This is a genomic window from Rhizobium sp. WSM4643, assembly GCF_025152745.1.
GTDB lineage: Bacteria > Pseudomonadota > Alphaproteobacteria > Rhizobiales > Rhizobiaceae > Rhizobium > Rhizobium leguminosarum_I.
Genome location: NZ_CP104040.1, coordinates 3,997,501 through 4,053,137 on the forward strand (window position 1 = coordinate 3,997,501; position 55,637 = coordinate 4,053,137).

Consider the following 55,637-nt stretch of genomic DNA (forward strand, 5'->3'; position numbering starts at 1 on the left):
TCGCTGCAGGGCGAGGCGCTGGCGAAATTCGAAGACGAGCGCAAACGCATCGATACGCTGCTGAACAACCAGACTCCGGACCAGGTGGCGAGCAAGTAGCGTCTCGACCACCAACGAAAATGGCGGCCGAAGCCGCCATTTCTCGTTCATCCGGCAAACCGGCTTACGCCGCTTCGCTCACCGTCTGTCTCGTCCTGAACTGCAGCCGGTCCGAACCGCTCGTCACCGTGACAGTCGATCCGTCCGGCACCTGGCCGGACAGGATCTGCTCGGCCAGCGGATCCTGCACGAACTTCTGGATCACCCGCTTCAGCGGTCTTGCGCCGTAGACCGGATCGTAACCCTTGTTCGCCAGCCAGTGGCGGGCTTCCTCGTCGAGATCGATGACGATCTTGCGCTCGGACAGCAGAGCCACCAGCCGCTTCAGCTGGATATCGACGATCGCGCCCATCTCCTCGCGCTTCAGGCGATGGAAGAGGATGATCTCGTCGATGCGGTTCAGGAATTCCGGCCGGAAATGCCCGCGCACGACCTCCATCACCTGCTCGCGAACCGTGTCGCTGTCGTCGCCGTCCCTTAGCTGCGTCAGATATTCGGCGCCGAGGTTCGAGGTCATGATGATCATCGTGTTGCGGAAATCGACCGTCCGGCCCTGACCGTCCGTCAGACGCCCGTCGTCCAGCACCTGCAGCAGGATGTTGAAGACGTCGGGATGCGCCTTTTCGATCTCGTCGAACAGCACGACCTGATAGGGCCTGCGGCGCACGGCTTCCGTCAGCGCTCCGCCTTCATCATAACCGACATAGCCGGGAGGCGCACCGATCAGCCGGGCAACGGAGTGCTTCTCCATATATTCCGACATGTCCATGCGCACCATCGCCGTTTCGTCGTCGAAGAGGAAGCGGGCGAGCGCCTTGGTGAGCTCCGTCTTGCCGACGCCGGTCGGGCCGAGGAAGATGAACGAGCCGATCGGCCGGTTCGGATCCTGCAGGCCGGCGCGGGCGCGGCGGACGGCGCGCGACACGGCCTGAACCGCATCGCCCTGGCCGATCACCGATTTCGCCAGCTCGTCTTCCATCCGAAGCAGCTTGTCGCGTTCGCCCTCCAGCATTCTGTCGACCGGAATGCCGGTCCAGCGGGAAACGACATGGGCGATATTGTCGGGGATGACGACCTCTTGGACCATCGCGCCGCGTTCGCCATCCTGCTTCTCGGCATCGACGAGCTGCTTTTCGAGATCCGGAATCACGCCGTAGGTTAGCTCGCCGGCACGCTGGAATTCGCCTTTGCGCTGGGCGATCGCCAGTTCGTTGCGGGCATCGTCGAGCTGCTTCTTGAGATCGGCGGCAAGGCCGAGCTTCTGCTTTTCCGCCTGCCAGCGAGCCGTTAGCGCATCGGCCTGTTCCTCGAGATCGGTCACTTCAGTTTCCAGCCGCTTCAGACGGTCGGCGGACGCGACGTCCGTTTCCTTTTTCAGCGCTTCGCGCTCGATCTTCAGCTGCATGATCCGGCGGTCGAGTTCGTCGAGTTCTTCCGGCTTTGAATCCACCTGCATGCGCAATCGCGCAGCCGCCTCGTCCATCAGGTCGATGGCCTTGTCGGGCAGGAAACGGTCGGTGATATAGCGATTGGAAAGTGTCGCCGCGGCCACCAACGCGGCATCGGCGATGCGCACCTTGTGATGCTGCTCGTATTTTTCCTTCAGGCCGCGCAGGATCGAGATCGTGTCTTCGACCGTCGGTTCATCAACGACGACGGGCTGGAATCGGCGGGCCAGGGCCGGATCCTTCTCGACATGTTTGCGATACTCGTCGAGCGTGGTGGCGCCGACGCAATGCAGCTCACCGCGGGCAAGGGCGGGCTTCAGCAGGTTGGAAGCGTCCATAGCCCCATCCGCCTTGCCAGCGCCGACCAGCGTGTGCATCTCGTCGATGAAAAGGATGATTTCGCCACTTTCCGCCTGGACTTCATTGAGCACGGCCTTCAGCCGCTCCTCGAACTCGCCGCGATATTTCGCACCGGCAATCAGCGCGCCCATGTCGAGCGCCATCAGCTTCTTGTCCTTGAGCGATTCCGGCACGTCACCGTTGACGATGCGCAGCGCCAGGCCCTCGACGATTGCCGTCTTGCCGACGCCGGGTTCGCCGATCAGCACAGGATTGTTCTTCGTGCGGCGCGAAAGCACCTGGATGGTGCGGCGGATTTCGTCGTCGCGGCCGATCACCGGGTCAAGCTTGCCCTCACGGGCTTCGGCGGTGAGATCGCGTGCGAATTTCTTCAGCGAGTCGAAACCCTGCTCGGCATTGGAGGAATCCGCCGTCCGCCCCTTGCGGATGTCGTTAATGACCTGGTTAAGACCCTGGGCCGTCACGCCGGCATTCTTCAGCGTCGAAAAGGTCGAGGCAGAGGATTCGATCGCCAGCGCCTGCAGCAGGCGCTCGACGGTAACGAAGCTGTCGCCGGCCTTCTTCGCCGCTTCTTCGGCGGTCGAAAGCACCTTGGCGAGCGGCTGTGCCAGATAGATGTTGCCGTTGCCGCCGGAGATCGTCGGTAACTTGGCGAGAGCCGCGTCATTGGCCAGGCGGGCAGCCTTGGCATCGCCGCCGGCGCGCTCGATCAGCGACGCGGCCATGCCCTGATCGTCATCGAGCAGAACTTTCAGCACATGTTCGGGTGTAAATTGCTGATGCCCCTGCGCCAGCGCATAGGTCTGGGCGGACTGGATGAAACCGCGCACCCGCTCCGAATATTTCTCGATATTCATATTCTACCTCCATGGATCGCCCTGCCCTGACGAGGCGCAGACCGATGATTGAGATCGACCCCCTGAAAAGGCAGGTCGCGCTTTGCCCAGCTGGGATTCGGGCGAAGCAGTTCGAAGAGAATATGGTAGCCTGTTCTGCGAGTTTAAAGAGCCCGCAAAATGAAAATCCCCGGTACAAGACCGGGGATTTTCAAGGCAATTCGAGCAGATGGCATGAATTTCACGCTTTCCCTTGAAGGGGAAGCGAAATCCTCATTCCGATGCGACGTCAGCCAGCACTGGCGCCTCGGCAGAGGCACCCTCGCCTTCAGCGGCTGCTTCTTCGCCCTCAGCGCCGCGACGCGGGCGACGGGGACGGCTGCCGGTGCTGCGGCGGCGGGGCTGGCGTTCACGCGGCTGGCCGCCGGCACCTTCCTCGTCCATGGCGACCTCGGCCGGAATGCCTTCGATCTCCGGCTGCGGGCCGGTTCCATCGATGACCTCGGACTGGGGTGCCGGTGCAGGCGCCTGAGCGGCCACCGGCTTCGGCTGTGCCTGCGGCTGGTGCTGTCTGCTCTGCTGCGGCTGGTGCGGCCTGCTCTGCGGCGGCTGGACGATAACGACATCGTCGCCGTCATTGTCATTCTCATTGTTGTCCATATCGTCGCCGTCGCGGTCCGCACCGTCTCGATCATTGTACTCGCCGCGGTCGTCGCGTTGGAACCGTTCCTGCATCTGCGCCTGGGCGCTGGCAATGATACGATTATAATGTTCGGCGTGCTGCAGATAATTCTCGGCAATCACGCGGTCGCCGGAGCTTTGGGCGTCGCGGGCGAGCTGTGCGTATTTTTCGGCGATATGCTGCGCAGTACCGCGAATCTTCACATCGGGGCCGGAGCTGTCATAGGTCCGGGTCAGCGGATTGCCGCCCTTGCGGTTGAAATTGTTGTTATTGTTATTTCCACCGCCGCCGCCACCGCCGCCGTTGTTATTGTTGCCACGCCCTCGACCGCGCTTGTTCTGCTGTCCTGGCCTCATAGATCGTTCACCTGAATTCTCTGTTTGTGATGGATACATGGCACCAACCGCCATGACCGGAAAACCGGGTCAGGACCTTTGTGCCGCGAGCATACTGCGCCTTTGCGCCGACCTGCCGCTTGGTTCTCAAGTCAGTTTGACTGATTCACGCATTGGGTCGTGTTCAACCGTTGAAACTCTCGTTTAAAAGAGCGGACCCCCGAGGCAAACCAAGTACCGAACGAATCTCGTTCATTCCTATCTGCCCAACACGTGACCGCAACCTATATTGCTTCACCGGGAAATCCAAGCCTTTTCTTCGCAATAACAATAATGTCCTGTTCAATGCCGCATTATCGTCTCTCACACGAGCGCGAACACGAGCACCCTGTCGTTCTGACCATAATCTTTCACGGATTTGAGGCACCTGAAGCCTTTCGCTTCAAAGATCGCCGTCACGTCGTTTCGCTGATCGTAGCCGATCTCCAGTCCGACGACCCCATCGGGCCTGATGAACCTTGCCGCATCCTTGGCTATGGCTTTGTAAGCGTCAAGCCCATCCGGGCCGCCATCCAGAGCCGCAGCCGGATCAAATTTGGTCACTTCGGGCGCGAGATCGAGAATGACATTGGAAGCAATATAGGGCGGATTTGAGACAATCGCGTGAAAGGATCCCTGGATGTCCTCGAACCAATTCGACTGTACGGCCTGAAAACGATCCTGCAACCCGTTTCTTTCTGCATTCGATCTTGCCGTCAAAAGTGCATCCGCCGATATGTCGCTGCCGACACCTGACGCATCAGGACATTCGCTCAAAAGCGCAAGGCATATCGCCCCGGTCCCAGTTCCCATGTCAAGGATATGGAGACGGCTTTGCGCCTTTGCAAGGTCTTTGAGATAGACGAGAACCGTATCGACCAGGATTTCCGTATCCGGCCGCGGCTCCAGCGTTTCCGCCGAGAGCCGGAGTGGCAGGCCATAGAATTCCCGCTCGCCGAGGATACGATGCACCGGCTCATGACCAAGCCGCCGCTCCAGCGCCTTGAAAATCAATTCGGCCTGCTCAGCAGAAAGCCTCTCGGCCGATCGCGTCAACAGCTCGGTCGGCGACAGTTTCAGAAGGCCCGCGACAAGCAGCCGCGCATCGGTCGCCGGGTCGACAATACCTGCTTCGGTGAAGCGGCGGCGCGCATCGGCAAGGATATCGGCGACCGTCGAGCTCATTGTTGCTCGCCGAGCTGCGCCAGCTGGCTGGCCTGGTAATCGGCCATCAGTGCGTCGACGACCTCCTCGATCTCGCCTTCCATCATCCGGTCGAGCTTATAGAGCGTCAGGTTGATGCGATGGTCCGTCACCCGCCCCTGCGGGAAATTATAGGTGCGGATGCGTTCCGAGCGGTCGCCGGAGCCGACCTGGCTCTTGCGATCGGCAGAGCGCTCGCTGTCGGCCCTTTGCCGCTCGGCATCGTAGAGCCTGGAGCGCAGCACCTGCATCGCCTTGGCGCGGTTTTGGTGTTGCGATTTTTCCGAGCTGGTGACGACGATGCCGCTCGGCAGGTGGGTGATGCGCACTGCCGAGTCCGTCGTATTGACGTGCTGGCCGCCCGCACCCGAAGAGCGCATCGTGTCGATGCGGATATCCTCAGGCCGGATCTCGACGTCGATCTCTTCGGCCTCCGGCAGCACAGCAACTGTTGCCGCCGACGTATGGATGCGCCCGCCAGCCTCGGTTTCCGGCACACGCTGCACGCGGTGCACGCCGGATTCGAATTTCAGCTTGGCGAAGACGCCCCTGCCGGTGATCGTCGCAATAATTTCCTTATAGCCGCCGGCTTCGCCCTCGCTCGCCGAGAGCACCTCCACCTTCCAGCCCTTTTCCGCGGCAAAGCGCTCGTACATGCGAAACAGATCGCCGGCGAAAAGGGCCGCTTCCGAGCCGCCCGTACCGGCGCGGATTTCGAGGATCGCGCTCTTTTCGTCGGCTGAGTCCTTCGGCAGAAGCAGGATCTGCATCTCCTGTTCCAGCGCCTCGATCTGCTCTTTCACCTCGGGCAGCTCCAGCTCGGCAAGGTCGCGCATCTCGCGGTCGACCGACCTGTCCTCGATCAGCGTTTCGAGATCGGCAAGCTCGGCGATCGCCTTCTCATAGACGCGGATCTTCGTCACGACAGGCTGCAGCTCGGAATATTCGGATGCGAGCTTCACATAGACATCGGCAGCCGGGCCAGCCGACATGCGCGCCTCGATCTCGCCGAAACGGCGTTCCAGCTCGCGCATCTTTTCAACGGGAAGCTTCGCCACCCTTCACTCCGATTCTTCTTAATCTCTGTCTAAAGGGGAATATTGTGGCTCTCGGCGAAGCGGGCAAGCACCTCGCGCATCGGCATCAAGGCGTGGTGATCGTCCAGCACCTCGTCCATCGCCTTCGTCAGCGCCCCGACATCGAGCCCGAGCAGCATCGCCTTCACCGGTCCGATCGAGGCCGGCGACATCGAGATCGAGCGGAAACCAATGCCGAGCAGCGCCATCGCCGAGATCGGTTTGCTGGCGAGTTCGCCGCAGAGCGTCACCGGTGTCTTGTTCCGGTCCGCCCCGCGCACGATATCGCGCAGGATGCGTAAGAACGGCTTGCCGAGCGGATCGAAGCGGTCCGAGACCCGCGCATTGCCGCGATCGACCGCCATCGAGAACTGGAAGAGATCGTTCGAACCGACCGAGACGAAATCGACCGCCTCCATCAGCTCGTCGAGCTGCCAAAGCAGGGCAGGCACTTCCAGCATCGCGCCGAATTGCAGCTTGCGCGGCAGCCCGTGGCCGAAACGCGACAGATGCTGCACTTCCTTCTGCAACAGCTCGCGCACCATCCTCAGCTCGGAAACCTCGGTCACCATCGGCACCATCAGCTTCAGCTCGGTGTCGGCCGATGCCTTCAGCAGGGCGCGCAACTGGGTGCGCAACAGCCCCGGCCGGTCGAGCGACAACCGGATGGCGCGCCAGCCGAGGGCGGGATTTTCTTCCTCATGGCCACGGAAATACGGCACGACCTTGTCGCCGCCGATATCGAGCGTACGGAAGGTGACGGTTCGGCCCGCCGCCTGCTTTATCACATTGCGGTAGAACTGCTCCTGCTCCTCCGCCTTCGGCATGGTGGAGGCGATCATGAACTGCAGCTCGGTGCGGAACAGGCCGATGCCCTCGGCGCCCGATTCCGAAAGCTGCGGCAGGTCGACCAGCAGGCCGGCATTCATCATCAGCGCGATCCGCTGCCCATCCTTGGTCACCGGCTCGACGGCGCGCAACGCCCGGAACTGCTCCTGCCGCCTGGCCCGGAAGCGAACCTTTTCCTCGTAGGAACGCCGGTGATCGGCCATCGGCCGCAGATGCACATGTCCCTCGTCGGCGTCGATGATCACGGCATCGCCGTTCTCGGCGAGCGCCACCACGCCCGCTGCCTGACCGATGACCGGAATACCCATAGCGCGCGCGACGATCACCACGTGGCTCGTCACCGCCCCTTCTTCCAGCACCAGCCCACGGACATTGGAACGCGGATAATCGAGCAGTTCGGCTGCTCCCATGGCGCGCGCCAAGATGATCGCATCGCTGGGGAAACCTTCGGCGGTCGTCCGGCCGGTATAACCGGTCAACTGTCTGAGCAGACGGTTCGCCAGATCCTCGAAATCATGCATGCGTTCGCGCAGATAAGGGTCGGTCAATCGCATCATCCGCGCCTTGGTGTCGCTCTGCACCTTCTCGACCGCCGCTTCCGCCGTCAGGCCGTTGCGGATCGCCTCCTCGAGCTTGCGCACCCAGCCCTGGTCATGCGCAAACATGCGATAGGTTTCGAGCACTTCGCGATGCTCGCCTTCCATCGACACGTCGCGACGCGACAGCATGTCGTCGATCGAAATCCGCAGCGATCCCATGGCTTCGGCCAGCCGCCGGATTTCCTTCTCGGTATCCTCGTTCAGCAGATTGGTGACGACGATGCGCGGCTCGTGCAGCACGACGTAACCGAGGCCGATGCCGTCATTATACGTATCGCCGTCGACGGTGACCGAACGCGTCAGGTCGAGTTCGAGGCCTGGCTTGGTAATCTTCTTGAGCTCGCCGGTGGCGATCATCTCTGCAAGCACCATCGCCGTCGTCTCGAGCGCTTCCAGCTCTTCCTCGCGATAGTTGCGGCTTGCCTTGTTCTGTACGACGAGAACACCGAGCGAGCGCCCGGTCCTGAGGATCGGCACGCCGAGGAAGGAATGGTAGATTTCTTCGCCCGTTTCCGGCAGGTAGCGGAAGGCAGGGTGCGACTGCGCGTCGGAAAGGTTCAACGGCTGGGCCGAGGCCGCGATGGTGCCGACCAGGCCTTGCCCCATCTTCAATTGCGCCAAGTGTACGGCCTCCCGGTTGAGGCCTTCGGTCGCATAGAGTTCGAGTACGCCGTCGGCGCGCAGCACATAGACGGAGCAAACCTCCGCCACCATGTTGCCGGCGATCTGGCGAACGATCCGGTCAAGACGCTCCTGCGGCTCCAGCGGCTCCGCCATCAACTCGCGCAGCCGCCTGAGCAGCACGCGCGGACCGCCGGAAAGGTCTCTCATGGCGTCTCAAGCTCCCGAAACAACGCACTTAGTTCCCGGCGGGCCGGCCTCATCTCCTCAACCTGAAGGGGCAGGCCGCCCGCTGGGAATCAATTCTTATCCAGACCGTAGCAGGAATGCAAAGTCCTGACAGCGAGTTCTGCATAGGGACCGTCGATCAGGATGGAAATCTTGATCTCGGAGGTGGTGATCGCCTTGATGTTGATGCCTTTTTCGGCAAGTGCACGAAATGCGGTAGCGGCAACGCCCGCATGGCTGCGCATGCCGATACCGATGACCGATACTTTCACCAGCCCCGATTCGTTCTGCACGACATCGTAGCCGATCTTCTCCTTATGGTCGCCGAGCACCTTGATCGCCTTCTCGACGTCGCCTGACGGTACGGTGAAGGTCATGTCGGTCTTCGACCCGTCCTCGGAAATATTTTGGACGATCATGTCGACATTGATATGGGATTCGGCGAGCGGCCCGAAGATCGCTGCGGAAACGCCCGGCCGGTCGGCAAGACGGCGAAGCGAGATCTGAGCCTCATCCTTGGCATAGGCGATGCCGGTGACTACTTCCTGTTCCACGATTTCATCCTCGTCACAAATCAGCGTTCCGGGCGGGTTCAACAGATCGCCCATGCCCGGAGCATCGGGATCTTCGAATGATGAGCGCACGAAGGTGCGCACCTTGTGTACCATGGCAAGCTCGACCGAGCGCACCTGTAGTACCTTGGCGCCGAGCGAGGCCATTTCCAGCATTTCCTCGAAGGCGATCTTTTTCAGCCTGCGCGCCTTCGGCACGATGCGCGGGTCGGTCGTGTAGACGCCGTCGACATCGGTATAGATATCGCAGCGATCCGCCTTGACAGCTGCCGCGATTGCGACCGCCGAAGTGTCCGATCCGCCGCGCCCGAGCGTCGCGATACGATTGTCGGGTCCCAGCCCCTGGAAGCCGGAGATCACGGCGACCTGCCCCTCGCCCATGCGTTTGACGATGTCAGAGCCGTCAATCTCCATGATCCGTGCCGCGCCATGCGCGTTGTCGGTGCGGATCGGGATCTGCCATCCCTGCCAGGAACGCGCATTGATATCCATTGCCTGCAATGCGATCGCCAGCAGACCGGAGGTTACCTGCTCGCCCGATGCCACCACCGCATCATATTCCCGCGCATCGTAAAACGGAGAATTGGCGCCGATCACCTTCGGCGTGCCCTGGACCCAGCCGACCAGTTCATTGGTTTTGCCGGACATGGCCGAGACGACCACCGCCACCTCGTGCCCGGCATCGACTTCGCGTTTTACGTGGCGGGCAACGTTCTTGATGCGGTCCAGGTCAGCGACGGACGTGCCGCCGAATTTCATTACGATGCGTGCCATATGCCTCTACCACGACTGGCGCCGGAAAGCGGAAAACCGGACCCGGCATCACGAAAGCTCTGGGGCAGACCACTTGGGCCAGAGAGCCGGATTCCCAACTTCCGGAACCGCTCTAAAAGCCCAGGCCCCAAAGACCCCAAGTTGCGGCGTCTCTTAGCGAGTTTGGCGGGGGGAGGCAAGCACGCGCGATAAAAGCTATTGGCGAGCGGTTCCGCGCTCACCAATCCCCTGATCTGCGCCCCTTGACTTATGCCCCCGATCATCCGACTTCACATGTCACAGATGAAGGAGTGGACGATGACGGACGGCGCCAAAAGCACGATCGACCAGGGCGAAGTGGACCGCTTCTCGGCGATGGCGACGGAATGGTGGAGCCCGACCGGCAAGTTCAAACCACTGCACAAATTCAATCCCGTCCGGCTCGCCTATATAAGAGACAAGGCCTGCGAGAATTTCGGCCATGATCCGAAAAGCGCGCGCCCGCTCGAGGGTTTGCGCGTGCTGGATATCGGCTGCGGTGGCGGCCTGTTGTCCGAACCTGTCGCCCGCATGGGCGCCTCCGTCGTCGGCGCCGATCCGTCCGAGAAGAATATCGGCATCGCCTCCACCCATGCCGCAGCCTCCGGCGTTTCGGTCGACTATCGCGCCGTCACCGCCGAGGAGCTTGCGGATGCTGGCGAGACCTTCGATATCGTCTTGAATATGGAAGTTGTCGAACACGTCGCCGATGTCGAATTCTTCATGACCACCTGCGCGAAAATGGTCCGCCCCGGCGGCCTGATCTTCGTTGCCACCATCAACCGCACGATGAAGGCGGCAGCGCTTGCCATCTTCGCCGCCGAGAACATTCTGCGCTGGCTGCCGCGCGGCACGCATCAGTACGAAAAGCTGGTGCGCCCGGAAGAACTGGAAAAGCCGCTGGTGGCAAGCGGCCTTGAGATCACCGACCGGACCGGCGTCTTCTTCAATCCGCTGTCGAACCAGTGGACCCTGTCTAAGGATATGGACGTGAATTATATGCTGCTGGCAAAGCGGCCGGCATAGCTGCCGCCCAACAATAAGCCGGCTAAATTTTCAGCGCGATACGCAGGCCGAAATCGTGGACAGCAGGCGGCGTGAACTTCATGTCAGTTCACGTCTTCCGGCAAGACGGGAATGGCTGCGATCTCGATGCCCTCTTCCAAGAGCGCCTGCGCCTCGTCGACCGTCGCCTGGCCGATGATGCCGCGGGCATCCGCCTCACCATAGTGGATCTTGCGGGCTTCCTCGGGAAATTGCGTGCCGACGTCCTCGGAATTGGCCTTGACCGCTGCGACGGCCTCCTTGAGTTTTTGCAGGGCGTCGCGGCGCATGGCATCCATTGCCAGCGTCTGGATCTCGTCCTTCTTCCGCGCCGTCGACACCGACGGCGCCATCAACAGCTTGGAAATGGCGGCGGAATGACAGACCGGGCAGGTCAGGAAACCGGATTCGACCTGACGATCGAAATCGGCGCTTTCCGAAAACCAGCCTTCGAATTCATGGGCATTGTCGCAGGTGAGGGAATAGCGGATCAAGCGGCGACGCCTCCGGCGACTGCTGCCCCCACAATCTTCTCGACCGAGAATTCCCGGCCATTCCTCAGGTTCGGGATCTTGTCATGCGCGGCCTTGACCGCGCCGGGATCGATCTCGGCGACGATGACCGCCTCGCCGGCGGCGCCGGCGGACGCCATTACCGTGCCCCAGGGATCGATGATCATCGAATGGCCGAAAGTCTCGCGCCCGTCCTCGTGCCGGCCGGCCTGCGCAGCGGCGATGACGAAGACCCCGTTCTCGATCGCGCGTGCCCTGAGCAGGATCTCCCAATGCGCCTCGCCGGTCTGCTTGGTGAAGGCGGCGGGAACCGTCATCACTTCAGCGCCGGCCATGGCCTGGGCGCGGAAGAGTGCAGGGAAACGCACGTCGTAGCAGATCGCGAAGCCCATTTCCGCAAAGGGCAGCGACAGGACGCGGGCCTCCGTGCCGGCTGTATAAGCAGCACTTTCACGCCAGCTCTCGCCATTGTCGAGGTCGACGTCGAACATATGGATCTTGTCGTAGCGATTGAGAATCCTGCCGTCGGGACCGAACAGGAAACCGCGATTGGCGATCTTGCCGTCGGCAAGGGCGATCGCCGTCGAACCGACATGCATGTGGATGCCGAGTTCTCTAGCGAGATTTGAGCCTGTCTTGACGATGATGTCATGCGCCTCGTCGGCAAGCACGGCGCGTGCCGCCGTACGGTCGCGCTGCAGCATGCCGGTCATTTCAGGCGTCTGTACATAGGTCGCGCCCTGGCCAGCGGCCTCGCGCACCAGCCGCGCCATGGCCGCAGCATTCTTCACCGGATCGACCCCGGAGCACATCTGGACGGCGGCAGCCTTGAAGCTCATCGGCTCTTCCTCAGACTGCCAGCATCGGATCGAGCCTGCCGGCCCGATCGAGTGCAAAGAGATCGTCGCAACCGCCGACATGGTCGATGCCGATGAATATCTGCGGAAAGGTCGTACGCCCGTTCGACTTGCCGATCATCTCCTGGCGAAGATCCGGCGAAAAGGTCGCGTCGTGCTCGACATATTTGACGCCCTTTTCTTCGAGAAGGGACTTGGCGCGGCTGCAATAGCCGCAAAACTGCCGTGTATAGATGGTGACGGGTACCATAATCTCTCCAGACCGACGCCGGGTATTTCTGTCATATAGGCTCGGAGAGAGCCCTTGCAAAGGTCAAAACCGTGATCTCAGCCGCACCCGCCTTGCGCAGTGTCCGGCTTGCCGCAGCGACCGTCGCCCCTGTTGTATAGACGTCGTCGACAAGGACGATGCGTTTGCCGAAAATGTCGTTTTCGCAACCCTTGGCGATCGCAAAAGCACCCCTGACATTGTCCTCGCGCGCCTTGGCGCCAAGGCCGACCTGCTGGCTGGTGCGCTTGACGCGAATAAGCGTGGCGGCAAGCAGCGGCTTGCCCGAGAGCTTTGCCATGTGGCGGGCAAGCTCTGCTGCCTGGTTGAACTTGCGCGCCAGCATACGGGTGCGATGCAGCGGCACTGGGATCAGCGCATCGCAGCTTTCGACCGTCCCATCGGAGGCCCGCAGCATCCAGGCGGCCATCATCGGCGCCAGATCGGTGCGATCTCGATATTTCAGCCCATGGACGAGATCACGGACCGCATGATCGTGGGTCGCAGCCGACCGTAGCCGGTCGAAGGGCGGCGGGTTGGCGATCGCCTCGGCGCTGAGGATCCCGGCGCCGAGATCGTGCGAGAAGGGAATGCCGAGCACCTCGCAATAAGGCCGTTCGATGAAGCGGATACCAGACCAACATTTCGCACAGAGCCCGCGATGGCCGCCGGTCGAAATACCGCAGACGGAACAGGCGGGCGGATAAAAGAAATCGGCAAGCGCCGAAAACGGCTGCAAGAGATGCGTCCGCAAGAATTCTGCCGGTCTTTTCAATTCGATTGGCCCCATGCCGCAGAGACTAGCGCGTTCTCCACGAAAGGAAAATCGTCTTGCCGCACAGACGGCGCGGGACTAAGGACATCGCCATGGAAACGATCTTCGACAGAGCCCTGATCGCCGCACATCGCCATCGTGCGCTTGTAAACAACGACCCGAAAGCCGCCTTCCTGCTCGACATTGCCGGTGAGGAAATGGCCGAGAGGCTTACGGTGGTCGAGCGAACTTTCGAGACCGCGGTCGAACTGCATGGCGCAACCGGTGCTGCCGCCCGTGCCGCGCTAGCGACGGGCAAAATCGGCACGATGATCCGCATCGAAAGCGAGAAGGCCTATGCCGGACCGGGCGAAACCTTGATCGAGGCGCCGCTGGAGGATGTGCCGCTCGAACCGCAATCGGCCAATCTTATCCTTGCGCCGCTCAGCCTGCATCTGACCAACGATACGCCGGGTGTCTTCATCCAGATCCGCCGCGCCCTGAAGCCGGACGGCCTGTTCATGGCCGCGATCCCCGGCGCCAGCACGCTGCAGGAACTGCGCGACGTGCTGCTGGCCGCCGAGGTCGAGATGACAGGCGGTGCAAGCCCGCGTGTCATTCCCTTCGCCGATGTGCGCGACGTCGGCAGCCTCATGCAGCGCGCCGGCTTCACGTTGCCGGTGATCGATGCTGAGAACTATACGGTGCGATATGATTCGCTCTTTCCGCTGATGCGGGATCTGAGAGCGATGGGCATGAGCAATCCACTTGCAGCCCGCGCCCGGATGCCCCTGACGCGCGCCTTCTTCCTGCGCGCAGCGGAGATCTACGCCGAACGTTATTCCGATCCCGATGGACGTATCCGCGCCACCTTCTCGATCATCTATGTCTCGGGATGGTCTGCCCACGAGAGCCAGCAAAAGCCGCTCAGGCCAGGTTCGGCCAAGGCGCGCCTTGCCGATGCACTGAAGGTAGACGAGCACAAGCTCAAGCAGTAGCGACCGGCAGCGTCTTCAATTCGCGGGCAGATTGTTGCCGATCACGTTGAAGACGCCTTGCAAGGCGCCGGTGAAGGCTCCGAGACCGGAGATGAGCGCGCCACAAATGAGGGCGGCGATCAAGCCATACTCGATTGCCGTCGCACCTCTGTTATCCGCAAGAAATGCTTTCAAAATACGCATTATTACGCGACCCTCTGAGCGAAACCGACTGCAAACGACCAATTCCACGATTATCGGGGACGGCCGGCATTCTTCAGCAACCGCCGACGCCATAGCCCTGGACGACGCAGACCGACCCGGGCGTCTCCTGAAGAACGCTGCGGCGGATGGTGTAACGCTTGCCGCTTTCACTCTTCGGGATTGATCCCGTCGTGATCGTATCGAAATCCGCCGGCGCGCTGGCAAAAACGCTTTTCTTCGAGGAATCCGCAAGCATCGGCGTCAGAATGAGCGTCAGCGCGACCACCGCCGTGCCGAACAGAAGGGCGATATTCAGCGCACCCGTCCTGCGCGAGGCAGACGAAGCCCGTTCCTTTTCCCGGACAGCTTTCCAGAAATCATCGTCCATGACGTCAAGCCTTTTAATACACGCACGCCAGATGCTTGATTGAGGCCGATCTTTGGCAGAAGGTGCTAAACGATCCATTAATATCCACAGCCGAAAACGGTGTGGCACAATAATAATCAGATAACGCTAAAGTAAATCCTGCAACATCGGGATGAGCGGCTCGTCGGCCGGCGGCATCGGGTAATCGCGCAGCGCCTGCGGACGCACCCATTTCAGCGCCTGGCCCTCCCGGCCCTGGGGAATGCCCTCATAGCGCCGGCAGATATAAAGCGGCATCAAAAGATGGAAGGTCTCGTAAGAATGGCTGGCAAAGGTAAGCGGCGCAAGGCAGGCGATCTTGGTGATGATGCCGAGCTCTTCCTCGAGCTCGCGCACGAGCGTTTCCTCCGGCGTCTCGCCGGGCTCGACCTTGCCGCCGGGAAACTCCCAGAGCCCGGCAAGCGACTTTCCCTCGGGACGCTGTGCCAACAGGATACGCCCATCGGCATCGATCAGCGCACAGGCGGCGACCAGCAATATCTTCTGGCCTGCCTCGCTCATCGCGGCTCCCTTTGCCAATAGCAATAATGATAGGCGTCGCGAAAACCGAGGCGCTCATAGAGTGCGATTGCCGGGCGGTTGGACAGCTTCACCTGCAGCCAAGCCGAACGGGCGCTGCGCATGCGCGCCCAGCGCAGCGCCGAGGTCAGGATTTCGGTGCCAAGCCCCTCGCGCCGCCGCGTCTCGGAGACCGAAAGCGACATGATGCCGGCAAGGTCATTGTCCTGGACGCAGAGCACGGTCGCAAGCGGGCCGTCCGTCGCATTCTCGATCATGAACAGGCCGGATGGCGGCTTGATCGCCGAAATGATCTCGGCAAGCGCCGGCTTCAGCCTCAGTGGCGCCTGGTCGACGGCAAGATTGGCGTCGACGAACCGGCCGACGTCATGGGTCGGCAGGTGATCGAGCGTATCCGGCAGCTCCGCCTCGGCAAGGTCGCAGGTCATCACCACCGTCTCATCGAAGCGCGTCCAGTTCTGCGTGCGCAGAAGTTCGATCAGCATCGGCGAGGCAAGCGGCGTCTGGCGGACCACGGCAGCGCGTCCATAGGCCTCGAACTTCCGGCGCGCTTTTTCGAGGCGGATTTCGACGTCGCGATGATCCGAAGGATCGAGCGGCACGATCGAATTCAGCCGGTTGGACGGGTGACCGGCCGTCAGCCGCACCTGCCAGCTGCCGTCATATTGCACGGATGCCGCCGGCCAGGCGCGGAAGCCGACGGCCTCCAGCCTGCGCACCAGCGGCAGATTGTGTAGGGAAATGGATGCCTGCGCCAATGAACGATCAGCTCCGATAGTCGCCATTGATCGCAACATATTCCTTGGTGAGGTCGCAGGTCCAGACCGTTGCCGTGCCGGCGCCGAGCCCGATATCGACTTTGACGGGGATATCCTGCGCCTTCATGACGTTCGAGGCCGCCTCCTCGGAATAATCGGGATCACGCTCGCCATTGACGGCAACCCTGATGTCGCCGAACCAGATGGCGAGCCGGTCGCGATCGGCCATCTCGCCGGATTTGCCGACGGCCATGACGATACGGCCCCAATTGGCGTCTTCGCCGGCGGCGGCTGTCTTGACCAGCGGCGAATTGGCGATCGACAGCCCGATGCGCTTGGCGGCGGCATCGCTCTCTGCACCCGTCACGGTGATTTCGAGCATCTTGGTGGCGCCCTCGCCGTCCCGCACCACCTGCAGCGACAGATCCTTCAGCACTTCGTTGAGTGCGGCCCGGAAGGCGGCAAGGCGCGGGTCGTCGGCGCGTTCGATGCGGACCTGGCCGTCCTCGGCTGCGGCACCCGTTGCAAACAGCATCAGTGTGTCGGAGGTGGAGGTGTCGCTGTCGACGGTCATGGAATTGAAGGTCGGGCCGACGCCATCAGACAGCAGCGCCTGCAGCGCGGCAGGCGCGATGTCGGCATCGGTGACGACGAAGGAGAGCATCGTCGCCATATCAGGCGCGATCATGCCGGCACCCTTGGCGATACCGTTGATCGTCACGGCCACGCCGCCGATCTCGGCGCTGCGGGTCGAAACCTTCGGATAGGTGTCGGTCGTCATGATCGCCTTGGCGGCCTCGAACCAGAAATCGCCGGTCGCTTCGACCTGCATCCGTTCCAGAACGCCTGAAAATTTAGTGGCATCGAGCGGCTCGCCGATGACGCCGGTCGAGGCCAGATAGACCTCGTTTTCGGCGCAGCCGACGGCAGCGGCAGCCGACTTCGCCGTCAGCGCGGTCGCCTGGCGGCCCTTCAGGCCGGTGAAAGCATTGGCATTGCCTGAGTTGACGACGACGGCGCGGGCGCTGCCGTGGGGGAGGTTGGCCCGGCAGAAATCGACCGGCGCCGACGGGCACTTGGAGCGGGTAAAAACGCCCGCGACGGTCGCCGGCCTGTCGAAGACCATCATCAGCACGTCGGTACGGTTCTTGTACTTGATGCCGGCGGAAGCCGTCGCCATGCGCACGCCGCGCAGCGGTGGCATCGAGACGAAGGATTTCGGAGCGAGCGGAGAGACGGAACCGGACATGATGAGACCTGCCAATGAGCATTTCCAGGCGAAATGGAAACCGGTTCGCCGTCCGGAAATGCGACAACCACGATAGTGAAGGGCCCGGAAGAACCGGGCCCTAGGCGATTATTATTACTGCTGCGGCGCCGGCGCGACGGGCTCGCTGCCCGGCTCCGGCTGCTTGTTGGCTTGGTCGTAACCCTTGCGCAGCGTCTCGTCCGTGATCTCGATCTTGGAGGAGGCCTTCGCCTGGTTCAGAAGCGCAAGATACTTGTCGCGCATGACGAGCTGACGAACCTGATCCTGCACCTGATCGAAGGGCGGCGGCGGGGCATCGCGCTTATCTTCGACCTTGATGACGTGAAAGCCGAAATCGGTCTTAACAGGCGTCTTTGAATAGGTGCCTTTCTCAAGCACGAAGGCTGCGTCTTCGAATTCCTTGACCATGCGGCCGCGCGAGAAATAACCGAGGTCGCCGCCTTCCGACTTGTTCGGATCGGTGGACTTTTCCTTGGCGAGTTCGGCGAAATCCTTGCCGGCGTCGAGCTGCTTGATGATGTCCTTGGCTTCGTCCTCGGTCTTGACGAGGATATGACGGGCGTGGACTTCCTCCTGCTTCGGCAGGGCGGCGACTTCCTTGTCGTAACGGGCCTTGACTTCGTCAGGCGTTACGATGTCGACGACATGCTTCTTGAAATAGGCATTGTGAAGCTCGCGATCGGTGAGATACTGCATGCGCTTCTTGAATTCGTCGGTCTGATCGAGCTTCTCGGCCGCAGCGTCGGCGGCGAGCAGCTTCACGTCGATGGCGGCGGAAAGGGCTGCGACCTTCTTCTGGTCATCGGGAAGCTGTGCCAACTGCGGGTCGAGATTGGCGACGGCGAGGTCGAGTTCCGACTGGTGGATCTCCAGGGCGCCGACCGTGGCGATGACGGCGTCATCGGCATAGGCCGGGGCCTGGAGCGCAACGAAAGTTGCAAACGCCAGAACGGCAAGTTTGTTGGTGCTCAACATGAAATACCCTTCACAGTTACATTGCCGGTTTCAGCATCCCCTGAATCCGGCCCAAAATAGCCATCAACACCGGATTGTGGCCTTTCTGTATCCGCCAAATCCGTTGACATCATTCGACCCCCCTCTTATCTGTCACGCAACCTCGCGTCCAGAACAGTTTCCGGGCGTTTTAAGGCGCGCGCCTGATTTTCGGCTGGGCCGCGAACAAGAAACGCCGGGGATGAATATTGAGAAAGGGCCAGTCATATGGTCAGCTTTGGCGGTATAGCCCGCAAGTTATTTGGGTCTTCCAACGACCGCCGCGTGCGGTCCTTCCAGCCGAACGTCATTGCCATCAACTCTATCGAAGAGAAGACGAAGGCCCTGACGGACGAGCAGCTCGCGGCAAAGACCGTGGAGTTTCGCGCCCTGCTCGCCGAGGGCAAGACGCTCGACGACATTCTGATCCCGGCCTTTGCCGTCGTGCGCGAAGCCTCGCGCCGCGTCCTCGGCCTGCGACCTTTTGACGTACAGCTAGTCGGCGGCATGATCCTGCATTCGAATGCGATCGCCGAGATGAAGACCGGCGAAGGCAAGACCCTCGTCGCCACCCTGCCGGTCTATCTGAACGCGCTTTCCGGCAAGGGCGTGCACGTCGTCACCGTCAACGATTACCTCGCCCAGCGCGATGCCGCCAACATGGGCCGCGTCTACGGCTTCCTCGGCATGACCACCGGCGTCATCGTCCACGGCCTTTCCGACGAGGAACGTCACGCGGCCTATGCCTGCGACATCACTTACGCCACCAACAACGAACTCGGCTTCGATTATCTGCGCGATAACATGAAGTACGAGAAGAACCAGATGGTCCAGCGCGGCCACAACTTCGCGATCGTCGACGAAGTGGACTCGATCCTGGTCGACGAGGCGCGCACCCCGCTGATCATCTCCGGTCCGCTCGACGACCGCTCCGAACTCTATAACACGATCGACGCCTTCATTCCGATGCTGGCTCCCAGCGATTACGAGATCGACGAAAAGCAGCGCTCCGCCAACTTCTCCGAAGAGGGCACCGAGAAGCTGGAAAACCTGCTCCGCCAGGCCGGCCTCTTGAAGGGCAACGCGCTCTACGACATTGAGAACGTTGCCATCGTCCACCACATCAACAATGCGCTGAAAGCTCACAAGCTCTTCCAGCGCGACAAGGACTATATCGTCCGCAACGACGAAGTGGTCATCATCGACGAGTTCACCGGCCGTATGATGCCGGGCCGCCGCTATTCGGAAGGCCAGCACCAGGCGCTCGAAGCCAAGGAAAAGGTGCAGATCCAGCCGGAAAACCAGACGCTGGCCTCGATCACCTTCCAGAATTACTTCCGCATGTACGACAAGCTCGCCGGCATGACCGGTACGGCGCAGACGGAAGCGGAAGAATTCGCCAACATCTACAATCTCGATGTCATCGAGGTCCCGACCAACCTGCCGATCAAGCGCCTCGACGAGGACGACGAGGTCTACCGGACCTTCGACGAGAAGTTCAAGGCGATCATCGAAGAGATCCTCGACGCCCACAAGCGCGGTCAGCCGGTGCTGGTCGGCACCACCTCGATCGAGAAATCGGAACTGCTTGCCGAGCGCCTGCGCAAGCAGGGCTTCGACGACTTCAAGGTGCTGAACGCCCGCTACCACGAGCAGGAAGCCTATATCGTCGCCCAGGCCGGCGTGCCGGGTGCCATCACCATCGCCACCAACATGGCCGGCCGCGGCACCGACATCCAGCTCGGCGGCAACCTCGACATGCGCATCGAGCGCGAACTCGGCGAAGTCGAAGCCGGTCCGGAGCGTGACGCCCGGATCCAGGCGATCATCGAGGAGATCAAACAGCTTAAGCAGAAGGCGCTCGAAGCCGGCGGTCTCTACGTCATCGCTACCGAACGCCATGAAAGCCGCCGCATCGACAACCAGCTCCGCGGCCGCTCCGGCCGTCAGGGCGACCCCGGCCGCTCGAAGTTCTACCTCTCGCTTCAGGACGACCTGATGCGCATCTTCGGTTCCGACCGCATGGACAGCATGCTGACCAAGCTCGGCCTCAAGGAGGGCGAGGCGATCGTCCATCCCTGGATCAACAAGGCCCTGGAGCGCGCCCAGAAGAAGGTCGAAGCTCGCAACTTCGATATCCGCAAGAACCTGTTGAAGTATGACGACGTTCTCAACGATCAGCGCAAGGTGATCTTCGAGCAGCGCCTCGAACTGATGGAATCGACCAACATATCCGAGACCGTTTCCGACATGCGCCGCGAGGTGATAGAGGACATGGTCGACAAGCATATCCCCGAGCGCGCCTATGCCGAACAATGGGATGCTGTCGGCCTGAAGACCGGCGCTTTGAACATCCTCAATCTCGACCTGCCGGTCGAGGACTGGGTGAAGGAAGAAGGAATCGGCGAGGACGATATCCGCGAGCGCCTGACCGAAGCCGCCAATGCGGCCTTCACGGAAAAGGCCGAGCGTTTCGGCGACGACATCATGCATTATGTCGAACGCTCGATCGTCATGCAGACGCTTGATCATCTTTGGCGCGAGCACATCGTCAACCTGGACCATCTGCGCTCCGTCATCGGCTTCCGCGGCTATGCCCAGCGCGATCCGCTACAGGAATACAAGTCGGAGGCCTTCGAGCTCTTCACCGCGCTGCTCAACAATCTGCGCGAGGCCGTCACTGCCCAGTTGATGCGCGTCGAACTGGTGCAGCAGGCGCCTGCCGAGCCTGAACCGCCGCTGATGCAGGCCCATCATCTGGATCCGACGACCGGCGAGGACGATTTCGCCCCGGCGATCTACCAGGCGTCGGAAGTCATCGTTTCGCCTGAAAACCGCAACCCGGATGATCCCGCCACCTGGGGCAAGGTCGGCCGCAACGAGACCTGCCCCTGCGGCTCCGGCAAGAAATACAAGCACTGCCACGGCGCCTTCGAGCAGGTCTGAGGCAAGTCCGCAAAGATCCGCGAAATGCCGCCTTCGGGCGACATTTTCTTTTCTGTGGCAACGCCGAAAATCCGAATTTCAGCGTTGGACGGCAGCCTGATCCGGAACCGTTTCTTAACCCTGTCCTGTCAAGACTTCAGGGGCGATTTGCCTGACCTCAGAGTTTTGCGTGTTCATCATGGCGGTCATAGAAACAGCGGAGAAGATGCTGCCCGCGGGCCTGCGCCCAATCGGCGGCCGTACGCTGCGCATGCTTGCCGCCGTGCTCACCGAACGCGGGGAGAAGGCGGCCGCCCAGCGCATGGCGCTGACGGCGTTTTCGATCCGTATCCTCAGCGCAGCACTCGCCTTCGTCTCCCAGATCGTGCTTGCCCGGCTGATGGGCGAGTATGAATACGGCATCTTCGTTTTCGTCTGGGTGCTGGTCGTCGTCTTCGGCGATCTCTCATGCCTCGGTTTCCACACCGCGATCGTCCGCTTCTTGCCGCAATACAGGGCTGCCGGCGCCTTCGAGGAAATCCGCGGCCTGACCGGCACGGCGCGGATCTTCGCGCTGCTGTCCGGCACGGCGGTGCTCGCCGCCGGCATGCTCGGGCTGCATTTCTTCGGCGATATGATCCAGGTCTATTATCTCGTCCCGATCTTCATCGGCCTGCTCGCCATGCCGATGATCGCGCTCGGCGACATTCTGGAAGGCACATCACGGGCGAACCATTGGCCGGTGATGGCGCTGAGCCCGGTCTACATCGTCCGCCCGATCCTCATCATCCTCTTCATGCTGATCGCGATTACCATCGGCGCCGAGCACACGGCCGTCACCGCAATGCAGGCAGCACTGGTCGCCACCTTCGTCACCGCTCTCGGCCAGTATGTCGCAACGCTCTACCGCCTTCGCCGGCATTATGACGAAGGCCCGCGCAAGGTCGATTTCCTCGCCTGGTTCAGCGTCGCCTTCCCGATTTTCCTGATCGAGGGCGTGAGCTTCCTGCTCACCAATTCCGATGTCGTCGTCGTCGGCATCTTCCTCGAGCCGCACGACGTTGCCATCTATTTCGCCGCCGCCAAGACGATGGCGCTGGTGCATTTCATCAATTTCTCGGTCAAGGCGGCCTCCGGCCCGCGCTTTTCCTCGATCATCGCCGAAGGCGACCACGCCCAGCTGGCAACCGCTGCCATCGACGCCGCCCGCTGGACCTTCTGGCCGGCACTCGGGGTCGGCCTTGTCGTGCTTGCGGCCGGCCATCTGCTGCTGTCGCTCTTTGGCGGCGCCTTTACATCAGGCTATCTGGTGATGGCGATCCTGCTCGCCGGCATCCTTGCCAAATCGCTGGTCGGCCCGGCCGAAACGCTGCTGATGATGGCAGGCAAGCAGAACCTCTGCGTCGCACTCTATGCCGGCGCATTGACGGCCAATGTCAGCCTCAACCTCGCATTGATCCCACACTACGGCATCGAGGGCACGGCGATCGCCACCGCCTCCGCCATGGCTGTCGAGGCGATCCTGCTGCATATGGCCGTGCGCCGCACGCTCGGCATCGTCCTTTTCGCCTTCGCCAGCCCCTCCACCGCAACGCCTGAAATGAGAGTTCGATAGATGGTGCGTGTTCCCCCCGTTACCGAAAGCACCGACAGCGCCGCAAACCGCATGGTGCATGATCTCGCCGCGCTGAATTTCGAAGCGCGGCGCGCCGAGGCTCGCGCCGAGATCGGCCGGCCGGGGCGCGAGCTCTGCCTTTATCCCGGCAAGCTGGGTTATGAGCTTCAGGATGAGCTCGATTTCCTCTCCAACCGGGCGATGGAGCCGAACGTCTTTTTCTCCGGCCGCTTCCTCGCCCCCGCCATGCCGCGGCTCGAAGACCGGCAGGTGAACTTTGCCCTGATCCGCGATCACAATGCCGACCGCAGCCGCATGCGGTTTCTCTTGCCGTTTTCGGTCGACAAGCCGGGCTTCGCCGTCGGCCCGTCGATCATCCGCGGCTGGTCGAACAGCTTCGGTCCACTCGGCACGCCGCTCGTCGATGGCGAGGATGCCGCCGAGACGCTCGACAATCTCTTCGAAGGGCTGACCGCCCGCGATCTCAATCTGCCCGGCATATTGGTTCTGCCGGATCTCAGGCTGAACGGTATCTTCGTGCGGATGCTCAAGGCCGTGGCGCTCAGCCGCAATCTTCCCGTCACCGTCACCAATCCCTACCTGCGCCCGATGCTGCAGAGCGAGGAAGAGGCGCCGGCCTATCTCAGCAAAACCATCTCCTCCTCGCATATGCGCGAGATGCGCCGGCAGTGGCGCCTGCTGGAGGAACAGGGAACAACAGTCTATGCCGTCGCCCGCCAGCCGCGCGAAATTCATGTCCGCTTCGAGGAATTCCTGGCAATGGAAGCCGGGGGCTGGAAGGGCAAGCGGCGAAGCGCTCTCGTCACCGATCGTTATCATACGGCCTTCGCCCGCGAGGCGGTGTCGAACCTTGCCGCCGTCGATGCCGTGCGTATTCACACGATCGATCTCAATGGCAAGGCGATCGCCGCCATCGTCGTGCTGATGATGGGCGGCGAGGCCTATACCTGGAAGACCGCCTACGATGAAAACTATGCCCGCTATTCGCCGGGCAAGCTGTTGATGAGCGAACTCACCGAATGGCATCTCGACGATGCCAATATCGTGCGCTCCGATTCCTGCGCCGTCTCGGATCATCCGATCATGAGCCGCTTCTGGCAGGAGCGCGAGGAGATGGGAACGCTGGTGATCGGCCTGATGCAGAACGGCGACCGCGACATGCGCCAGGTCTCAGCCCAACTCCACATGTACCGCAGCACCCGCAACATGGCGAAGATGCTGCGCGAAAAGATCATGTCGCTTGCCGGGCGAGGCTAACTTTCAGCCGCCGCCCTCTCCCGCAGCAGCCGGCGGATCACCTTGCCGGTGGTCGTCAGCGGCAAGGCATCGATGAATTCCACCTCACGGGGATATTCGTGCATCGAAAGCCGCGTCTTCACCCACTCCCTTATGTCGGCGGCCAGCGCCTCGCTTGGATGATGGCCCGGTGAAAGCACGATATAGGCCTTGACGATCTCGGTGCGCACGGCATCGGGCTTGCCGACGGCGGCGGCAAGCTGCACGGCGGGATGGCCGATCAGGCAGTCTTCGATCTCGGCCGGGCCGATGCGATATCCCGACGAGGTGATGACGTCGTCGTCGCGGCCTTCGAAGGTGACGTAGCCCCCAGCGTCCTGCCGGCCGATATCGCCGGTGAGCAGCCAGCCCTTGGCGAATTTTCGTTCGGTCGCCGCCGCATCGTCCCAATAGCCGAGGAACATCACAGGATCGGGACTGGCGATGGCGATCTGGCCCGGTTCGCCGACAGGCAACTCGTCGCCCGTCTCGCTGACGATCGCGACGCGATGCCCGGGCACCGCCCGCCCGATGGCACCGGCCTTCGTGACGCCGTAAGCAGCGCTGGAAGCAAGCACGAAATTGCACTCCGTCTGGCCGTAGAATTCGTTGACGGTGATGCCGAGCGTATGCCGCGCCCATTCATAGGTCTCGCGGCCGAGCGCCTCCCCGGCCGAACCGATGGTGCGCAGCACCAGATCATATTTCGAGCGCGGATCGGACACGGATCTCATCAGCCTCAGCGCCGTCGGCGGAATGAAGGCGTTGCGCACATCCATCTCCGCCATGATGCGATAGGCCATATGGGCATCGAACTTCTGCGCCGGCGACGAAACGACGGGAATGCCGAGCAGGAGGCTCGGCAGCAGCGCATTGAGCAGACCGCCGGCCCAGGCCCAGTCGGACGGCGTCCAGACCTTGTCACCGACTTTCGGAAAGCCTTCATGGGCAAACTGCATACCGGGAATATGGCCGGGCAGAACGCGATGACCATGCAACGCGCCCTTGGGCGGCCCCGTCGTGCCGGAGGTAAAGATCATCAGCGCCGGATCGTCCGGACCGGTCTTGGCGATGTCGAAGACAGGGGGATGGCCATCCGCCAGTTCGGCGAAAGCAGTCGCATCGGCACTCGCCCCGTCGATGCTGACGATATGCTTCAACGCCGGCAGGCGTCCGCGGATCTGCCGGATGCGTTCGAGACCGAAGCCGTTGGTGACGACGGCCGCGGCACCTGCCGCCTTCAACCGGTATTCCAGCGCCTCGACGCCGAAGAGCAGCGCCAGTGGCAGCGCGATCGCGCCGGTCTTATAGATCGCCACATGCGCGATCACCGTTTCGAAGGATTGCGGCAATAGCAGCGCGACGCGATCGCCGCGTTTGATATCAAGTGAAACGAGCGCATTTGCAAAAGCCGAGGAACGGTCGGCGAGCGCGCGATAGGTCATTGCGCGATGATCGCCGTCAAGGCTGAAATGCTCAAGGCAGACACGCTCCGGATCTCTTGCGGCCCAGTCGTCGCTGACGGCGCGCCCGATATTGAAATCCTCCGGAATCCGCCAGGAGAAATTGTGATAGAGATCGTCGTAACGATCATGGGACGGCAGTTTCATAGTCGGATTCCGGTGAAATGCTGCAGCAGCTAACACCTTGCTGCGCGGATGCGCAAGCCGAAGCCGGAAGCAGCAAGGATGAACTCAGCTTCAAGGCCGATCACATATCCTTGCGCGCATGGCAGCGCAGATTATTTGGCCCCGCTCCCTGAGACTTTGGCACTTCCGCACTAAATCAGGGAATGCCGCTGGGGTCATCCAATCCATCACGGAGCCGTTTCATGGAATATGTAAAATTCGGAAAGACCGGTCTCGAAGTATCGAAAATCTGCCTGGGCTGCATGACCTTCGGCGATCCCAGCCGCGGGAATCACGCCTGGAGCCTGCGTGAGGAAGAAAGCCGGACGATGATCAAGCAGGCGATCGACCTCGGCATCAATTTCCTCGACACCGCCAACACCTATTCCAACGGTTCGTCGGAGGAGATCGTCGGCCGCGCCATCAAAGACTTCGCCAAACGCGAGGACATCGTGCTGGCGACCAAGGTGTTCAACCGGATGCGGCCGGGCCCGAACGGCGCCGGTCTGTCGCGCAAGGCGATCTTCGACGAAATCGACAACAGCCTACGCCGCCTCGGCACCGACTATGTCGACCTCTATCAGATCCACCGCTTCGACTACACGACGCCGATCGAGGAAACCCTGGAAGCGCTGCACGACGTCGTCAAATCGGGCAAGGCGCGTTATATCGGCGCCTCCTCCATGTATGCTTGGCAATTCGCCAAGGCGCTCTACGTCTCCAGGCTGAACGGCTGGACCGAATTCGTCAGCATGCAGGACCACCTGAACCTGCTCTACCGTGAGGAAGAGCGCGAAATGCTGCCGCTTTGCGAGGATCAGAAAATCGCCGTCATCCCGTGGAGCCCGCTTGCCCGCGGCCGCCTGACCCGCGACTGGGACGAGACGACGGCGCGCAGCGAAACCGACGAATTCGGCAAGACGCTCTACACCCAGTCCATCGATGCCGACCGCAAGATCGTCGGGGCCGTGGCCGAAATCGCCAAGGCCCGCAACATCTCCCGCGCCCAGGTCGCAACCGCCTGGATCCTGCAGAAGAGTGCGGTGACCGCCCCGATCATCGGCGCGTCCAAACCGAACCACCTCAGAGACGCCGTTGCTTCGCTCTCGGTCAAGCTTACCGCCGAGGAAATCGCGGCACTGGAAGCACCCTACGTCCCGCACGCCATCGCCGGCTTCAAGTAGCCGCTGGTTTCTCGATCCTCAGGCATGTGCAAGGTAGATCCCTCTCCGCGCGGAGAGGGAGATCGAAACCATCGCCTTTCGCGACTGAGATTATGTCTGGCTTTCAGGATCGAGCTGCCGGCGCATCGTCACCAGAAACTGCTCGGCAAGCGCCCTGTCCTCGACCGCGCGGGCAAGAATGACGGCACCCATCATCGATGACAGTGTCGTCGTCGCATTGGCACGACGCTTCTCTTCCGTTTCGCCGGGAACGATATCGGCAAGCGTGTCGACCAGCACGGACAGCCCATCGCTGAAGACCGCGCGGACTGCCCCGCGGCTGCGGCTGACCTCCTGGATCAGCGTTGCAAAAACGCAGCTGCCGCCGGGATCGTCAACCGTGCGCCAGTGGATATAATGATCGAGAAGCGCTGCCAACGGCCGGTCGGGCGATTCGGCGATATGTTCCTTCCAGCGCGTTTCGACCTTGTCGATCAGCTTGCGGCTGACCTCAAGCGCCAGGTCGTCCTTCGAACCGAAATGACCGTAGAAGCCGCCATGCGTCAGCCCCGCCGCCTTCATGATGTCGGCGACGCCCACCCCGTCGAAACCGTTTTCGCGGAAAAGCACGCCGGCAACGCTCAGGATCTTTTCGCGGTTCTCGGCAAATTTTTCGCGGCTGACCCGCATTCGTCATCTCCAGAAATAGTCGCTTGACAAAATATATGACGTCCATCATCAATACGCAAGAAATATGATGCCCATCATGTAAATCGATCCAGTATCTCCTAAGACCTGAATTCAACCGGAATCTTGCCCATGGTTTCCACAGCCCTTGCCTCCTCCCTTGCCCGGCGCAACATCCATTACGGCTGGGTCGTCGTCGCCGCGACCTTCCTCACCATGCTGGTCACCGCCGGCGCCATGGGCGCACCCGGCGTTCTCATCAAGCCACTGCAGGACGAATTCGGCTGGGAGACATCGCAGATTTCCTCGGCCCTTGCGATCCGCCTGATCCTTTTCGGCTTCATGGGTCCGTTCGCCGCCGCCTTCATGAATTATTTCGGCGTGCGCAAGGTCATCGTCTTCGCGCTTGCGCTGATCGGCGCAGGCTTCGTCGGTTCGCTGTTCATGACGACGCTGTGGCAGTTGCTGCTGCTCTGGGGTATCGTCGTCGGCTTCGGCACGGGTCTGACGGCCATGGTGCTCGCCGCAACGGTCTCCAGCCGCTGGTTCACCAAGCATCGCGGCCTCGTCGTCGGCATGCTCTCGGCAAGTTCGGCCACCGGCCAGCTCGTCTTTCTGCCGTTGATGGCGGAACTGACGCAACGTTACGGCTGGCGCTCGACGGTGTTTTTCGTCTGCGCCATGATCATGGTTGCAGCCCTTGCCGTGCTTGCCTTCATGCGCGACCGGCCGGCCGATCTCGACCTGCCCTCCTTCGGCGAAACGCAGGTGACGCCGCCGCCGGCAAGCACCTCGCTTGGCGCCGCGCTGATGACGCCGATCACCGTCCTCAAGGAAATCTCGAAGACCTCGACCTTCTGGATCCTCTTTGCCACCTTCTTCATCTGCGGTCTCAGCACCAACGGCCTGATCCAGACCCATTTCGTGACCCTGTGCGGCGATTTCGGCATCGTGCCGGTGGCCGCGGCCAGTGTGCTGGCTGTCATGGGCATCTTCGATTTCTTCGGCACCATTGGTTCCGGCTGGCTGTCCGACCGTTTCGACAATCGCTGGCTGCTGTTCTGGTATTACGGACTGCGCGGTCTCTCGCTGCTCTACTTGCCCTTCAGCAATTTCAGCTTTTACGGCCTCTCCATCTTTGCCATTTTCTACGGTCTCGACTGGATCGCCACCGTGCCGCCGACCGTCAAGATCGCCGCCGACCGCTTCGGCCGCGAAAAGACCGGCCTCGTCTTCGGCTGGGTCTTTGCCGGACATCAGCTGGGAGCCGCCACGGCCGCCTATGGCGCCGGCCTCTCGCGCACGGAGCTTTCGAGCTACCTGCCCGCCTTCTTCGTCGCCGGCGCCTTCTGCCTGCTGGCCTCGATCCTGGCGATTACGCTGAAGAAGTCCGGCCTGAGCAACCCGGCACCGGCCGCCGCCCATTGATATCAAACAGGATCCGGCCTCGAAGCGAGGCCGGATCTCTCTACCGGATCAGTCCGATAACTTCGCTTGCCCGTCTTGCGCGTCCGGGCGCTCGCATGTTAGACAGCCGCCCGTTCGTATCCGTTGCCCCATTGGCGGAATTGGTAGACGCGCTCGACTCAAAATCGAGTTTCGAAAGAAGTGCTGGTTCGACTCCGGCATGGGGCACCATCATCTCAAATTGTCGCGTAGCGCCCCTGCCTCAAAAGCCCGACACAGGACCACGCAACATAATTCGTATCTTAGCGAAGCTCACTTATTCTTCAGCAACCACATCTTGCCGGCCATCGTGATGCCGTAGACGTCTTTTGATGCGTCGTCATCCAGGTGCCGCCTCTCCAGAAAACCCGGCTCCTTCAACTCGCCCAGCGTCTTGGCGGTGACCGATTTTATTTTCTGAGGCCGCTCTTTCCACCGGTCAGTTCGTGCATAAGTCACTGTCGCGTTCTCGTGCGTCCATTTATTGGCCGGCTGAGGATAAAGGTCTCCATCCCTGGCGAGTTTAAGTGCGGCAATCTGGGACGGCGTAAGCTCAATCATACTAAAAGATCCTGTGCGGGCGGTGTTTGCGCTGGGAACGCGCTTTTACCAAAGGCGTGCTCATAACACCGACAGACGACTTTCACCACCGCATTGCGATATTCGTGCCACAAAAGGCGAAAACCCGGCTCGTCGGGACCAGGCTTCGTCCTTATCGCACATTTTTTCGTTTATTGCAGCGCCGGAGCGTCTTGGTGACCTCACCTTCGTCGGCCTGTCGGGTGATGCTCCTGGTTTCGCAGGCATTATCGCGATAGCGGCGGTGCTCACGTTCGCGCACGGCACCGAAAGTGACGCCGCGCTCGCTGATGGTGATGCCGTACTCTTCCGCATGTCGTTTCTCCTTTCTTAATGAAAGGGTAACGAGGCAAGACGCAGGTGGTGAGAACGAAGGCTTTATCCCCCAAATCAACTGTTTAATTTTGCTTGCGCTTCGTCCAGAGTGGCCGCCGCGATCACAAGAGAGGGCGGACGTGCATCAGGAAGTAGGACTCATCGCGACGGTCGCCGTCAGTTTCGTTTTCGCAGCGATCCTGGGCTATGGCGCCGACAGGCTTCGGCTGCCGCCGCTCGTCGGTTATTTGATGGCGGGCATCCTGATGGGCCCGTTCACGCCGGGCTTCGTCGCCGATACCGCCCTTGCCGGCCAGCTCGCCGAGATGGGCGTCATCCTTTTGATGTTCGGCGTCGGCCTGCATTTTTCCGCATCCGACCTGCTCGCCGTGCGCGGCATCGCCGTGCCTGGCGCGATCGGGCGGATTATCCTCGCCACCCTGTTGGGCATCGGTCTTTGCAAGCTCTGGGGCTGGAGCCTCGGCGCCGGCATCGTCCTTGGCCTCAGCCTGTCGGTGGCGAGCACCGTCGTGCTCTTGAAGGCGCTGGAGGAGCGCAATCTCGTCAGCGCGGCGAGCGGACGCGTCGCCGTCGGCTGGCTGATCGTCGAGGATCTGGTGATGGTGCTGGCGCTGGTGCTGCTGCCGGCGCTCGCAGAGCTTCTGGGTGGCAATGCCAGCATTACGACCAATCATGGGCTCGGCGACCTGCCGCTGGTGCTGACGATCGGCCTGACGCTGCTGAAGGTGGTGGCCTTCGCCGCCATGGCGATCTTCCTCGGCCCTCGCATCGTGCCCTGGCTGCTGACGATGATCGCCCGCACCGGCTCGCGCGAACTCTTTACGCTGACGGTGCTGGCGATCGCGCTCGGCATCGCCTTCGGTTCGGCGGCGATCTTCGGCGTCTCCTTTGCGCTCGGCGCTTTTTTCGCTGGCGTCGTCATGAGCGAATCCCAGCTCAGTCACAGGGCGGCGGCCGACTCGCTGCCGCTGCAGAATGCCTTCTCCGTGCTGTTCTTCGTCTCCGTCGGCATGCTCTTCGATCCCTCGATCCTGGTGCGCCAGCCGCTTGCCGTGATCGGCGCGCTGGCGCTCGTCATCCTCGGCAAAGGCATCATCACCTTCCTGATCGTCATGCTGCTGCGATACCCGATCAGCATGGGGTTGACTCTGGCCGGCGGCCTTGCCCAGATCGGAGAATTTTCCTTCATCCTCGCCGGCCTCGGCGTCTCGCTCGGGCTCCTGCCGCATGAGGGCCAGGATCTGATCCTGGCCGCCGCAATCCTGTCGATCACCCTCAATCCGATCGTGATCTTTGCGACCGACGGCCTGAAGAAATACATCCATTCGAAATGGCCGTCCCTCTGGGAAAGCTACGGCAGGAACAGGCAGAAGGCGCTCGGCAGAGAACTGGAAAAGATCAGGGAGCTCGGCGAAGAGCGCGAGCGCCAGCATCAACTGAAGATGCAGCAGCTGATCGAGACTTTCCCGCTGTTCTCCGAGGTCGACGAGGACGCGCAGGAGGAGCTGCTGCTGCTCTTCAAGGCGAAATCCGCGCCGCCCGGCGAACGCGTCATCCGCCGCGGCGACCGGGGCGACAGCATGTATTTCATCTCCTCGGGCGCGGTGGAAGTGCGGCTCGCCAGCGGCGCGATCCGCCTGGAGCCTGGCGCCTTCTTCGGCGAAATGGCGCTGCTGACTGGCGGACGGCGCACCGCCGACGTCATCGCCGTCGACTTCTGCCAGTTCGAGGTGCTTGAGCGGCGCGACTTCAATATGTTCATGTCGCACCATCCGCATCTGCGTGCCGCCGTTAGCGAAATGGCCCAGAAGCGGACGGAAATGAACGTCCTGCGGCAGCAATGGGAAAAGTCGATGGACCTATCCTGAGACGGGAACCGCAGCTCTCGGATAGAGCTGCGGCGTTTCGCAAAATGATAGACTACTTGTCGGGGCAAGCTTCGTTGGTCGTCGTGCCGCTGTTGCCGCCTTGCGTCTGAAGCGAATTGCCGCTCGGCTGGTCCGGGCAATTCGCCTTGTTCATCGGCATGTTCATCGAACCGCCGGAGCCATTGTTCGTCGTGCTGTTCGTTGCATTCGGATCCAGTGGTACCGTCGTGCCGCTGCCGCTGTTGCCGGTGCTGTTATATTCCGAGCTGCTCGGCGTATTGGCGCCGCTGTTGGTCGGAGCCTGCGGCGGGTTGCTCTGTGCGAAAGCCGACGCCGCCATGCCAAGAGCGAGCAGCGAGACTGCAGCAAGTTTCATCCGCATGGGAATATCCTCCTCGGGATTTTGTTGATCATGAGGAGGAAACCATGCGCCAAAGCCGTTGTTCCGACAGGCATAGGGATTAAATCCCCAGACGCGCGGCGCCGTAGCGGGATTGCCTCAGCCCGCCGGCCAATAACCGTCGGCGCAGAAATCCTCCGGGATTGGATCGAGCCGCGACAACGCCTCGGCTGCGAAATCGATCTGCAGCGACAGGTGTTTGAGAGACGCCAGCATTGGCACGCCGGTCGCGAATTCCCGGACGCGGGACAGATGATAACCGCTCTCGCTGATCCGTCGCGCAGCCTCCCGGCGCACGTCGTCTTTGCTTGGTCCACGCCCCTCTGCGGAGAGCCCATCCATTTGCACGGCGTGTCCACGGCCGCCTTCGATCACTTTGAACATTCTCATGCCACCCTGCACGTCGACCCTAAATCAGCTTGCCGCAGAATGGCCGATTCGCAATCCCGCGAAATCTTGGGAGAGGCGCCGATGGCCTGCATCACGAAAATTTTTCGACGGCGGTGGCAGGAAGGACACGGGCGAGCATTTACAGCGCCGCGCACGGCCCCTAAAGCTTTTTGCACCGCAACAGGAAGGAAACGGAATGCTCCGCAGACTTTACGACTGGACCATGTCTTTGGCCTCGCGCAAATCGGCCGAAGTCTGGCTCGCCGTCATCGCCTTCGTCGAAAGCTCCGTCTTTCTCGTCCCCGCCGATGTGCTCTTCCTGCCGATGGCGCTTGCCAAGCCGGAACGCGCCTATCGCTATGCGCTGATTGCAACTGTCGCCTCCGTGCTCGGCGGCATCGCCGGCTGGGCGCTCGGCTATTACGCCTATGACGCAATCGCCAGGCCAGTTCTTGAGTTCTACAGCAAATTCGATGATTTCGAGCGATTGCGAAGCGCGATCCACGGCGAATGGGAAATCCTGTTACTATTGCTGGTGACTTCCGGCTTAGCACACCTTCCGCCGATTAAGGTCGTGACCATTATGGCTGGCGTCATCGGCATGAATCTAGGCTTCTTCGTTATCTCGGCCATCGTGGCTCGTGGTGCTCGGTTCCTGCTTTTGGCGTGGCTGCTTCGTCGATATGGCGAGCCGATCCGCCACTTCGTCGAGAAACGCCTTGGTCAGATCGTCGGCATCGGTGCCGGCGTCCTCATCACACTCGGAATCGCTTATAAACTGTTTGCCCACTGAGCCAATTTCGCGGAGCTCCGCCATGACTGCCACTTCCTCGCCTCTCGCCCGCCCCGGCTTTATTTATTCCCTGTTGCTCGCCATCGGCATGGCGGCGGCGGTCGGAACGGCGCTCGGCTTCCAGTATATCGGCGGCTATATTCCTTGCGCGCTCTGCCTGTTGCAGCGTCAGCCCTATTATTACGCCATCCCGATCGCGATCCTGGCCGCAATCTCCGAACTCATCGGGCTGCCGAACTGGATCACCCGGGCGCTCATTCTCGCGGCCGGCATCCTGATGCTGGTGACGGCAGGCATGGGTGTCTATCACGCCGGCGTCGAATGGCATTTCTGGCCCGGCCCGCCCACTTGCTCGACGACGGCAAGCAGCATGACGACCAATGCCGGCGATCTGCTCGGTGAGCTCAACACCATCAAAGGCCCGTCCTGCACCGATGCGGCGCTTCGCGTGCTCGGCCTGTCTTTTGCCGGCTGGAATGTGATTGCCGGAATCCTGCTTGCGGCCTTCGCCTTTGTCGGCGTTCGCAAGGCCGCCACTGCATAAATTATGCAGGAAACCGAAATGTACAGCGCCTTTTGCGCGTTTGAAAAGACGCGCGACGCTGTAGGCCGTTCGATCAGGGCTGTAGTTCGGTATCCCAGTAGAGATAGTCGAGCCAGCTTTGATGCAGATAGTTTGGCGGGAACAGCCGGCCGTTATTGTGCAGATCCTGTACCGTCGGCTGGTAGGGCTTCTGCGCCGGGAACATGCCTGCCTGCTTCGGAAGCTTGCTACCCTTGCGCAGATTGCAGGGCGAGCAGGCTGCCACGACATTCTCCCAGGTGGTCTCGCCGCCATGGGCGCGCGGAATGACGTGGTCGAAGGTCAGGTCGTCATCAGCGCCGCAATACTGGCACTCGAACCGGTCGCGCAGGAAGACGTTGAACCGGGTGAAGGCGGGATTGCGGGACGGCTGAACGTAAGTCTTCAGGCACACGACACTCGGAAGCCGCATCGAAAAACTCGGCGAGGAAACCGAATGTTCATATTCTGCAATGATGTTCACACGGTCGAGAAATACCGCCTTGATCGCGTCCTGCCAGGACCACAACGACAAGGGGTAATAACTCAGTGGCCGGTAGTCAGCGTTCAGGACGAGCGCTGGCAGGGCCTGTGGGGAGACTGCAATCGTCAAGGGACTCTCCTGATCGATTCGGCATCTGCACCTGTATATTAGGCCGGTTGTTACAGGATTGTGAAGTCCAATAAATTCAGAGGATAAAGGCAATTTGAAGAGTGTTGCCGATCAGCCGGTCGGCACCACGTCACGGCGCATTTTCGTGGCGTAATAGGCCCAGAAAAGCCGTGCCGCCACCGAACGCCACGGCGACCAGACTTCCGCAAGCTGGGTCAGCGCCTTTGCCGGCGGCCGTGCTGCAAGACCGAAAGCCGCCCCGACGGCATTCTGCAGTGCGACATCGCCGGCTGGGAAAACATCGGCGTGGCCACCGCAAAACATCAGATACACCTCCGCCGTCCACGGTCCGACGCCTTTCAGCGCGGTCAGTTCGCCAAGTGCGTCGCCCGGCGGCTTCAGGCAGAGCCCGGAGAGATCGAGGCGGCCGGAGGCGACCGCTTCGGCAATCCGCGACAGCGTCTCGGCCTTGGCGCGCGACAAGCCGAATTCGCGCCATGCGTCGGCGTGAAGCAGCACGTAGCCTTCGGCAGTCAAAAGACCATCCGACGGCAGCATGCGCCGCCAGATCGCGTCGGCGCTGGCGCGCGATACCATCTGCGAGACGATGATATGGGCAAGGCCGGCAAAGCCGGGTTCGCGCAGCCGCAGCGGAATGGGCCCGGCCTCCGCGACGATCGGTGCAAGACGCGGATCGAGGCGAAGCAGCGCTTCGAGCCCCTGCCTGACATCGTCTTCGTTGCGGATGATCTGCACTTTGCCTCGCAGTGGTTCAAAATTCGAATCCATGGCAGAAGAAAGCATGACCACGAGTGAGCGTCAAAAACCTGTCTTTCGTTTTGCGCCGAGCCCCAACGGACCGTTGCATCTCGGCCATGCCCTGTCGGCCCTGCTGAACCGCGACATGGCGGATGCCGAACAAGGCCGCTTGCTGCTGCGTATCGAGGATATCGATCAGACGCGCTGCACGCCAGAGTTCGAGGCCGGCATCCTCAGCGATCTCGAATGGCTTGATATCAAGTGGGAAAGCCCGGTGCGGCGCCAGTCGGAACATTTCCCCGAATATCAGGCGGCGCTGCACACACTGATCGAGCGCGGACTGGTCTATCCGGCCTTTCTGACGCGTGGCGAGGTGAAAGCGCGCGTCGCCGCCTACGAGGCGGCGGGTGAATCCTGGCCGCGCGATCCCGACGGCACCCCGCATTATCCCGCAAATGATCGCGAGCGTTCGGCAGACGAATGGCGGGACATGCTGACCTCGGGAATGAAACATGCTTGGCGGCTCGATATGCGCAAGGCGCTCGACCTGATCGGCGAACTGCTGTTCTGGACGGAAACCGGCGACGGCAGGACAGGTGAGATCGCCGCCGAGCCCAACGTCTGGGGCGACGTCATCCTGTCACGCTCGGATGCGCCATCGAGCTATCATCTTTCCGTGGTCGTCGACGATGCGCTGCAGGGTGTCACCCATGTCGTGCGTGGGCTCGACCTCTTCCATGCGACATCGGTGCATCGGCTATTGCAGGTGCTGCTCGGCCTGCCGCAGCCGGTCTATCACCATCATCGTCTCATTCTCGGCGCCGACGGCCGCAAACTTTCGAAAAGCGAGGGCGACACCGCACTTGGCGAATTGCGCGCCCAGGGCATGTCAGTTGCGGATATTCGCCGCCTTGTCGGGCTCTGACTGGCTTTCGACACGCTCTCTGCCGACGATCGAAAGCGTGTGCGAAAACATCCGGAAGACGCGGAACTTGATCAGCGCCGCGTTGATCTCCGCCCCGATGATGAAGATGACGCCGACCATGTAGAGGAAGATCAGCACGATCATGACAGAGGCGAGACCGGCATAGGTTGCCGTATAATTGGCGAAGGTCGCGAGATAATAGGCAAAAATCAGCGCGCCGGCGAGCCAGAGAAGTAGCGTCAACAGTACGCCGGGAATGACGTCGAAGACCCGTCGCTTGCCGGCCGGCAGCCAGAGATGCATGACCAGCAGTCCGACCGTCAGAACCACCAGCGTGCCGTAGATGCGCCAGCTGAACACGATGTCGAGCGTATCGGCAAACAGCGGAAACCAGCCGCGCGCATAATCGAGCGCCAGCGGCAGGGCGACCAGCAGGATGCTGATCGCCGCAAAGATGATGACCGCGATCAGCACATAGCCGAGGCTGGCGAGACGCGTGAAATACCAGGGCCGCGTTTCCTGTACCCGGTAGGCGCGGTTGAGCGAGATGCGCAGCGCCTCGACGCCGTTCGAGGCGAAATAGGCGGCGGCCAGCACCGAGATCGTCAGCAGCCCGCCGCGCGGAATGGTCAGCACCTGCAGCACCTGGTCGGCGAGCGGCTTGGCGATCGCCTCGGGCCAGGTGTCGAAGATCAGGTGGATGGCGGTCGAGGAGAACTGATCGGCGCCGAGGAAGCTTGCAAGCGCTGTGCCGAAGATCAGGAAAGGGAAAACCGCAAGCAGGCTCGACAGCGCCACATGGCTTGCCATGGCGAAGCCGTCGTCCTCGACCATGTGACAGATCGCGTCATAGACCACGTCGTAGATCGTGCGCAGCACCTTCGGCATTCCGTCTCCGGCTTTCCAGATTGTATCCTCTGGCCGAATATGGGAAACGAGTCCCATTTTGTACAGGAATCATTCCATGGCGGGAGAACGCACCATCGTCGTGACCGGGTGTTCGTCCGGTATCGGCGCTCATTGCGCGCGGGCGCTGAAAGCCGATGGCTGGCGTGTCTTCGCGACGGTGCGCAAACCGGACGATCTCAAGGGGCTGGAAGCGGAAGGCATCGAAGCCTTCCTGATGGATTATACCAGGACCGAGACGATTTCCGATCTGGTCGGCGCGGTTCTGGAACGCAGCGGCGGCCGCATCGACGCGCTCTTCAATAACGGCGCCTACGGCCAGCCGGGCGCCGTCGAGGATCTATCGACGGCAACGCTGCGCGCGCAGTTCGAGGCGAATTTCTTCGGCTGGCATGAGCTGACGCGGCAGGTCATTCCGCCGATGCGCAAACGCGGCCAAGGGCGGATCGTGCAATGCTCGTCGATCCTCGGCGTCGTCCCCTATCGCTATCGCGGCGCCTACACCGCTTCCAAATTCGCGCTCGAAGGCCTCAGCATCACCCTGCGCATGGAGTTGCAGGGCAGCGGCATCCATGTGAGCCTGATCGAGCCGGGACCGATCGCCACGCGGTTCACCGCCAACGCGCTCGCAAAGATCAAGGAGCATATCGATCTCGAGAATTCGCCGCACGCGGTCGATTACGTCAGGCAATTGGCGAGGCTCGACGGATCGGGGCCGGTCAACCGCCACAAGCTCGGCCCGGAAGCGGTCTATTCCGTGTTGAAACACGCATTGAACTCGAAAAATCCGAGGCCACATTATCCCGTAACGACTCCGGCCAAGCAGGGCATGTTCCTGAAGCGGCTGCTTCCGGCAGACCTCTTCTACCGCCTGATGCGCTGGATGGACTGAGAAAGCTGAATGCCATGTCCACAGTCACCTATATCCTCGCGATCATCGTCATGGGCGTGGTCGCCCTCGTCCTGATCCGCGGTCTCTTCAACATGATGAAGGGCGGCGATGCCAACCGTTCCAACAAGCTGATGCAGCTTCGTGTGCTGTTGCAGGCGGTCGCCGTCATCCTGATCATGCTGACGCTCTGGCTGACCGGCGGTGGCCGCCCAACCTGATCGTCATTCAAGGAGGAAACCGTGGTCAAGCTCAACAAGATCTACACGAAAACGGGCGATGACGGCACGACCGGGCTGGTTTCCGGCCCACGCCGGCTCAAAGACGATCTGCGTGTCGAGGCCTACGGCACGATCGACGAGGCCAATTCCGCGATCGGCCTGGCTCGGCTGTACACGGCCGGCTTGCCTGAACTCGACGCCATGCTGATGTCGATCCAGAACGACCTCTTCGATCTCGGCGCCGATCTCGCCACCCCTGACACTGGCGAACTGCCGGCCTATGAACCGTTGCGGATCTCGGAGACGCAGGTCGACCGCGTCGAGCGCGATATCGACCAGCTGAACGCCGATCTGCAGCCGCTGAAATCCTTCATCCTCCCAGGCGGCAGCCCGGCCGCCGCGCATCTGCATCTCGCCCGCACGATTGCGCGCCGTGCCGAACGTCTGATGGTGGCGCTTGCCCGCACCGACGGCGAAATCCTCGGCGAGCCGGCGATGAAATATGTCAACCGCCTGTCCGATTTCCTCTTCGTCGCCGCACGTCATGCAAATGACGGGGGCCATGCGGATGTGCTTTGGGTTCCGGGAAAAAACAGATAGGCTTGTCGCGATCACGATCGCCGGGGGGCCTTTATGTTCATACCACTTCACGATGCCAATACCTTGAAACATATCAAGGTTCAGTGGGTGACGCTCGCATTGATGGCGTTGAATATCGCGGTCTGGCTTTTGACCAGTTTTGAGAACGAACAGGCAGCCCAGGCGACGACCGTCGGGCTCGGCTATATCCCGGCAATCGCCTTCGGCCACGCGGTGCTGGCGCAAGGGCTGGAGATCGTGCCGGAACCCCTCACCTACCTCACCTACGCCTTCGTTCATACCGGCTTCTGGCATCTGGCCGGCAACATGATCTTCCTTTGGGTCTTCGGCGACAATGTCGAGGATGCGATGGGGCATCTGCGCTTCCTGATCTTCTATCTCATCTGTGCCGCCGCCGGCGCGCTCTGTCACGGCCTGCTGACCATGACCTCGGAAGCGCCGCTGGTCGGCGCATCGGGGGCGGTCTCCGGCGTCATTGCCGCCTATGTCATGCTGCATCCGCGCGTCCGGGTCTGGGTGCTGGTGTTTTTCCGTGTTCCGTTGCCCCTGCCGGCCTTCGTGCCGCTGCTTTTATGGATCGGGCAGCAGTTCTTCATGCTGGCGATCGCGTCTGACGGCGACGTTTCCTGGGGCGCGCATGTCGGCGGCATCCTTGCCGGCGCTTTCCTGATCCTGGTGTTCCGCCGGCCTGGTGTGCCGCTCTTCGACCGGCAGATCGTCACGCCTCGCGCCGTCAGAAACGACCCGGGCACCGGCCCGGCCATCGCGGCCGGCACGGACGGGCGGACGGCGCAGCGCTTTCCCTGGGGCCGACACTGACGATATTGACGTGAACGTAAACGTCCACATATTGCCGAGGCAAATCGCTTGCCGGCGTCATGCATGCGTTGAATTTGGAGGAAAAACGCGTATCCATGTCGCCATTCGACAATCGGAGCGGCGCCTAAGCGCGCATTTTCTAAAAAAGGCTCCGAAGCCAGTTTCTCCTGAAGGAAGGACCCCATGAAGATACTCGTCCCAGTCAAACGGGTTGTCGACTACAACGTGAAGATCCGGGTGAAGCCGGATGGCACGGGTGTCGAGCTAACCAATGTGAAGATGTCGATGAACCCGTTCGACGAGATCTCGGTGGAAGAGGCGCTGCGGCTGAGGGAAGCCGGCAAGTGCGAGGAAGTGGTGGTGGTGTCGATCGGTCCTGCCAAGGCCGAGGAGACGCTGCGGACCGCCCTTGCCATGGGCGCCGACCGGGCGATCCTGGTCGAGACCGACGATGCTGTAGAACCGCTCACGGTTGCCAAGATCCTCAAGGCTGTGGCCGATGCCGAACAGCCGGGGCTGATCATATCAGGCAAGCAGGCGATCGACGATGACAGCAACCAGACCGGCCAGATGCTGGCAGCACTGATGGGAATTGCCCAGGCGACCTTCGCCTCGAAGATCGAGATCGGTGATGGCAAAGCAACCGTCACCCGCGAAGTCGATGGCGGCCTGCAGACGATCGAGATCAAACTGCCGGCGGTCGTCACATCAGATCTGCGCTTGAACGAACCGCGCTATGCCTCGCTGCCGAATATCATGAAGGCGAAGAAGAAGCCGCTCGACAAGAAGACGCCCGGCGACTTCGGTGTCTCCACCACACCGCATCTCAAAGTGTTGAAGACCGAGGAACCGTCAGGCCGCAAGGCCGGCGTCAAGGTCAAGTCGGTCGCCGAACTGATCGACAAGCTCAAAAACGAAGCCGGCGTGCTGTAATCAGCTGGGAACAGGAGCCAATATCATGACCATTCTTCTTCTGGCTGACCACGACAATGCCAGCCTGTCCGATCAGACCGCCAAGGCGCTGACGGCAGCAGCCAAGATCGCCAAGGAACAGGCAAGCGACGTGCATGTGCTGGTTGCCGGCAAGGCTGCCAAGCCCGCTGCCGACGCCGCCGCCAAGCTTGCCGGCGTCTCGAAAGTGCTGCTCGCCGAAAGCGACGAACTCGCCAACAATCTGGCCGAACCGCTCGGCGACCTGATCGTTTCGCTCGCGGGCAGCTACGACACGATTATCTCGGCCGCCACCTCCGTCGGCAAGAACGTGCTGCCGCGCGTCGCTGCCCTTCTCGACGTTGCCCAGGTCTCCGAGATCATCGAGGTGATCTCGTCCGACACCTTCAAGCGGCCGATCTATGCCGGCAACGCCATCCAGACGGTGCAGGCAACGGACGCCAAGAAGGTCATCACCGTGCGCACCGCATCCTTCGCCTCTGCGCCGGAGGGTGGTTCGGCGACGATCGAGGCAATCCCGGCGATATCCGATCCGGGTCTTTCCACCTTCGTCGCCGATGCGCTGTCGGCCTCCGACCGGCCGGAACTGACCTCGGCCAAGATCATCATCTCCGGCGGCCGGGCACTCGGTTCGGCGGAAAAATTCAGGGAAGTCATCCTGCCGCTGGCCGACAAGCTCGGTGCCGCCGTCGGCGCATCCAGAGCCGCCGTCGATGCCGGTTATGCGCCGAACGACTGGCAGGTCGGCCAGACCGGCAAGGTGGTGGCGCCTGATCTCTACATCGCCTGCGGCATTTCAGGCGCCATCCAGCATTTGGCCGGCATGAAGGATTCGAAGGTGATCGTCGCCATCAACAAGGACGAGGAGGCGCCGATCTTCCAGGTCGCCGACTACGGATTGGTCGCCGATCTCTTCGATGTCTTGCCGGAATTGCAAAAGGCGCTCTAGCTGCGTCAAATGCTTTTCTTTCGCACTTGCGAATGACTGGAAAATTATCTTTTATCGGGCTACTACTACTGCTGCCGGGCGATCCTTCGTCCGGCAGTATTGCTAGAAAAATACGGCGGCGCGGGGGCGAATGCCGTGCGGGGGTTTGGAGATGAATGCGGTGTTGAAGAATATTGGTATTATCGGTGCCGGCCAGATGGGCTGCGGCATCGCGCATGTTTCGGCCGCCGCAGGCTACAGGGTTCACATTTATGATCTCTCGCAGGACCGCATCGAATCCGGCCTTGCCACCATCAACGGCAACCTGGCTCGCCTGGTGACGAACGGCAAGATGACCGAAGAGGAACGCAAGTCGACCTTGTCGCTCATATCAGGCTCGTCCGATGTCAATGATCTCGCCCCCTCCGATCTCGTCATCGAGGCCGCCACCGAGGATGAAACAGTCAAGCGCAAGATCTATACTCAGGTCTGTCCGGTCCTGAAGCCGGAAGCGCTGCTTGCCACCAACACCTCTTCCCTTTCCATCACCCGGCTTGCTGCCGCCACCGACCGCCCCGAACGCTTCATGGGCATACATTTCATGAACCCGGTGCCGGTGATGAAGCTGGTCGAACTGGTGCGCGGCATCGCCACCGACGAGAAGACCTTCTCCGCCGCCAAGGAATTCGTCGGCACGCTGGAAAAGACCATCACCGTCGCCGAGGATTTCCCGGCCTTCATCGTCAACCGCATCCTGCTGCCGATGATCAACGAAGCGATCTACACGCTCTATGAAGGCGTCGGCACGGTCGACGCCATCGATACGGCGATGAAGCTCGGCGCCAACCATCCGATGGGGCCGCTGCAGCTTGCCGATTTCATCGGCCTCGACACCTGCCTTTCGATCATGCAGGTGCTGCATGACGGCCTGGCGGACTCGAAATATCGTCCTTGTCCGCTGCTGGTGAAATATGTCGAAGCCGGCTGGCTCGGACGCAAGTCCGGCCGCGGCTTCTATGACTATCGCGGCGAAGTGCCGGTCCCGACGCGCTAAGCTGACATCATCAGAAAGGCTGAATGGACCGAGCGCCCGCGAAATGCTTTCCTTGCCGTGAACGCGAGGAAACGCAATGTCGACCGAAACTCCGATGTTCCTGCTGCAATGCTTCGTACTCATCGGACTTGCGGGTGTGTTCCTCATAAAAGGCGACGGAGACTCCTGACCGGCGTTCTTACGATCCGATCGCACCCTTGATCAGCGCCCTGGCATCCTCGCTGTCCCAGGCGGCAGGGCCGTTCATGGCGGAGATCAGGCATCCCTTGTCATCGATCAGCAGCGTCACCGGCAGCCCGAAAGCGAGGCCTTCCTTCTTCAGGCTGTTGAATACCGAAATCGTATTGTCGCGATAGAGCTGCAGCGCATCGACGCCGGTGTCCGCGAGGAAGGTCCTCGGCTTCTCGTCGTCGCCGGTATCGATATTGACCGGCACCACCTGGAACCGGTCGCTGCCCATCTCCTTCTCGAGCGCATTCAGCGCCGGCATCTCCTCGCGGCAGGGGACGCACCATGTCGCCCAGAGATTGAGAAGCACGATCTTGCCGGCGAAATGATCGAGCGTCAGCAATTTGCCGTCCGGCCCGTTGAAGGAAATGGCGGTCAGCTTGCGCGGCTCATTGGCGGCGACCATGGCGGCCACCTGTCCCCTCATCAGCGGTGTAATGCCGGCGATGCGGTCTTTAGCGAGCTTGCATTCGGCCGAGGCCGTTTCGCCGCCGCCATTGCCAATCCCCGTCTCCTTCACGTATACCGCTGCCGCACCGGCAACAACACCCGCAACGGCGGCTATCGCGATCCATTTCAGGGATGGCAGCCCGAGGGGTTTTCTTGTCGTCATTTCATTCTCCAGGACATGCTTTCAAGGCGGACACCTTCATGGCCGACGACAACACGGACACCAAATCCTCCAACCAGATGTGGGGCGGTCGCTTCGCCTCCGGCCCGGACGCGATCATGGAGGAGATAAATGCCTCGATCGGTTTCGACAAGAAGCTATTCGCGCAGGATATCCGCGGTTCCATTGCCCATGCGACGATGCTCGCCCATCAGGGGATTATTTCCGCTGACGATAAGGACAAGATCGTTCACGGGCTAAACACGATCCTGTCAGAAATCGAAAGCGGCAATTTCGAATTCTCGCGTCAGCTCGAAGACATCCATATGAATGTCGAAGCACGCTTGGCGACCCTGATCGGCCCCGCCGCCGGCCGCCTGCACACCGCCCGCTCGCGCAACGATCAAGTGGCGCTCGACTTCCGTCTCTGGGTGAAGGAAGAGCTTGAGAAGACCGAGCAGATGCTGACCGGCCTGATCGCGGCCTTCCTCGACCGCGCCGAAGAACATGCCGAAAGCGTCATGCCGGGCTTCACCCATCTGCAGACCGCCCAGCCCGTTACCTTCGGCCATCACTGCATGGCCTATGTCGAAATGTTCGGCCGCGACCGCTCGCGCGTGCGCCACGCCATCGAGCATCTGGATGAAAGCCCGATCGGTGCCGCCGCCCTTGCCGGCACCGGGTATCCGATCGACCGCCACATGACGGCCAAGGCGCTCGGTTTCCGCGAGCCGACCCGCAACTCCATCGATACGGTCTCCGACCGCGATTTCGCCATCGAATTCCTGTCGATCGCAGCGATCGCGGGCATGCACCTGTCGCGTCTGGCGGAAGAGATCGTCATCTGGTCGACCCCGCAATTCGGTTTCGTGCGTCTGTCCGACGCCTTCTCGACCGGCTCGTCGATCATGCCGCAGAAGAAGAACCCGGACGCTGCCGAACTGGTGCGCGCCAAGACCGGTCGCATCAACGGCTCGCTGGTGGCGCTGCTGACGATCATGAAGGGGTTGCCGCTCGCCTATTCCAAGGACATGCAGGAAGACAAGGAACAGGTCTTCGACGCAGCCGAGAGCCTGGAACTGGCAATCGCCGCCATGACCGGCATGATGCGCGACATGACTGTCAACACCGCACGCATGAAGGCGGCGGCCGGCTCCGGCTATTCGACGGCGACCGATCTTGCCGACTGGCTGGTGCGCGAAGCAGGCCTCCCCTTCCGCGACGCCCATCACGTCACCGGCCGCGCCGTTGCACTCGCCGAAAGCAAGGGCTGCGACCTTGCCGAGCTGCCGCTCTCCGATCTGCAGGCGATCCATCCCGACATCACCGACAAGGTCTATGATGTGCTGACCGTCGAGGCCTCGGTCGCCAGCCGCAAGAGCTTCGGCGGCACGGCGCCGTCCGAAGTACGCAGGCAGATCGCCTTCTGGCGCGCCCGCAACTAAGAGATACAGGGCCTGGCGAAAAGCCGCCGCACCCTTCCTGCAGGCGCGGAAAGACCGCCAACAATCAGGGTGCACAAGGCGGATAAACTTCGCTATGAAGATGTCCGTCATTCGATATGAATGATGCCGTCACATGCCGCAGAAGAGGATATCCATGAAGAGCCTGCCCCACCTCGTCCGCCTGACGGCGGTTCTCGCCGTCATCGGCCTTGCCGTTGCCGGATGCGGGCGCAAGGGCGACCTCGATCCGCCGAGCGCTGCGGCAACCAAGGAAGGCGACGTTTCCAAGCCGACGAAACAGCCGGGAACCGTCGACAAACCCTTCCTTCTCGATCCCCTTCTTTAAGGCACAAGCCCGTGAACCATTTCGAGTACCGCGACGGCGTCCTTCATGCCGAGAACGTTCCCGTTCCCGAGATCGCCAAGGCGGTCGGCACGCCTTTCTACGTCTATTCCACTGCAACGCTGGAGCGTCATTACCGCGTCTTTTCGGAAGCCTTCGCCGACATGGACTCCATGGTCTGCTATGCGATGAAGGCGAATTCGAACCAGGCAGTGCTGAAGACGCTGGGCCGTCTCGGCGCCGGCATCGACGTGGTCTCTGAAGGCGAACTGCGCCGCGCGCTTGCCGCCGGCATTCCGGCGGACCGCATCATGTTCTCAGGTGTCGGCAAGACGCCGTCCGAGATGGATTTCGCCCTTGAGGCCGGCATCTACTGCTTCAATGTCGAATCCGAGCCCGAGCTTGAAATCCTCAACCAGCGCGCCGTGAGCGCGGGCAAGAAAGCGCCGGTCTCCTTCCGCATCAACCCTGATGTCGATGCGAAGACGCATTCCAAGATCTCGACCGGCAAGAAGGAAAACAAGTTCGGCATCTCCTGGGAGCGCGCCCGCGCCATCTATGCCCATGCCGCAAAGCTGCCCGGCATCGCGGTCACCGGCATCGACATGCATATCGGCAGCCAGATCACCGAACTCCAGCCCTTCGACGACGCCTTCAAGCTGCTGCACGACCTTGTCGCGACGCTCCGTGCCGACGGCCACACCATCCACCACGTCGATATCGGCGGCGGCCTCGGCATTCCCTACAAGGACGACAACAATCCGCCGCCGCTGCCGGACGCCTACGCGGCAATCGTCAAGAACCAGCTGCGCGGCCTGGACTGTAAGATCATCACCGAACCCGGCCGCCTGATCGTCGGCAATGCCGGCATTCTCGTGACAGAAGTCCTCTATGTGAAGGATGGCGGCGAAAAGACCTTCGTCATCGTCGACGGCGCGATGAACGATCTCATCCGCCCGACGCTCTACGAGGCCTATCACGAGATTCGCCCTGTAACGATTTCGGCGGCCAACGCGCCGCGCATCCGCGCCGATGTCGTGGGCCCCGTCTGCGAGACCGGCGACTATCTGGCGCTCGACCGCGAGATGGCGATGCCGAAACCCGGCGACCTGATGGCCGTCAGCACTGCCGGCGCCTATGGCGCGGTCCAGGCCGGCACTTATAACAGCCGCCTGCTGGTGCCCGAAGTTCTGGTCAGGGGCAGCGATTTCCATACGATTCGACCGCGCCGAACCTATGCCGAGCTGATCAGCCTCGATTCCGTTCCGGCCTGGCTCGACTGAACAAGCCATCACTTTTTGGCGAATAAACGTGAAAAGCCGGTATTACCGGCCGCTCGCCCTCGCCTTCGCCACAAAGAGTGTTATCCTTTCGTTCATGAGCGTATTGCCCCGCAATCGCCGGAAGCGCCCTCTGTTCCAGAACGCCAGATCGCGGAGACCGGACCGATGACAAGCCCCTCGAGGCAGAAGAAAGGTGCATTTGCCTTCCGTCCCTCGCTTGCCCGGCTGGTGACGACAAAACGCCTGCTGGCGCGCATCGTGCTCTTATTCGAGCAGTTGCTGCCGCCTCTGATGCCGGTACTGTCCGTCATCGCCTTTTATCTCTCCGCCTCCTGGTTCGGTCTCTTCCGCAGCGTGCCGGACTGGCTGCGCATTCTGCTGCTCATCGCCTTTGCTGCCGCTTTTCTCGTCTCGCTCCTCCCCTTCCGCACCTTGCGCTGGCCGAGGATCGCCGAGGCCGACCGCATGCTGGAAGAGCGCAACGGCCTGCCGCACCAGCCGGTCACCGTCCAGGAAGACGAGCCGGCCTTCGATACGCCCTTCGGCCGGGCGCTCTGGCGCGAGCACCAGACGCGCATGGCTGAAAAGATCGCGGCGCTCGATGCCGGACTGCCGCGACCTGATATCGCCGCGCATGATCGTTTCGCCCTGCGCACCGTCCCGGCGCTGCTGCTCGTCACGGCCTTCGGTTATTCGCTATCGATCAACGGCGGCTCGATACGCGACGCGTTGCAGGCGGCGCCCGCGCAGGTGGTCAGCGATCCGGCGGTGCGCATCGACGCCTGGGTAACGCCGCCTTCCTATACCGGCCGCGCCCCGGTTTACCTTACGGCTGACGGGAGCGAGCAGGCGCCGATCGGCATTCCCCAGTTTTCAGGCCTCACTGTCCGGGTCAGCGGCGGAAGGACGGCCGAAAAAGTCGTGTTCCGCAAGGCGAACGGCGAGGCGCAGGATATCGCCGTGCAGGCCGATACCAAGCCGCAGCAGACAGCGGTATCAGGCAGCGAGCAGCAGACGGCGGCACCGGCCAGCCAGGCTCTCGTCGCGCAGACGCATATGATGAAGCTGCAGGAGAACGGCGCACTCGAGGTCAACGGCCGCCGCTGGAGCTTCAACGTGCTGCCCGACAAGGCGCCGGAAATTGCCTTCGACGGGCTGCCGAAGCCCAGCGTCAACGGCGCGCTTGAAATCGGCTTCACCGTCAGGGACGATTACGGCGTCCAGGAAGCGCATGCGGAAATCGTTCCTGTCGACCCCGATCCGACGGCAACGCCGCTCTATCCACTGCCGGAATACCGGCTGGATATTCCGCGCCGCAACGCCCGCGACGCCAAGGCTGTGACCAGCCGGAACCTGACCGAACATCCGCTTGCCGGCAAACGTGTGCGCATCACGCTCTTCGCCAAGGATGCCGCCGGCCAGACCGGCCGCAGCCCGCCGCATGAGATGACGCTGCCGTCACGCCCCTTCAACGAGCCGCTTGCCGCGGCCGTCGCCGAGGAACGGCAGGTTTTCGCGCTCGATACGCGCAAGATGCCGCAGGCGATCGCCCTGAACGAGGCGCTGACCATCCGCCCCGAGGAGACCATCCCGAAGCTCACCAATTACCTGCTCTTGGAATCCGCCTTGACGCGTATGAAGCTCGCAAAGGGCGAGGATGCGCTGAAGGATACGGCCCAATATCTGTGGGAGATCGCCCTCGGCATGGAGGATGGCGATCTTTCGCTGGCCGAGCGCAAGCTGCGCGAGGCCCAGCAGAACCTCGCCGACGCGTTGGACCGCAACGCCCCGGACGCGGAGATCAAGAAGCTGATGGACGAGCTGCGCAAGGCGATGCAGGACTATATGACTGAGCTTGCCCAACGCATGCAGAACGCGCCGATGCAGCCGAACCAGAACGCGCAGAACATTCTGCGCCAGCAGGATCTGGAACGGATGATGGATCAGATCGAGAATCTCGCCCGCTCCGGCAATCGTGACGCGGCCCAGCAGATGCTGTCGGAATTGCAGCGGATGATGAACAACCTGCAGGCCGGCCGGCCGCAGCGCAGCCAGCAGAGCCAGGAAAACAGCGAAGCCCGCAAGCAGATCGACAAGCTCGGCGAGATCCTGCGCGACCAGCAAAAGCTGATGGAGCAGACCTTCCGGCTCGACCAGCAGCTCAGGGACCGCATGCAACGCGGCGAGCCCGACATGGGCGAGAACGATCCGCTGCTCGACGAGATGAACCCCGGAGAAAACGGCGAGCCGCAGGATCAGCAGCAGGGCCAGCAAGGCAAGGATGGACAGCAGCCCTCCGACCAGATGACGGCCGAGCAGCTGCGTGAGGCGCTGAAACAGCTGCGCGCGCAGCAGGATGGGTTGGGCAAGCAACTCGGCGAATTGCAGAAGAGCCTCGGCGAGATGGGAATGAAGCCCGGCCCGGGTTTTGGCCAGGCGCAACGCGAAATGGAAGGCGCCGGCCGTGAACTCGGCCAGGGCCGCGGCCAACCGGCTGTCGAGGGCCAGGGCCGCGCGTTGGAAGCGCTTCGCCAGGGCGCCCGCGACATGATGAACCAGATGATGCAGGCGCAGCAGGGCCAGCAGGGTCAAGGTCCGAACGGCCAGGTAGGCCAGGGCGACCAGAACGGCCGCGACCCGCTCGGCCGGCCGCGCCGGACCCAAGGGCCGGATTTCGGCGACAACAGCGTGAAGGTGCCTGACGAAATCGACGTTCAGCGGGCGCGAGAAATCCTTGACGCGATCCGCGAAAAGCTCGGCAACAATCCACCGCAGGAAATGGAACGGCGATATCTCGAACGGTTGCTGGACATCCAGTAGGCCTTACGACTCCGCGCAAAAATAGGACGCGCACGAGAAAGGATGATTCTAGACTGGATCGGCCTAAAGCATGTCGCGCAAAACTATGCAGCGGTTTTGCGCGAACGACATGCATTGGGAATAAAGACCTAAAGCGCAAGGAGCGAATCTGAAAGATTGCGACGCGCTTTAGAATCTGAACCTGGATCTAAATCAAAGAAATAGAGCGGGATACCGATCGAAAAGCGCTGACACTTTTCGGCATCCTGGCTCTAAGCGACAAGCGCCCGGGCGACCGCCTTGCGGATATCGGGAAGCGCGAATGGTTTGGCGACGACATCGATGATCTTCTCGGCAAGATCGTCGGCCCGTTCGCGTTGTTCGGCATAGCCGGTCATCAGCAGGATTTTCAAGCCAGGAAAAGCGTCTTTTGCCTGATGGGCGAGTTCAATGCCGTCCATCACAGGCATGCGGATGTCTGAAAGCAGCAGATCGTAGACCCCGTCCTTGAGCTTCTCCAAGCCCTCGGCTCCATCGGCCGCCTCGTCGGTCTCGTGGCCATCGAGCCGCAGGGCTCGGGCTACGAACGACCGCAGGGAGTCTTCGTCTTCCGTAATCAGAATTCTTGCCATATGTGCATCGCTCCGTCGTCAGCCCCGCGACGGAAATCACCAGACTTTCCTTTTCGATCGGTAAAGATGACGAAGCGATGGGCGAGATGGTTAACAACTCGTCTTGAAGGCATTGCAGCGCCGCGCGTCTTTAAGACGCGCAAAGGACGCTGTAACATTTTTAATTGCTGCATAATTTTATCCTTAAATCGATTCCGATTTTAGGAACTATGCAGGAGCTCAGGCGTCCCCGGTCACCACGCCGACGAAGGGCAGTTCGCGAAACGCATAGGCGACATCCATGCCGTAGCCGACGACAAAATAGTCAGGGCATTCGAAGCCGACATAGTCGGCCTCCAGCTTTTCCTTACGCTTGACGCGCTTGTCGAGCAGCACGGCGATCGTGACGTTGCGCGCGCCACGCTCGAAGAGCAGTTCCTTGGCAAAGAGCAGCGTCCGGCCGGATTCGAGGATATCGTCGATCAACAGGACGTCGCGGCCATGCACGTCGCTGTCGATATCCTTGACGATACGCACGCCCTGAGAAACCGTGCCAATGCCGTAGCTCGACAGCGTGATGAACTCGACCTCCGGGGCAAGCCCGCTATCATGCAGGGCGCGGATCAGGTCGGCGGCGAAAATGAAGGAGCCCTTCAGCACGGCGATGACGAGCAGGTCCTTGGTCGGGCCACTGGCGATCTCCCGCGCCATCGAATGATTGCGCTCGGCGATCTGCTCGGCGGTGAAAAGCGGCTCTATGTTTTTTCCGCGCACGACAGGCATAAGGGCTTGCTCCATGAAAAGAAGGGTAAGCCGTTAGCACATATGCGAGCCTGAAACAGCCTCGCTGGCCATGAAATTAACGGGATTGGCCCGACCTGTGGCGAGAAAGTCGGCCATTCCATGTCCTGTTACATCTATGGCAGGAAGGAGAGCCGGATCTCCGGCGTCTTTCCGCCGGCATGCTGGACGCGAGCCGAGAAGCCCCGGCTTTGGCCGCCATAGATGACATCGGCCGGCGGGTCGATGACGATGCTTGCCGTCAGCTGCTCGTCGGTCACGAGATCGGCGCGGATCGGATACACCGTCTGCGTCGTGCCGCTCTTGTTTTCGACGATGCCGTTGATAACGAGCACGCGCATGCCGTTTGCATCACGCGGCGTCACCGTGACGTGGGTGAAATGCAGCGGCGCTCCGGAAGTGGCGCGCGCGCCGGAAAGGCCGGAAAAACCACCCGCAAGCCCGAAGACGAGCACGACGAGCGCCAGCACCAGCGCTGCGAAGCTCCGCGTCGACGCGCGCTGCAGCCAGGATTCCATGGTCTGCAGAACGGAAGCAGCCATCGCCGGCATGGGCGGCGGGGCGGCGTGTGCGGCAGCCATGCGCTTGCGGTTGTCGTTATAGGTCCTTGCACTGAATTCCCTGGTCCGCACGTTGCCGAGGGTAACGAATTCAGCGTCGGAGATATCGGCAGGACGCGCCGAGCGGTACTGACGATTGGCGGGTTCCGGCGGCAGGAAATCATAGGCCTGGCCCGGCGTCCGGCGACTGAAGGAGGATGCTTCCATGGTGGCTGCCTCGCAGATGTCCACATGGTTTCGTTGCCAGGAGAAATCTGGCATTGAAACGAATCCTGCTCAGTCGTAAATTTTAATGGTTAATGCTTCGCAAAGATCGCCATCAAACGGGCGTCTTTCCAGCAAAATTTACCGGCTGTTAACGGTGTTGGTTAACAAGTCGTGCGGTGAAACCCACAACAGACTGAGCTGCCCGTTGATCCACTTTGAGAATGTCGGTTTGCGCTATGGCATGGGCCCGGAAATCCTCCGGGACCTGACCTTCGACATCCCGAAGAAATCCTTTCAGTTCCTGACAGGCCCATCGGGTGCCGGCAAGACGTCGCTGCTGCGGATGCTTTTCATGTCTCTGCAGCCGACACGCGGCCTGATCCGCATGTTCGGGCGCGACATTTCCGAAATCCCTCGCCCCGAACTGCCGCTTCTGCGCCGCCGCGTCGGCATCGTCTTCCAGGATTTCCGCCTGCTCGACCATCTCACCACCTATGAGAATGTCGCTTTGCCCTTACGGGTGCGTGGCAAGGATGAGAGCTCCTACAAGACCGACGTGCTGGAGCTGTTGAAATGGGTCGGCCTTGGCGAACGCATCAACGTGCTGCCGCCCGTGCTCTCCGGCGGCGAGAAGCAGCGCGCCGCAATCGCCCGGGCGCTGATGGACCGGCCGGAAGTGCTGCTGGCCGACGAACCCACAGGCAATGTCGACCCGCCGATGGCCAAGCGCCTGCTCAATCTTTTCCTCGAGCTGAACCGCCTCGGCACGGCGGTCGTGATCGCCACGCATGACCTGGCGCTGATGGAACAGGTGGAAGCGCGACGCATGATCCTCTCAGAGGGGCATCTCGATATTTATGACTGAGCCCCCGTCCAGAAACCCCGAGAAGGCGGCTGCCAAGATCCAGCAGAAGCGGCCGGAATTGCGCGTGCGTCCGACCGCGCCGATCCTGCCGCCTTCCAACATCCAGGGCAGTGCGTTGATGGTGGTGATATCAATCATGGCCTTTCTCGCCTGCCTGACGCTCGGCGGCGTCAGCATGGTGCGCTCGACGGCGGCAAGCTGGGAGAGCCAGATCTCCCGCGAGATCACCATTCAGATCAAGCCGGACGACAATCTCGACATGGAAAAGGCGCTGACCCAGGCGCGCGACCTGGCGCTGACCTTCGTCGGCACCAAGAGCGGCCAGATCGTTGACGAGGCGGCGACCGCTCGCCTGCTCGAACCCTGGCTCGGCCCCGGCCTCGATCTCAAGGATCTGCCCGTTCCCCGCCTCGTCATCATCACCATCGACGAGAGCAATCCGCCGGATTTCGATTCGATGCGGTCGCTGCTGAAGGACAGTATCCCGCAGGCCAGCCTCGATGATCACCGCACCTGGGTCGACCGGCTGGTGTCTATGGCGCACACGACGGTCATGATTGGCACCGGCATCCTGCTCCTGGTTTTCACGGCGATGGTGCTCACCGTCGTCTTCGCCACGCGCGGCGCGCTGTCGGGCAATCGTCACGTCGTCGAAGTGCTGCATTTCGTCGGCGCCGAAAGCTCCTTCGTCGCCACCGAATTCCAGAAGCATTTCCTGAAGATCAGCCTCAAGGGTTCGGCGATCGGCAGCGCGCTTGCCGCTCTCTTCTTCGCCACCGCCGGTTTCTGGCAAAGCCGCACCCTCGCCACCCCGGAAACGGACCAGGCGACCGCGCTCTTCGGCACCTTCTCCGTCGGCGTGCTTGGTTATGCCGGCATCTTCGCGACGATGATCGTCATCGCGCTCCTCACCACCTTCACCGCGCGGCTGACCGTCATGCGGACAATCTACGAAATCGATACACTACGCTCGGACCCGACACGCACCGACGGCATCGGAAGTTGATCGTGACCGTGCCGTTTTGCCATGAAAGCGTCTGTTCCGTGCCGCAATCAGCGTATAATCACGATTCATGACCATGGGACATACGACACCCAACCCGATTCATCAGGACCCGGAGCTTGATCGCTCGGCGGGTTTGCTGCCGCGGCGCGGGCCGATCCGCCGCCTGCTGCGCTGGGGCGGCTTTGGCTGCCTGCTGGTAATCGCCCTAGTGTTCGGCGGCTTTCTGCGTTTCGCTGATTCGGTGACGACACTCAGGCCGCCGGCCGAGCCGAAGGCGGATGCGATCGTGGTACTGACGGGTGGCTACCAGCGCATCGACCAGGCTGTGGAGCTGCTGCAGAAGGGTGCCGGCAAGCGCCTGCTGATTTCCGGCGTCCACCCGACGACGACGCCGGCACAGATCCGCAAGATGACGCAGGGCTCGGCCGATCTCTTCTCCTGCTGTGTCGATATCGGCTACGATGCGATCGACACGATCGGCAATGCTGAGGAGGCTTCGAACTGGATCCACGCCAAGGGATACCGGAGCGTTCTGATCGTCACCAACAATTACCACATGCCGCGAAGCCTCGCCGAACTCTCCTATGTCGATCCCGACATCGAATTTATCGCTTATCCCGTGGTCAATTCGGATTTGAAGAGCAGCAACTGGTTCACCGATCCGAATGCGATGCGCGTCATGCTTGCCGAATATGCGAAAGTGCTGCTGGCAGGCACCCGCAACATCACCGGCTTCGGCCGCCATACCGGGCTGCGCTCGGCAAATGCGTCCGGCCAGCAATAAAGCCGCGCTTCGGATAGGAAGCTCTATCGCTTTAGACGTGCGCATAATCCTTTCGGAAAATCGATTCCGATTTTCGGGGGCATGCGCTATCTGTTGCTGCGCACTTTTGCTGGAATGCTCCAGCCTTTTACATCAGGGCAGCATCAAACGCTTTTTATGACGGGGAATATCGTGTAGGCCGGTCGCGTGAGCATGCCTCGGGAAAGTTTCATGATCGCCCTGCGTTCCGTTCTCTTCAACACGATCTTCTACGCCAATCTCATCATCCGGATGATCGTGCTCTCGCCCTATTATTTCGTGGTACCGCGCAAAATCGCCTATGCGATCCCGAAGAACTGGGCGCGGTCCAACCACTGGCTGATGCGGGTGATCGTCGGCACCACCTTCGAGATCGAGGGCCTGGAGAACCTGCCTGACGGCAGTTACATCCTGGCGCCGAAGCACCAGTCTTTTTGGGATACCTACGCACTGCTGCCATGGCTGAAGGACCCGGTCTATATCCTGAAGCGCGAACTGATGTGGATTCCGCTCTTCGGCTGGTATGCGAAGAAGCAGCGCATGATCCCGGTCGATCGCGGCGCCCGTGGCAAGGTGATGGTGGAAGTGCTGAAACGCACGAAGGAAGAGCTTTCGACGGGCCGCCAGCTCATCATCTATCCCGAGGGCACTCGCCGTCCGCCGGGTGCGGAGCCGGTCTATAAATACGGCATAGCCCGCATGTACCGCGATCTTAATCTCCCCGTCGTTCCGGTCGCCATGCATCCTGGTCTCTTTTGGCCGCGGCGGAGCATCCGTCGTTATCCCGGCCATTTCAAGGTGAAGATCCTGCCGCCAATCATGCCCGGAATGGATCCGGACGCCTTTTTCGCCCATCTGATCGAGGTATTGGAGCGGGCAAGCGACGAACTTCTGCTCGAAACCGTCGCGCAAAATCCGCATCTGCCGCTCCCGCCAACGGCGGTCGAAAGACTGGTCGAGCTGCGCAAGCTGAACGCGACAACTGGCTGAGATCAGGCGGCGCGCAGCCGCTCCACTTCGTTGACGACCTGTTCCAGCCAATGGTCGCGAATGCCCATCTGCTTCAGATGCGCCAGCGTGTTGAAGACATAGGCATCATTCGGGCCTGACTGGCCTTTTGCTTCGTTCACCACCCGTGCCGCCGCAAGCGCATCGAGCGCGCCGGCATATTGTTCATGCTCGCGATCGATGATGTAGGCGACCGCTTCCACCCGGCGCCGGCCGGCAAGCTGCAGCCGCACCCGGCGCTCCAGATAGACATTGGTGACCAGCTCGCGGGCGCGGAGATAGTCGATCACATCTTCCCATTTTTCAGGCGAAATGCGGAAAGCCATGCCGCGGCAGGCGCCACCCCTGTCGAGGCCGAGAACCAGGCCCGGATTGTCGCGTGTGCCACGATGGA

At 61.5% G+C, this 55,637-nt stretch carries 58 protein-coding genes and 1 tRNA gene (2 of these 59 only partly in view); 29 read left to right on the forward strand and 30 right to left on the reverse strand.

Going from position 1 to position 55,637, the window contains the following annotated elements:
- Positions 1-99: the 3' end of a M23 family metallopeptidase gene (locus N1937_RS19750; protein ID WP_017966399.1), read on the forward strand. 1,842 nt of this gene lie to the left of the window's left edge; 99 of the gene's 1,941 nt are visible here — the last part of the coding sequence; its start codon lies beyond the left edge, outside the window; the stop codon is at positions 97-99.
- 64 nt (positions 100-163) lie between these two features.
- Here the strand turns inward: N1937_RS19750 and clpB are convergent, their stop codons facing one another.
- The 6 genes from clpB to N1937_RS19780 form a co-directional block, all read right to left on the reverse strand.
- Positions 164-2,764 carry an ATP-dependent chaperone ClpB gene (gene clpB, locus N1937_RS19755; RefSeq protein WP_170281899.1) on the reverse strand — a complete coding sequence of 867 codons (2,601 nt, stop codon included), beginning with the start codon at positions 2,762-2,764 and terminating at the stop codon, positions 164-166.
- Positions 2,765-3,016: 252 nt separating this feature from the next.
- Positions 3,017-3,781 (reverse strand): DUF4167 domain-containing protein, encoded by a 765-nt coding sequence (locus N1937_RS19760; protein WP_260056809.1) that lies wholly within the window; start codon positions 3,779-3,781, stop codon positions 3,017-3,019.
- A 342-nt stretch (positions 3,782-4,123) separates the two neighbouring features.
- Positions 4,124-4,984, reverse strand: coding sequence for a peptide chain release factor N(5)-glutamine methyltransferase (gene prmC / locus N1937_RS19765; protein ID WP_260056810.1), 861 nt, complete (start codon positions 4,982-4,984; stop codon positions 4,124-4,126).
- Positions 4,981-6,060 carry a peptide chain release factor 1 gene (prfA, locus tag N1937_RS19770; RefSeq protein WP_170281902.1) on the reverse strand — a complete coding sequence of 360 codons (1,080 nt, stop codon included), beginning with the start codon at positions 6,058-6,060 and terminating at the stop codon, positions 4,981-4,983. The genes prmC and prfA overlap by 4 nt, the downstream gene beginning before the upstream one ends.
- Before the next feature lie 29 nt (positions 6,061-6,089).
- Complete coding sequence (ptsP, locus tag N1937_RS19775) at positions 6,090-8,357, reverse strand: phosphoenolpyruvate--protein phosphotransferase (RefSeq protein ID WP_260056811.1); 2,268 nt, start codon at positions 8,355-8,357, stop codon at positions 6,090-6,092.
- An 89-nt stretch (positions 8,358-8,446) separates the two neighbouring features.
- Complete coding sequence (locus tag N1937_RS19780; protein WP_011653679.1) at positions 8,447-9,721, reverse strand: aspartate kinase; 1,275 nt, start codon at positions 9,719-9,721, stop codon at positions 8,447-8,449.
- A 297-nt stretch (positions 9,722-10,018) separates the two neighbouring features.
- On the opposite strand from N1937_RS19780, the gene ubiG reads away from it, so the two are divergent.
- Entirely contained in the window at positions 10,019-10,765 is a 747-nt protein-coding gene (ubiG, locus tag N1937_RS19785) for a bifunctional 2-polyprenyl-6-hydroxyphenol methylase/3-demethylubiquinol 3-O-methyltransferase UbiG (RefSeq protein ID WP_260056812.1), read from the forward strand.
- 83 nt (positions 10,766-10,848) lie between these two features.
- On the opposite strand, the gene N1937_RS19790 is transcribed toward ubiG, so the two are convergent.
- From N1937_RS19790 to N1937_RS19805, 4 genes are read right to left on the reverse strand one after another with little or no spacing between them, the layout of a single operon-like run.
- Complete coding sequence (locus N1937_RS19790; protein WP_170281904.1) at positions 10,849-11,277, reverse strand: DUF1178 family protein; 429 nt, start codon at positions 11,275-11,277, stop codon at positions 10,849-10,851.
- The gene (locus N1937_RS19795; RefSeq protein WP_260056813.1) at positions 11,274-12,134 is read right to left on the reverse strand and encodes a carbon-nitrogen hydrolase family protein; all 861 of its coding nucleotides are present in this window, start codon (positions 12,132-12,134) and stop codon (positions 11,274-11,276) included. Before N1937_RS19795 ends, N1937_RS19790 begins: the two co-directional genes overlap by 4 nt.
- 10 nt (positions 12,135-12,144) lie before the next feature.
- Entirely contained in the window at positions 12,145-12,402 is a 258-nt protein-coding gene (gene grxC, locus N1937_RS19800) for a glutaredoxin 3 (RefSeq protein ID WP_170278768.1), read from the reverse strand.
- 31 nt (positions 12,403-12,433) lie between these two features.
- The gene (locus tag N1937_RS19805; RefSeq protein ID WP_260056814.1) at positions 12,434-13,210 is read right to left on the reverse strand and encodes a ComF family protein; all 777 of its coding nucleotides are present in this window, start codon (positions 13,208-13,210) and stop codon (positions 12,434-12,436) included.
- A gap of 77 nt (positions 13,211-13,287) precedes the next feature.
- Between N1937_RS19805 and N1937_RS19810 the strand changes: the two genes are divergently transcribed.
- On the forward strand, positions 13,288-14,172 hold the full coding sequence (locus N1937_RS19810; protein WP_260056815.1) for a class I SAM-dependent methyltransferase: 885 nt from the start codon (positions 13,288-13,290) through the stop codon (positions 14,170-14,172).
- Positions 14,173-14,187: 15 nt separating this feature from the next.
- On the opposite strand, the gene N1937_RS19815 is transcribed toward N1937_RS19810, so the two are convergent.
- From N1937_RS19815 to N1937_RS19840, 6 genes are all read right to left on the reverse strand, one after another.
- A complete protein-coding gene (locus tag N1937_RS19815; protein WP_017966387.1) occupies positions 14,188-14,355 on the reverse strand; it encodes a Flp family type IVb pilin in 168 nt (55 codons plus the stop codon).
- A 73-nt stretch (positions 14,356-14,428) separates the two neighbouring features.
- Positions 14,429-14,743, reverse strand: coding sequence for a hypothetical protein (locus N1937_RS19820; RefSeq protein ID WP_017966386.1), 315 nt, complete (start codon positions 14,741-14,743; stop codon positions 14,429-14,431).
- Positions 14,744-14,869: 126 nt separating this feature from the next.
- Entirely contained in the window at positions 14,870-15,283 is a 414-nt protein-coding gene (gene mutT, locus N1937_RS19825) for an 8-oxo-dGTP diphosphatase MutT (protein WP_260056816.1), read from the reverse strand.
- Positions 15,280-16,086 (reverse strand): GNAT family N-acetyltransferase, encoded by an 807-nt coding sequence (locus N1937_RS19830; protein ID WP_260056817.1) that lies wholly within the window; start codon positions 16,084-16,086, stop codon positions 15,280-15,282. The genes mutT and N1937_RS19830 overlap by 4 nt, the downstream gene beginning before the upstream one ends.
- Entirely contained in the window at positions 16,067-17,308 is a 1,242-nt protein-coding gene (gene argJ / locus N1937_RS19835) for a bifunctional glutamate N-acetyltransferase/amino-acid acetyltransferase ArgJ (RefSeq protein WP_260058983.1), read from the reverse strand. The genes N1937_RS19830 and argJ overlap by 20 nt, the downstream gene beginning before the upstream one ends.
- Positions 17,309-17,422: 114 nt before the next feature.
- Complete coding sequence (locus tag N1937_RS19840) at positions 17,423-18,304, reverse strand: peptidylprolyl isomerase (RefSeq protein ID WP_170263040.1); 882 nt, start codon at positions 18,302-18,304, stop codon at positions 17,423-17,425.
- 246 nt (positions 18,305-18,550) lie between these two features.
- Here N1937_RS19840 and secA point away from each other — a divergent pair, with 246 nt between their 5' ends.
- From secA to N1937_RS19855, 3 genes are all read left to right on the forward strand, one after another.
- Complete coding sequence (secA, locus tag N1937_RS19845) at positions 18,551-21,268, forward strand: preprotein translocase subunit SecA (RefSeq protein WP_162116770.1); 2,718 nt, start codon at positions 18,551-18,553, stop codon at positions 21,266-21,268.
- Positions 21,269-21,446: 178 nt separating this feature from the next.
- The gene (locus N1937_RS19850; protein WP_222386990.1) at positions 21,447-22,862 is read left to right on the forward strand and encodes a lipopolysaccharide biosynthesis protein; all 1,416 of its coding nucleotides are present in this window, start codon (positions 21,447-21,449) and stop codon (positions 22,860-22,862) included.
- Positions 22,863-24,140 (forward strand): GNAT family N-acetyltransferase, encoded by a 1,278-nt coding sequence (locus N1937_RS19855; RefSeq protein WP_222386991.1) that lies wholly within the window; start codon positions 22,863-22,865, stop codon positions 24,138-24,140.
- Here N1937_RS19855 and N1937_RS19860 read toward each other — a convergent pair.
- A complete protein-coding gene (locus N1937_RS19860) occupies positions 24,137-25,768 on the reverse strand; it encodes an AMP-binding protein (protein WP_260056818.1) in 1,632 nt (543 codons plus the stop codon). The genes N1937_RS19855 and N1937_RS19860 overlap by 4 nt on opposite strands.
- 221 nt (positions 25,769-25,989) lie before the next feature.
- Between N1937_RS19860 and N1937_RS19865 the strand changes: the two genes are divergently transcribed.
- The gene (locus N1937_RS19865) at positions 25,990-26,970 is read left to right on the forward strand and encodes an aldo/keto reductase (protein ID WP_017966377.1); all 981 of its coding nucleotides are present in this window, start codon (positions 25,990-25,992) and stop codon (positions 26,968-26,970) included.
- Positions 26,971-27,060: 90 nt separating this feature from the next.
- Here N1937_RS19865 and N1937_RS19870 read toward each other — a convergent pair whose 3' ends face one another.
- The gene (locus N1937_RS19870; RefSeq protein WP_017966376.1) at positions 27,061-27,639 is read right to left on the reverse strand and encodes a TetR/AcrR family transcriptional regulator; all 579 of its coding nucleotides are present in this window, start codon (positions 27,637-27,639) and stop codon (positions 27,061-27,063) included.
- A 129-nt stretch (positions 27,640-27,768) separates the two neighbouring features.
- Between N1937_RS19870 and N1937_RS19875 the strand changes: the two genes are divergently transcribed.
- Both N1937_RS19875 and N1937_RS19880 read left to right on the forward strand, forming a co-directional pair.
- Positions 27,769-29,064: an MFS transporter gene (locus N1937_RS19875; RefSeq protein WP_017966375.1), complete on the forward strand. Its 1,296-nt coding sequence runs from the start codon at positions 27,769-27,771 to the stop codon at positions 29,062-29,064.
- Between the two features lie 125 nt (positions 29,065-29,189).
- Positions 29,190-29,274: transfer RNA gene (locus N1937_RS19880), tRNA-Leu, on the forward strand.
- 81 nt (positions 29,275-29,355) lie between these two features.
- Here N1937_RS19880 and N1937_RS19885 read toward each other — a convergent pair.
- Entirely contained in the window at positions 29,356-29,643 is a 288-nt protein-coding gene (locus N1937_RS19885; RefSeq protein ID WP_017966374.1) for a hypothetical protein, read from the reverse strand.
- Positions 29,644-29,656: 13 nt separating this feature from the next.
- Here N1937_RS19885 and N1937_RS19890 point away from each other — a divergent pair, with 13 nt between their 5' ends.
- Complete coding sequence (locus N1937_RS19890; RefSeq protein WP_172643362.1) at positions 29,657-29,995, forward strand: hypothetical protein; 339 nt, start codon at positions 29,657-29,659, stop codon at positions 29,993-29,995.
- Between the two features lie 121 nt (positions 29,996-30,116).
- Positions 30,117-31,865: a cation:proton antiporter domain-containing protein gene (locus N1937_RS19895; protein ID WP_260056819.1), complete on the forward strand. Its 1,749-nt coding sequence runs from the start codon at positions 30,117-30,119 to the stop codon at positions 31,863-31,865.
- Positions 31,866-31,917: 52 nt separating this feature from the next.
- Here N1937_RS19895 and N1937_RS19900 read toward each other — a convergent pair whose 3' ends face one another.
- Together N1937_RS19900 and N1937_RS19905 are read right to left on the reverse strand one after the other, a co-directional pair.
- On the reverse strand, positions 31,918-32,247 hold the full coding sequence (locus tag N1937_RS19900) for a hypothetical protein (RefSeq protein WP_017966371.1): 330 nt from the start codon (positions 32,245-32,247) through the stop codon (positions 31,918-31,920).
- A 117-nt stretch (positions 32,248-32,364) separates the two neighbouring features.
- Positions 32,365-32,655, reverse strand: a complete 291-nt coding sequence (locus tag N1937_RS19905) for a hypothetical protein (protein ID WP_170263044.1) — start codon at positions 32,653-32,655, stop codon at positions 32,365-32,367.
- Positions 32,656-32,851: 196 nt separating this feature from the next.
- On the opposite strand from N1937_RS19905, the gene N1937_RS19910 reads away from it, so the two are divergent.
- Both N1937_RS19910 and N1937_RS19915 read left to right on the forward strand, forming a co-directional pair.
- Positions 32,852-33,448: a YqaA family protein gene (locus N1937_RS19910; RefSeq protein WP_017966369.1), complete on the forward strand. Its 597-nt coding sequence runs from the start codon at positions 32,852-32,854 to the stop codon at positions 33,446-33,448.
- Between the two features lie 22 nt (positions 33,449-33,470).
- Positions 33,471-33,992 (forward strand): disulfide bond formation protein B, encoded by a 522-nt coding sequence (locus N1937_RS19915; protein ID WP_222279639.1) that lies wholly within the window; start codon positions 33,471-33,473, stop codon positions 33,990-33,992.
- A 73-nt stretch (positions 33,993-34,065) separates the two neighbouring features.
- Here the strand turns inward: N1937_RS19915 and N1937_RS19920 are convergent, their stop codons facing one another.
- Both N1937_RS19920 and N1937_RS19925 read right to left on the reverse strand, forming a co-directional pair.
- Positions 34,066-34,623, reverse strand: a complete 558-nt coding sequence (locus tag N1937_RS19920) for an HNH endonuclease (protein ID WP_017966367.1) — start codon at positions 34,621-34,623, stop codon at positions 34,066-34,068.
- Between the two features lie 111 nt (positions 34,624-34,734).
- Positions 34,735-35,427 (reverse strand): DNA-3-methyladenine glycosylase family protein, encoded by a 693-nt coding sequence (locus N1937_RS19925; protein ID WP_222279862.1) that lies wholly within the window; start codon positions 35,425-35,427, stop codon positions 34,735-34,737.
- Between N1937_RS19925 and gluQRS the strand changes: the two genes are divergently transcribed.
- Positions 35,426-36,307, forward strand: a complete 882-nt coding sequence (gene gluQRS, locus N1937_RS19930; RefSeq protein ID WP_170263046.1) for a tRNA glutamyl-Q(34) synthetase GluQRS — start codon at positions 35,426-35,428, stop codon at positions 36,305-36,307. The genes N1937_RS19925 and gluQRS overlap by 2 nt on opposite strands.
- Here gluQRS and N1937_RS19935 read toward each other — a convergent pair.
- Positions 36,272-37,195 carry a YihY/virulence factor BrkB family protein gene (locus tag N1937_RS19935; RefSeq protein ID WP_170257049.1) on the reverse strand — a complete coding sequence of 308 codons (924 nt, stop codon included), beginning with the start codon at positions 37,193-37,195 and terminating at the stop codon, positions 36,272-36,274. The genes gluQRS and N1937_RS19935 overlap by 36 nt on opposite strands.
- 76 nt (positions 37,196-37,271) lie before the next feature.
- Between N1937_RS19935 and N1937_RS19940 the strand changes: the two genes are divergently transcribed.
- From N1937_RS19940 to N1937_RS19970, 7 genes are all read left to right on the forward strand, one after another.
- The gene (locus N1937_RS19940) at positions 37,272-38,105 is read left to right on the forward strand and encodes an SDR family oxidoreductase (protein ID WP_170263047.1); all 834 of its coding nucleotides are present in this window, start codon (positions 37,272-37,274) and stop codon (positions 38,103-38,105) included.
- A 14-nt stretch (positions 38,106-38,119) separates the two neighbouring features.
- The gene (locus N1937_RS19945) at positions 38,120-38,323 is read left to right on the forward strand and encodes a twin transmembrane helix small protein (RefSeq protein ID WP_064247712.1); all 204 of its coding nucleotides are present in this window, start codon (positions 38,120-38,122) and stop codon (positions 38,321-38,323) included.
- A 21-nt stretch (positions 38,324-38,344) separates the two neighbouring features.
- The gene (locus N1937_RS19950; protein ID WP_162116784.1) at positions 38,345-38,923 is read left to right on the forward strand and encodes a cob(I)yrinic acid a,c-diamide adenosyltransferase; all 579 of its coding nucleotides are present in this window, start codon (positions 38,345-38,347) and stop codon (positions 38,921-38,923) included.
- A gap of 33 nt (positions 38,924-38,956) precedes the next feature.
- Positions 38,957-39,742 carry a rhomboid family intramembrane serine protease gene (locus tag N1937_RS19955; protein ID WP_170263048.1) on the forward strand — a complete coding sequence of 262 codons (786 nt, stop codon included), beginning with the start codon at positions 38,957-38,959 and terminating at the stop codon, positions 39,740-39,742.
- A gap of 183 nt (positions 39,743-39,925) precedes the next feature.
- The gene (locus N1937_RS19960; protein ID WP_260056820.1) at positions 39,926-40,675 is read left to right on the forward strand and encodes an electron transfer flavoprotein subunit beta/FixA family protein; all 750 of its coding nucleotides are present in this window, start codon (positions 39,926-39,928) and stop codon (positions 40,673-40,675) included.
- A gap of 25 nt (positions 40,676-40,700) precedes the next feature.
- Complete coding sequence (locus tag N1937_RS19965) at positions 40,701-41,642, forward strand: electron transfer flavoprotein subunit alpha/FixB family protein (protein ID WP_260056821.1); 942 nt, start codon at positions 40,701-40,703, stop codon at positions 41,640-41,642.
- A gap of 151 nt (positions 41,643-41,793) precedes the next feature.
- Entirely contained in the window at positions 41,794-42,675 is an 882-nt protein-coding gene (locus N1937_RS19970; protein WP_017966357.1) for a 3-hydroxybutyryl-CoA dehydrogenase, read from the forward strand.
- Positions 42,676-42,853: 178 nt separating this feature from the next.
- Here N1937_RS19970 and tlpA read toward each other — a convergent pair whose 3' ends face one another.
- Positions 42,854-43,516, reverse strand: coding sequence for a thiol:disulfide interchange protein TlpA (tlpA, locus tag N1937_RS19975; protein WP_170257055.1), 663 nt, complete (start codon positions 43,514-43,516; stop codon positions 42,854-42,856).
- Between the two features lie 38 nt (positions 43,517-43,554).
- Between tlpA and argH the strand changes: the two genes are divergently transcribed.
- From argH to N1937_RS19995, 4 genes are all read left to right on the forward strand, one after another.
- Positions 43,555-44,958, forward strand: coding sequence for an argininosuccinate lyase (gene argH, locus N1937_RS19980; protein ID WP_170260999.1), 1,404 nt, complete (start codon positions 43,555-43,557; stop codon positions 44,956-44,958).
- A 133-nt stretch (positions 44,959-45,091) separates the two neighbouring features.
- Positions 45,092-45,304, forward strand: coding sequence for an LPS translocon maturation chaperone LptM (gene lptM / locus N1937_RS19985; protein WP_029871095.1), 213 nt, complete (start codon positions 45,092-45,094; stop codon positions 45,302-45,304).
- Between the two features lie 11 nt (positions 45,305-45,315).
- Positions 45,316-46,584 (forward strand): diaminopimelate decarboxylase, encoded by a 1,269-nt coding sequence (lysA, locus tag N1937_RS19990; protein ID WP_017966352.1) that lies wholly within the window; start codon positions 45,316-45,318, stop codon positions 46,582-46,584.
- A 165-nt stretch (positions 46,585-46,749) separates the two neighbouring features.
- Positions 46,750-49,404, forward strand: coding sequence for a TIGR02302 family protein (locus tag N1937_RS19995; RefSeq protein WP_260056822.1), 2,655 nt, complete (start codon positions 46,750-46,752; stop codon positions 49,402-49,404).
- A gap of 251 nt (positions 49,405-49,655) precedes the next feature.
- Here N1937_RS19995 and N1937_RS20000 read toward each other — a convergent pair whose 3' ends face one another.
- From N1937_RS20000 to N1937_RS20015, 4 genes are all read right to left on the reverse strand, one after another.
- On the reverse strand, positions 49,656-50,015 hold the full coding sequence (locus tag N1937_RS20000; RefSeq protein ID WP_003543311.1) for a response regulator: 360 nt from the start codon (positions 50,013-50,015) through the stop codon (positions 49,656-49,658).
- Positions 50,000-50,188: a hypothetical protein gene (locus tag N1937_RS20005; protein ID WP_162116793.1), complete on the reverse strand. Its 189-nt coding sequence runs from the start codon at positions 50,186-50,188 to the stop codon at positions 50,000-50,002. The genes N1937_RS20000 and N1937_RS20005 overlap by 16 nt, the downstream gene beginning before the upstream one ends.
- A gap of 46 nt (positions 50,189-50,234) precedes the next feature.
- Entirely contained in the window at positions 50,235-50,777 is a 543-nt protein-coding gene (gene hpt / locus N1937_RS20010) for a hypoxanthine phosphoribosyltransferase (protein WP_003543314.1), read from the reverse strand.
- A 134-nt stretch (positions 50,778-50,911) separates the two neighbouring features.
- A complete protein-coding gene (locus tag N1937_RS20015) occupies positions 50,912-51,562 on the reverse strand; it encodes a hypothetical protein (RefSeq protein WP_260058985.1) in 651 nt (216 codons plus the stop codon).
- 205 nt (positions 51,563-51,767) lie between these two features.
- Here N1937_RS20015 and ftsE point away from each other — a divergent pair, with 205 nt between their 5' ends.
- The 4 genes from ftsE (at position 51,768) to N1937_RS20035 (ending at position 55,225) form a co-directional block, all read left to right on the forward strand.
- Complete coding sequence (ftsE, locus tag N1937_RS20020; RefSeq protein WP_003543317.1) at positions 51,768-52,427, forward strand: cell division ATP-binding protein FtsE; 660 nt, start codon at positions 51,768-51,770, stop codon at positions 52,425-52,427.
- The gene (locus N1937_RS20025; protein WP_017966348.1) at positions 52,420-53,433 is read left to right on the forward strand and encodes a cell division protein FtsX; all 1,014 of its coding nucleotides are present in this window, start codon (positions 52,420-52,422) and stop codon (positions 53,431-53,433) included. The genes ftsE and N1937_RS20025 overlap by 8 nt, the downstream gene beginning before the upstream one ends.
- A gap of 73 nt (positions 53,434-53,506) precedes the next feature.
- Complete coding sequence (locus tag N1937_RS20030) at positions 53,507-54,217, forward strand: YdcF family protein (protein ID WP_170257059.1); 711 nt, start codon at positions 53,507-53,509, stop codon at positions 54,215-54,217.
- Between the two features lie 210 nt (positions 54,218-54,427).
- Complete coding sequence (locus N1937_RS20035) at positions 54,428-55,225, forward strand: lysophospholipid acyltransferase family protein (RefSeq protein ID WP_026154372.1); 798 nt, start codon at positions 54,428-54,430, stop codon at positions 55,223-55,225.
- 2 nt (positions 55,226-55,227) lie between these two features.
- Here the strand turns inward: N1937_RS20035 and N1937_RS20040 are convergent, their stop codons facing one another.
- A protein-coding gene (locus N1937_RS20040) for a gamma-glutamylcyclotransferase (RefSeq protein WP_162116796.1) crosses the window boundary here: on the reverse strand, positions 55,228-55,637 show its 3' portion. Its footprint extends 121 nt past the window's final position; 410 of the gene's 531 nt are visible here — the last part of the coding sequence; the start codon falls outside the window, past its right edge — the gene reads right to left on this strand; it ends in the stop codon at positions 55,228-55,230.

Coding starts and splice junctions, on each gene's coding strand:
- N1937_RS19820 (WP_017966386.1), bottom strand. CDS start 14,743: ATGGACGATGATTTCTGGAAAGCTGTCCGGGAAAAGGAACGGGCTTCG.
- N1937_RS19955 (WP_170263048.1), top strand. CDS start 38,957: ATGTTCATACCACTTCACGATGCCAATACCTTGAAACATATCAAGGTT.
- grxC (WP_170278768.1), bottom strand. CDS start 12,402: ATGGTACCCGTCACCATCTATACACGGCAGTTTTGCGGCTATTGCAGC.
- tlpA (WP_170257055.1), bottom strand. CDS start 43,516: ATGACGACAAGAAAACCCCTCGGGCTGCCATCCCTGAAATGGATCGCG.
- ubiG (WP_260056812.1), top strand. CDS start 10,019: ATGACGGACGGCGCCAAAAGCACGATCGACCAGGGCGAAGTGGACCGC.
- N1937_RS19965 (WP_260056821.1), top strand. CDS start 40,701: ATGACCATTCTTCTTCTGGCTGACCACGACAATGCCAGCCTGTCCGAT.
- N1937_RS19760 (WP_260056809.1), bottom strand. CDS start 3,781: ATGAGGCCAGGACAGCAGAACAAGCGCGGTCGAGGGCGTGGCAACAAT.
- prmC (WP_260056810.1), bottom strand. CDS start 4,984: ATGAGCTCGACGGTCGCCGATATCCTTGCCGATGCGCGCCGCCGCTTC.
- N1937_RS19830 (WP_260056817.1), bottom strand. CDS start 16,086: ATGGCGACTATCGGAGCTGATCGTTCATTGGCGCAGGCATCCATTTCC.
- N1937_RS19970 (WP_017966357.1), top strand. CDS start 41,794: ATGAATGCGGTGTTGAAGAATATTGGTATTATCGGTGCCGGCCAGATG.
- N1937_RS19915 (WP_222279639.1), top strand. CDS start 33,471: ATGACTGCCACTTCCTCGCCTCTCGCCCGCCCCGGCTTTATTTATTCC.
- N1937_RS19780 (WP_011653679.1), bottom strand. CDS start 9,721: ATGGCACGCATCGTAATGAAATTCGGCGGCACGTCCGTCGCTGACCTG.
- N1937_RS19995 (WP_260056822.1), top strand. CDS start 46,750: ATGACAAGCCCCTCGAGGCAGAAGAAAGGTGCATTTGCCTTCCGTCCC.
- N1937_RS19910 (WP_017966369.1), top strand. CDS start 32,852: ATGCTCCGCAGACTTTACGACTGGACCATGTCTTTGGCCTCGCGCAAA.
- N1937_RS19960 (WP_260056820.1), top strand. CDS start 39,926: ATGAAGATACTCGTCCCAGTCAAACGGGTTGTCGACTACAACGTGAAG.
- N1937_RS19860 (WP_260056818.1), bottom strand. CDS start 25,768: ATGAAACTGCCGTCCCATGATCGTTACGACGATCTCTATCACAATTTC.
- N1937_RS19865 (WP_017966377.1), top strand. CDS start 25,990: ATGGAATATGTAAAATTCGGAAAGACCGGTCTCGAAGTATCGAAAATC.
- gluQRS (WP_170263046.1), top strand. CDS start 35,426: ATGACCACGAGTGAGCGTCAAAAACCTGTCTTTCGTTTTGCGCCGAGC.
- N1937_RS19885 (WP_017966374.1), bottom strand. CDS start 29,643: ATGATTGAGCTTACGCCGTCCCAGATTGCCGCACTTAAACTCGCCAGG.
- clpB (WP_170281899.1), bottom strand. CDS start 2,764: ATGAATATCGAGAAATATTCGGAGCGGGTGCGCGGTTTCATCCAGTCC.
- N1937_RS19795 (WP_260056813.1), bottom strand. CDS start 12,134: ATGAGCTTCAAGGCTGCCGCCGTCCAGATGTGCTCCGGGGTCGATCCG.
- argJ (WP_260058983.1), bottom strand. CDS start 17,308: ATGTCCGGTTCCGTCTCTCCGCTCGCTCCGAAATCCTTCGTCTCGATG.
- N1937_RS19810 (WP_260056815.1), top strand. CDS start 13,288: ATGGAAACGATCTTCGACAGAGCCCTGATCGCCGCACATCGCCATCGT.
- N1937_RS19935 (WP_170257049.1), bottom strand. CDS start 37,195: ATGCCGAAGGTGCTGCGCACGATCTACGACGTGGTCTATGACGCGATC.
- mutT (WP_260056816.1), bottom strand. CDS start 15,283: ATGAGCGAGGCAGGCCAGAAGATATTGCTGGTCGCCGCCTGTGCGCTG.
- N1937_RS19925 (WP_222279862.1), bottom strand. CDS start 35,427: ATGCTTTCTTCTGCCATGGATTCGAATTTTGAACCACTGCGAGGCAAA.
- N1937_RS20035 (WP_026154372.1), top strand. CDS start 54,428: ATGATCGCCCTGCGTTCCGTTCTCTTCAACACGATCTTCTACGCCAAT.
- N1937_RS19875 (WP_017966375.1), top strand. CDS start 27,769: ATGGTTTCCACAGCCCTTGCCTCCTCCCTTGCCCGGCGCAACATCCAT.
- N1937_RS19945 (WP_064247712.1), top strand. CDS start 38,120: ATGTCCACAGTCACCTATATCCTCGCGATCATCGTCATGGGCGTGGTC.
- N1937_RS19870 (WP_017966376.1), bottom strand. CDS start 27,639: ATGCGGGTCAGCCGCGAAAAATTTGCCGAGAACCGCGAAAAGATCCTG.
- N1937_RS20005 (WP_162116793.1), bottom strand. CDS start 50,188: ATGCAGCAATTAAAAATGTTACAGCGTCCTTTGCGCGTCTTAAAGACG.
- N1937_RS19850 (WP_222386990.1), top strand. CDS start 21,447: ATGGCGGTCATAGAAACAGCGGAGAAGATGCTGCCCGCGGGCCTGCGC.
- N1937_RS20030 (WP_170257059.1), top strand. CDS start 53,507: ATGGGACATACGACACCCAACCCGATTCATCAGGACCCGGAGCTTGAT.
- N1937_RS19855 (WP_222386991.1), top strand. CDS start 22,863: ATGGTGCGTGTTCCCCCCGTTACCGAAAGCACCGACAGCGCCGCAAAC.
- secA (WP_162116770.1), top strand. CDS start 18,551: ATGGTCAGCTTTGGCGGTATAGCCCGCAAGTTATTTGGGTCTTCCAAC.
- argH (WP_170260999.1), top strand. CDS start 43,555: ATGGCCGACGACAACACGGACACCAAATCCTCCAACCAGATGTGGGGC.
- N1937_RS19840 (WP_170263040.1), bottom strand. CDS start 18,304: ATGTTGAGCACCAACAAACTTGCCGTTCTGGCGTTTGCAACTTTCGTT.
- N1937_RS20015 (WP_260058985.1), bottom strand. CDS start 51,562: ATGGAAGCATCCTCCTTCAGTCGCCGGACGCCGGGCCAGGCCTATGAT.
- lptM (WP_029871095.1), top strand. CDS start 45,092: ATGCCGCAGAAGAGGATATCCATGAAGAGCCTGCCCCACCTCGTCCGC.
- N1937_RS19905 (WP_170263044.1), bottom strand. CDS start 32,655: ATGAGAATGTTCAAAGTGATCGAAGGCGGCCGTGGACACGCCGTGCAA.
- N1937_RS19815 (WP_017966387.1), bottom strand. CDS start 14,355: ATGCGTATTTTGAAAGCATTTCTTGCGGATAACAGAGGTGCGACGGCA.
- hpt (WP_003543314.1), bottom strand. CDS start 50,777: ATGCCTGTCGTGCGCGGAAAAAACATAGAGCCGCTTTTCACCGCCGAG.
- N1937_RS19940 (WP_170263047.1), top strand. CDS start 37,272: ATGGCGGGAGAACGCACCATCGTCGTGACCGGGTGTTCGTCCGGTATC.
- N1937_RS20000 (WP_003543311.1), bottom strand. CDS start 50,015: ATGGCAAGAATTCTGATTACGGAAGACGAAGACTCCCTGCGGTCGTTC.
- N1937_RS19805 (WP_260056814.1), bottom strand. CDS start 13,210: ATGGGGCCAATCGAATTGAAAAGACCGGCAGAATTCTTGCGGACGCAT.
- N1937_RS20025 (WP_017966348.1), top strand. CDS start 52,420: ATGACTGAGCCCCCGTCCAGAAACCCCGAGAAGGCGGCTGCCAAGATC.
- ptsP (WP_260056811.1), bottom strand. CDS start 8,357: ATGAGAGACCTTTCCGGCGGTCCGCGCGTGCTGCTCAGGCGGCTGCGC.
- N1937_RS19900 (WP_017966371.1), bottom strand. CDS start 32,247: ATGCGGATGAAACTTGCTGCAGTCTCGCTGCTCGCTCTTGGCATGGCG.